This is a genomic window from Aminobacter sp. LjRoot7 (assembly GCF_964252895.1).
Lineage (GTDB): Bacteria > Pseudomonadota > Alphaproteobacteria > Rhizobiales > Rhizobiaceae > Aminobacter > Aminobacter aminovorans_B.
On record NZ_CAXUPX020000001.1, the window covers coordinates 943,992 to 999,814 of the forward strand.

Consider the following 55,823-nt stretch of genomic DNA (forward strand, 5'->3'; position numbering starts at 1 on the left):
CGACATGGTGCCCCGCACGGTCATGCCGGCGGCGGTCGCGCTCAACTCGATGGGCTTCAACATGACGCGCAGCGTCGGCCCGGCCATCGGCGGTATCATCGTCGCCGCCGCAGGTGCTGCCGCCGCCTTCGCCGTCAACACGCTGAGTTACTTCGCCATCATCTTTGTGCTGTTCCGCTGGCGCCCCGAATATCCGGCAAACCCGCTGCCACGCGAAACGCTCGGCCAGGCCATGGGTGCGGGGCTGCGCTACGTCGCCATGTCGCCCAACATCGGCAAGGTGCTGCTGCGCAGCTTCGCCTTCGGCTTCACCGCCGTCGTCATCCAGGCGCTGCTGCCGCTGGTTGCCCGCGACCTCGTCGCCGGCGGCCCGCTCACCTACGGCATCATGCTTGGCGCCTTCGGCGTCGGCGCCGTCGGCGGCGCGCTAATCAGCGGCCGCATCCGCAGCAGCCTGTCGAGCGAATCCATCGTGCGCTCGGCCTTCCTCGGCTTTGCGCTGTGCAGCTGGATCGCCGCCTTCAGCTCCAACGCCTGGCTCACCAGCGCAGGTCTCCTTATCGGCGGCGCCAGCTGGGTACTGGCGCTGTCGCATTTCAACATCACCGTGCAGATGTCGACACCGCGCTGGGTCGTCGGCCGGGCGCTGTCGATCTACCAGATGGCGACCTTCGGCGGCATGGCTCTCGGCAGCTGGATCTGGGGTCTCGTCGCCGAAAGTAACGGCGCGTCGACTGCTCTTGTCGCCGCCGGCATCGTCATGCTGGTCGGTGCCGCGATCGGCTTCTTCCTGCCGCTGCCCGAGCACACCGCGCTCAACCTCGATCCACTCAACCGCTTCCGCGAGCCGCATCTGGCACTCGACGTCCGGCCGCGCTCAGGCCCCATCGTCATCTCGATCGAGTTCATCATCCGCGAGGAAGACGTGCCGGCCTTCCTCGACGCCATGACCGAGCGCCGCCGTGTCCGCCGCCGCGACGGCGCCCGCAACTGGGTCCTGGCGCGCGACCTCGAAAACCCGGAAATCTGGGTCGAGACCTACCACACCCCGACCTGGCTCGAATACATCCGCCACAACCAGCGCGCCACCCATGCCGACGCCGTCATCGGCGACAAGCTGCGCGCCCTGCACAGCGGCCCCCAGCCCCCTCGCGTCCACCGCCTCATCGAACGCCCCACCAGCCTCGCGGCAGCTCTCGGCAGCCACAAGGGGCACATCGAGCTGCATTGACGGCTTTGCGCCAGTAGTCGGCGGAGCCTTGCCCGTGAACAGGTTTTCCACGGGGAGCAGGTTTTAGACGCGAAACTTTCCCGCCAAAGGTTGGTTTCGTAGGCATCCGGTCGAATCTCTAACGCGCGACACCTGCTGCCCCGCGCTCCCTCCCACCCTCGCGCAAGCTTGGCGCAATAGGGTCAAGCAGCCGTGGCATTGGCGCGTGGCGGGATTCGATCGGAAGCATCAATGGCGATCAGCGAAAGCATTTCAGGCGCAGGCGCTCAACCCAAGAACGGGCGCGACGTCTTTTTCGCCGTCGGCATCGTCATCATCCTTGCCGTCCTGTTCCTGCCGATCCCGGCCTTCCTGATCGACGTCGGCCTCGCCTTCTCGATCGCCATCTCGGTGCTGATCCTGATGGTGGCGCTGTGGATCCAGCGCCCGCTCGACTTCTCGTCGTTCCCGACGATCCTGCTGATCGCCACCATGCTGCGCCTGTCGCTCAACATCGCCACCACGCGCATGATCCTGTCGCATGGCAACGAAGGCACGCATGCCGCCGGCTACGTCATCTCCGGCTTCTCGAACCTCGTCATGTCCGGCGACTTCGTCATCGGCCTGATCGTGTTCCTGATCCTGATCGTGGTGAACTTCATCGTCATCACCAAGGGTGCGACGCGTATCGCCGAAGTCGGCGCGCGCTTCACCCTCGACGCCATTCCCGGCAAGCAGATGTCTATCGACGCCGACCTCTCCGCCGGCATGATCGACGACAAGACGGCCCAATTGCGCCGCCGCGAGCTGGAAGAGGAAAGCTCGTTCTTCGGCTCGATGGACGGTGCCTCGAAATTTGTCCGCGGCGACGCCATCGCCGGCTTGATGATCACCGCCATCAACATCGTCGGCGGCATCGCCATCGGCTATTTCCGTCACGACATGGGCATGGGCGAAGCCGCCGACGTGTTCATCAAGCTGTCGGTCGGCGACGGCCTCGTAACCCAGATCCCGGCACTCATCGTCTCGCTCGCCGCCGGCCTGCTCGTCTCCAAGGGCGGCACCCGCGGCTCGGCCGACCAGGCGGTGTTCGGTCAGCTCGGCGCCTATCCGCGCGCGCTCTATGTCGCCGCCGGCCTGCTTTTGCTGCTCTCGCTCGTGCCCGGTCTGCCGATGTTGCCGTTCCTCTCGCTTGCCATTGCCATGGCAGCACTCGGCTACTTCATCCCGATGCAGCACAAGCGGCGCATGGCCGAGGTCGACGCTGAAAGGGAGCAGGTCGAGGCCGACAAGGTCGAAGAGGAAAAGAACTCGGTCAAGGCATCGCTCGCCACCGCCGAGATCGAGCTGCTGATCGGCAAGCAGCTGTCGACGCGCCTGCTCGCCACGCATCAGGAACTCGCCTTCCGCATGTCGAAGATGCGCAAGAAGTTCGCCACCCAGTACGGCTTCGTCGTGCCGGAAGTGCGCATGACCGACGATTTCTCGATCCCGCCCAAGAGTTACCAGATCAAGGTCCACGGCACCGTCGTCGCCGAATACCAGATGCGCGTCGGCGAAATCATGGTGCTGCTTGGATCGCGCGAGCTGCCCGACATTCCGGGCGAGGAAGTGCGCGAGCCGGCCTTCGGCATGCGCGCCTTCTCGGTGCTCGATTCCTTCGCCGAAGACCTGAAGCGCGAGCAGTTCACCTTCGCAGATAATATGTCGGTGTTGCTCACCCACCTCTCCGAGGTGATCCGCAACAACCTGCCGCAGCTCCTGTCCTACAAGGACATGAAGGCGCTGCTCGAGCGCCAGGATCCCGAATACCGCAAGCTCGCCGACGAGATCTGCACCTCGCACATCACCTATCCGGGCCTGCAGGCGGTGCTCAAGCTGCTGCTCGCCGAGCGCGTCTCGATCCGCAACCTGCACCTCATCATCGAGGCCATCGCCGAGATCTCGCCGCATGTGCGCCGCACCGAGCAGATCGTCGAGCATGTCCGCATCCGCATGGCGCAGCAGATCTGCGGCGACCTCAGCGAAGGCGGCGTGCTCAAGGTGTTGCGCCTCGGCAACCGCTGGGACCTCGCCTTCCACCAGAGCCTCAAGCGCGACGCCAAGGGCGAAGTGCGCGAGTTCGACATCGATCCGCGCCAGCTCGAGGAATTCGGCCAGGACGCCTCCAAGGCGATCCGCACCCACCTCGAAACCGGCGAGCGCTTCGTCATCGTCACTGCACCCGACGCGCGTCCTTATGTTCGCATGATCATCGAACGGCTGTTCCCGACCCTGCCGGTGCTCAGCCATGTCGAGATCGCCAAGGGCGTCGAACTGCGCGTGCTCGGTACCGTCTCATGAATGCCGCCGCGCAAGGCATGGTCCTTGCGGCGTTCCTCGCCTTCTGTCGCATCGGCGGCTGTTTCATGCTGATGCCCGGAATATCGAGCGTCCGCGTGCCCATGCATGTCCGGCTGTTCGTCGCGGTCGCCGCCACCGGCGGGCTGCTGGTCCATCTCTGGGACCAGATCTTTCCCTTCGTCGACGCCCGTCCCGGCGTGCTGATGCCAATGGTTGCCTCCGAACTTCTGATCGGCGGCCTGATCGGGCTGATGGCCAGGCTCTACATTCTGGCGCTGATGTTCATGGGCTCGGCGATCGCCATGCTGATCGGCTTCGGCGGCGTCGGCGGTCACGCCATCGAGGAAAACGAGCCGCAGGCGGCCCTTGCCTCGATCATCTCGATCTCGGCGCTGCTCCTGCTGTTCACCTTCAATTTCCACCACGAAATCATCCGTGCGCTCGTCGCCTCCTATGAGGTCGCGCCGGTCAACATGTTCTTCAACCCGCAGGCTGCCCTCGTCGACGTCACGGACACTTTGTCGGAGAGCTTCATGGTGGTGCTGAGGCTGGGTAGCCCGTTCGTCGCCTACGCCATCCTGATCAACCTGACGATCGGCTTCGTCAACAAGCTGACGCCGCAGATACCGGTCTACTTCATCTCGCTGCCCTTCGTCGTCGCCGGTGGCCTAGTGCTGATGTATTTCGGCATCGCCACCATGCTCAGCCTGTTCGCCGACGGCTTCGTCGACATCACCGTGGGGAGGTAGGAATGGCTGCGTCACGCAGGGATCGGCTGAAGAAGCTGGTGGTCGTGCAGGAGCAGCTCAAGGCGCTGCACGAGACCCGGCATGCCGGCTTTGTCGCCAAGGCGATCGCCGCCGAGGCCGAGGCGCAATCGCTGGCGGACAGCTTCGACAGCACCGAAGGCATCTCGCAGCTGTTCCCCGAGCTGTATCATCGCCGCATCAAGGAGGCGATCGACAAGAAGCAGCTCAATCTCGGCCTCGCCAATGTCGAGGTCGGCAAGATTGCTACCGCAACCGCACGCACCAACATGGTCGAGCGCGCCTACCGCGACGTCCGCCGCCAGGACGAGCGCGACAGTGCTGATCGCGAACGTCTCGAAATCATTGAAAGAAAGTCGGCTGAAGACAAGTAAGGTTGCCGCAAGCTTGACCCTCCACAATCAGCAGTAACGTAAACCCGGAAAGGCGAGCCAGCTTTGGCCATCTCACCACCTAGCGACATCATTCTGGACGTAGCCAAGGCTGTTGAGCCGGCAGGCATCCAGGCTGCGCGCGCGGCGCTCGCCAACCGGACGGCCAACGCTGCCCCGGCCGGAACCTTCTCGCTCACCGAAGCCGACGTCACCGGCGGTGTCACCCGCCAGCCGGACAGGACGTCGGCCGACGCGTCGATGAAGAAGTTCGAGGCAATGGTGCTGCAGACCTTCATCGGCAACATGATGCCGAAAAACACCGAGAGCGTGTACGGCAAGGGCATGGCCGGCGACATGTGGAAGTCGATGATGGCCGAGCATCTCGCCAAGCAGACCGCCGAAGCCGGTGGCATCGGCATCGCGAAGACGGTGATGCGCGACTACTACATGAAGGACGAGCAAGTGGTGCCGGTTAGCGGCGTCTCAAGCGGCCCCGAAAAGGCTGTGCTCGACGAACAGATGGGCCAGGCGACCGCGCTGATCCAGGAATTGCAGCGGAAGATGGTACGCTCGCTGGGCGACGATGCCGCCTCCGTCACTGACACCAAATCGTAGAGGATAGGATATGTCGGATCTCTCCGAATACAGGACGAACCTGCCGGCGACGGCCGATCTCATCGATGCTGCCCGACCCGGCAACGTCGCGGCCATCATCAGCCGGATCGAGGATGCGGTCGAAGAAGAAACCGCCGCGATCCGTACCGACGTCCATTTCGACATCAAGGCGTCGAACGCCCGCAAGAGCCGCTATCTCTACGAACTGACCCGCGCCACCAAGGGCCTGGTCGAGGGCGACTATCCGAGCGAGCTCAAGGTCGGTGTCGAACGCCTGCGCGACAAGCTCGTCGCCAATGAGCGTGCAATCCTCGCCCATCTCAGCGCCGTCACCGAAGTCGCCTCCCTGCTCCGCGACGCCATCCAGCGCTCCGAGGCGGACGGCACCTACTCGGCCAACGAATTCGGGTGGGCGCGGTGATCAAGTTCATCGCGGCGGCGCTGTGGATTGTCGCCGTGACCCTCGGCGCGGTCTTCTATTCGTTCCAGGCCGCCGCCAACCTGCCGGCGACCGAGGAGCAGAAACCGCTGCTCGGCGGCCTCGACTACGTCAAGACCGACGTTATCTCGGTTCCGTTGCTCAGGGGCGAGCGCGTGCAGGGCTATTTCCTGACGCGCCTCGTCTATACAGTCGAGCCCAAGGAAGTCTCCAAGCTGTCAGTGCCAATGGACTCCCTGCTCGTTGACCAGGTCTATTCGTATCTCTACGGCAATCCGCAGATCGACTTCACCGCATATGAGAAGCTCGATCTCGACGGCTTTCGCAACGGCATCCGCGACGCCATCAACACCCGAGTCGGCTCAAAGCTGATCCACGAGGTGATGGTCGAGCAGATCGACTTCCTGACCCCCGACGACGTCCGCGACAATGCCGTGCGCCAGCGTGAATCCGCTGCCGCAGCAGCAGCCGCCGAGGCGGCAAAGCCGGCGGAAGCGGCTCCAGCCAAGGCACATTGACCCCGGCAGGCAGCCGATCTGGCTGCCTTGAGCACCGGTTCACGCGAGCAATGCCAGCCAATTCTACGTTGACGTAAACGTAAGATGCCAGCTATAGGCAATGCAGTCCTGTGACATGGCCGGTTCGTCCGGATTGGTCCGGGGGAGGCCGGGCGCAGAGCGCCTTTCAGGAAAAGACCAGGAGAGAGCCATGAGCATTCAGGCAGTCGCAGACAAGATCAAGGCGAAGGTGGAGAGCGCCGGCTTTGGTCGCTCGATCAAGTTCGACACCGGCAGCGATGGCGTCATCGTCATAGACGGCAACACCCTGTCGACGACGGACGGTCCGGCCGACTGCACCATCAAGCTGTCGCTCGATGACCTCGAGTCGCTGATCGCTGGCGAGCTCAACCCGACGATGGCGTTCATGACCGGCAAGATCAAGGTCGAGGGCGACATGTCGGTGGCCATGAGCCTGAGCCAGTTGCTCTAAGCCGACCAGCCTATCGCAATGAGAAAAGCCCGGCGGCGACGCCGGGCTTTTTCTATGCACAACTCATGCGCATCCACTACCCATGCAATGCAACCGCAATGAAGTGGGTCCACATCGCACGCAGGGACGATTTGCGATGTGGAGCTTCATATGACCCGAAATCGACTGGCCGCAGTGGCTGCGACCCTGTGTGTTGTGGCCCTCGCGGGCTGTGTGGACGACCGGTATGACCGAGACTGGGATGGCCCCAGGCACGGCCCTCGCAGTTGGGACGGCCCGAGAGGCGGCCCCCGCAACTGGGATGGTCCACGTGGGCCGCGCAACTGGGATGGCCCGCGCGAATATCCCAGGCATGGCCCACCGCCGCGTCCCCGCGGAGAACCGCTCGACTGCAGAGGCGGACCGGCGACGACGCCGTCGCCCGATTGCATCGACCAGCCAAGGCCGCGCCGCTTTGCCGACGACTGACCTCAAAGGCCGGGTTCGCCCGGCCTTTCTCATTCGTGACGGGAGAACGGTCCGGCCAATTCGCCCGGTAATGTCCCCACAACAATTGAAGCCCACACCGCCCCGGTCAAATCCAACCGGAGTGTCATGTGAAGCGAATTCGACTGATTTCCCTGGCTGCAACCCTTTGCGCGGTAACCCTCGCAGGCTGCGTGGACGATCGCTACGGCCCGCCGCGCTGGGACGATACGCGCTATCCACCGCGCCATGGCGACGACTACACGCGTTATCCGCCACGTCATGGCGGAGATCAGCCGCGCTATCACCCCCGTCCGCCGGTGCCGCCAATGCCGCCGCGCCCACCCCGCGCACCACGCCCGCCATTCTCGGAGCCGGTGTTCTGCACCCAGGAGTATGGCCGGCCACGGCATCCGGATTGCGACGACAGGGGGCGGCCACGCCGAGGCGGCGACCACTACTACACCACCGAACGGTGACGGACGGAGCCGCGCCTCATCAGCGGGCACGGCGCCTTTCGCAACAATCCCACATCCGACGTGGAGTCGAAGGTGAGACGCCTAGCAGCAGTGGTAATCGTAATGGCTAGCGTTCTGCCGCTGTCGGGCTGCGGATACCTTGCCTCTGCTATCAGCTCGGATCACGGCTACGCCTTGGAGCAACAGCGGCCTTCAAGCCTGCCGCTGTCGCCTCAGCCGTCGATCGGTTGCGTCAAGGACAGGATGCCGTCGCCGACCTGCTTTCCGGCCGCTCCAGGCCGCATGTCGGCCTGGAGGTAACGCTTGCAAGCTCGCGTCACGCGGCCGGACGGGAACACCGACTAGAGCGCGGCACGCCCTGCCGGACGCGCAAAGGACACGCCCGTGCTTTCAGCACCCGCGTCCCCCTTGCCGAACGTTGAGCCCGACTTGCGAGCCGAAGCGCCGAGCTTGCGGCCAGCTGCCTTGAGCACGCCCCTGGCGCCGTCCAGTGCGCCGGGCACGAGCTCCAGCGCCAGGAAGCGGTCGCGCTCGTAGGGGCCAGGCATCGAAAGCTGGCCGGTCTTCTCGGCGGTAAAGCCGAAGCGCGCGTAATAAGGCGCGTCGCCGACGAGCAGGATGGCGCGGTGGCCAAGGCGCGCGGCCTCAGCGATCGCCTGGCGCATAAGCGCCGAGCCGATGCCGGCACCCTTGGCCGACGGATCGACGGCGAGCGGGCCGAGCAGAAGCGCGGCCGGGCCGCCTTCGCCGAGGCGTACGTCCCAGAGCCGCACGGTACCTGTGACCGCGCCCTCGGAATCGCGCGCGATCAGCGCCAGGCCTTCGGACGGGCGGCGGCCACGCCGCAGCTTCTCCGACGACTTCTTGCGCCGCTTCGGGCCCATGGCACGGTCGAGCAGCGCCTCGCGCGCGGCGATGTCGGCAAGGGTTTCAGCCACGACGATGAAGCCGGGCGAGGTTTCGATGGTTTCTTTTTCGATATGCATGTCCGCGATCCTTCACGAGCGGATAACTGTTCCACAAGCGAACCCGAGCGGGCGCCGATGCGCCCGCGCCGGGGTGATCTGATCAACTCTTGCGAGCTGTCAGATCACGTAGGATCGGAGAGGCTCGAAGCCGTTGAAGGCGACCGACGAGTAGGTCGTCGTGTAGGCGCCGGTGCCCTCGATCAGCACCTCGTCGCCGATGGTCAGCGACAGGGGCAGCGGGTACGGCGTCTTTTCATACATGACGTCGGCCGAGTCGCAGGTCGGGCCGGCGAGCACGCAAGGAGCAACCTCGTCGCCATCGCGGTCCGTCACGATCGGGTAGCGGATCGCTTCGTCCATCGTCTCGGCGAGACCGCCGAACTTGCCGATGTCGAGGAACACCCAGCGCACATTGTCGTTGTCGGCCTTCTTGGAGATCAAAACGACTTCCGACTTGATGACGCCAGCGTTGCCGACCATGCCACGGCCCGGCTCGATGATGGTCTCCGGGATGTTGTTGCCGAAGTGCTTCGACAGCGCCTCGAAGATGGCCTGGCCATAGGCCTGGGCAGCCGGCACGTCGCGCAGGTAGCGCGTCGGGAAGCCGCCGCCCATGTTGACCATGCCGAGCATGATGCCTTCTTCGGCCAGCTTGGCGAACACCTTCTTGGCGTCGGCCAGTGCACGATCCCAGGCGGTCAGGTCGGTCTGCTGCGAGCCGACGTGGAACGATACGCCATAAGCGTCGAGGCCGAGCGACTTGGCAACGCGCAGCACGTCCACGGCCATGGCCGGCACGCAGCCGAATTTGCGCGACAGTGGCCATTCGGCGCCTTCGCCATCGGTCAGCACGCGGCAGAACACACGCGAACCGGGAGCGGCGCGCGCGACCTTCTCGACCTCTTCGACGCTGTCGACGGCGAACAGGCGGATGCCGAGCTCGAAGGCACGCGCGATGTCGCGCTCCTTTTTGATGGTGTTGCCGAAGGATATGCGCTCGGCCGGAGCGCCGGCATCCATGGCCATCTCGATTTCGGCAACCGAAGCGGTGTCGAAGGACGAGCCCATGCCGGCGAGCAGACGCAGGATCTCAGGTGCCGGGTTTGCCTTCACCGCGTAATAGACCTTGGACTCCGGCATCGCCTTCTCGAAGGCGCGGAAATTGTCGCGCACGACATCAAGGTCGACGACCAGGCAAGGGCCGGACGGACGCCGGGTGGCGAGGAAGTCGAGGATGCGCTGAGTGGCCATAGGTCTCTCCATCGCGCGGTCCTGCCGCGCAAAAAATCAACAAGCTGCGGGACGGCCGTTCCCGGCCACGGAATCCCGCGGTGGACAAAGACATGACCGCTATTTGATGGATCCAGCCTGTGGAGACCCTGGAACCATAAATGCGCTTCACGCGGCGGTGAACCTAAGCCAGCCCGGCTTCGGTTCGCTTTGTCTGCCTTGGCTTGGAAATGGGAGAACCCGTTCCGCACTGCCGGCAATGAAGGTGTGCCTCTTCAGTAACCCCGGCTTTTGGACAGCCGGAAGAGAACCAGAAAGGCCCGCACCGTCGTTGCTTCAAGGTGTCCTCGATTTTGCGGTTGGCCGCTAAATCGACTGGAGGGGTTAGCTCCAGTTACCTTACCGATTTCCTCGCCATTCGAGGGATCGGCGGACACCCACAGGCACGTGCGACTTTGGGCAAGCGCGGATATATGGCTCGTGACCGTCACAATCAATTAAAATCTCATGGCGGGTTGAAAAAATTCAAACGCTGAACAATGTTGGAGATATCGTAAACAGGCTTCGAACGATGACCAGCACATCCGACCGCTTCAACGCATTTCTCGATGTGCCGCAAGTACCTGTTTTCAATACGGAAACCGGGCCGCTGACGGGGCTACGGCTAGCGGTCAAGGACATCTACGACGTAGCCGGCTACAAGACCGGCTGCGGCAACCCTGGAAAGGCTGCCATCGCCGAGCCGGCCGCCAGAACCGGCCCTGCGATACAAATCCTGTTCGATGCCGGTGCGCGATTCGTCGGCAAAACCCAGACCGACGAACTCGCCTTCTCGCTGATGGGCCAGAACGCGCACTTTCCGCATCCGATCAATCCCGCCGCGCCGAACCGCGTCACCGGCGGCTCGTCGTCGGGATCGGCGGCAGCAGTCGCAGGCAAGCTTGTCGACGTCGCCATCGGCTCCGACACCGGCGGCTCGATCCGGGCGCCGGCGAGCTTCTGCGGGCTGATCGGCCTGCGCACCACCCATGGACTGATTTCGCTCGACGGCGCGATGAAACTGGCGCCGAGCCTTGACACCTTCGGCTGGTTCGCACGCGATATCGAAGCCTATGAGACAGTCGCGAAGCTGCTGATCGACGAAGATGCCCATCGCGACCAGCTGACAAGGCTCGTTGCGCTCGACTGGCTCGACAGCCTGCCGACAGGCCAGGACGAAGCCGCCGAATACCAGCGGATGCGCCGGCATCCCGAGGCGACCCTTGGCCCGGTTGCCAAGACTGGTCCCCTCTCCTTTTCACCTGACGAACTCTACTGGTGCTTCCGCAAGGTCCAGGCCTACGAGGCCTGGCAAGAGCACGGCGCCTGGATCGCTTCCGGAGATCGCGGCCTCGGGCCAGGTGTCAAGGAACGCTTCGAATTCGGCGCCACCATCTCCGCGTCAGACTATGCCGCCGAGATCGAGAGGCGCGACGCGTTTCGCCGGGAGCTCGCTGCACTGCTCGGCGCGGATGGCATCCTGGTCCTGCCGACGGTACCGGGAGCCGCGCCGCTAGCCAGCGGTAGCCATGACGAGCTTCTCGCCTATCGCGAGCGCGCTTTGATGCTGCTGTGTCTGTCCGGCCTGTCGGGCTTCCCGCAGATCACATTGCCGATCGGCACGGTCGACGGCGCGCCATTCGGGCTGTCGCTGCTCGGCCCCGCCGGCAGCGACCTCGCGCTGATCCGGTTGGGACACCGCGTGCTCGACGCCGCAGGCACAAAGGGCTGACATCATGGACACACTCACCCGCATGCGCGCCTTTATCGACGTGGTCGAGGCCGAAGGCTTCTCTGCCGCCGCGCGCAAGATCGGCCGTTCCAAGGCGCTGCTGTCCAAATATGTGCGTGAGCTCGAGGATGAGCTCGGCGCGCTGCTGCTCAACCGCACGACAAGGCAGTTCTCGCTGACCGAGGCCGGCCACACCTATTACAGGCGCGCCTCCGAGATCATCCGCGAGGTCGACAGCCTAGCCGATGCCGTGCGCGAATCCTCCGGCGACGTGCGCGGCCGGGTCAAGCTGTCGGCGCCACGCACCTTTGCCGACGCGCCGATCGGCCGCTCGCTGATCGACTTTGCCAAGGCACATCCTGATATCGTTCTCGAGATCCATCTCGACGACCGCTTCGTCGATCTTGTCGAGGAAGGCTTCGACCTCGCCATCCGAATCTCCAGGCTAGAGAATTCGTCGCTGATCGCCCGGCGCCTGGCGCCGTTCGGCATCCGGGTCTGCGCCTCGCCCGAGCTGATCGAAAAATACGGCATGCCGAAAAAGCCGGCGGATCTGGCCAACGTTCCCTGCATCATCGACACCAACGGTCGCTACATGTCGAACTGGCCATTCTCGGGCGAGACCGGCGATATCATGACCGTTTCGGTGTCGGGCCCGATGGAGGTCAACAGCCCAATGGCGGCACGGGCCGCTGCCGTTGCCGGCCTCGGCTTTTCCATCCTGCCCGATTTCATCGCCGCCCCCGATCTCGATTCCGGCCGGCTGGTGCCGGTGCTCGACGACCGCCGCCTCGGCGGCGGCGGCATCTTCGCGGTGTACCCGCACCGGCGCTATCTTCCGGCGAAGATCCGGGTCTTCGTCGACTTCCTTGTGCAGTGGTTCAAGACCAATCCTTGCGACCATGCCGTTTAGTTGAACGGCAGCCGTCCCACTTTCGCCCGGTTTCTGATAATTGTCGGCATCACCCAACAGGTCGGGCCGCCGGAGCGATGATTCTGAAGACTTCCAAGACGATGCTGGCCACGGCGGCAGTGGCCCTGCTGACAATGACAGTGCCGGCGAGCGTCCACCCGCACGTCTTCGCCGAAGCGCGACTCGATGTGATGCTCAACCCCGACCAGACGGTGAAATCGCTCAGGCATCTGTGGCGGTTCGACGACCTGTTTTCCAGCACCGTGCTGATGGAGTTCGACAAGAACTCCAACCTCAAACTCGATGACAGTGAGCTGGCGGAGGTGTCCAAGACGGTTTTCGAGTCGATCGGCGAGTACAATTACTTCCAGGTCGTGACCTTGGACGGCAAGGACATAGCCATGAAGCCGCCGGCCAACCTGGTCGCCAACTTCGAAGACCAGCAGCTCATCATCCTGTTCGAGACCGAGCCGAAGGAACCGTTGAAGCTTGCCGGCAAGATCGATTTCGGCGTCTACGACCCGACCTTCTACACGGCGATCGACTTCACCGAGGATTCCAACCTGAACGTCGCCGGCCTGCCTTCGACCTGCAAGCAGAGCGTCATCCGTCCCGACCCGGACGAAGCGATCGCACAGAACCAGTCGAAGCTGACCGATGCGTTCTTCAACGATCCGTCGGGCACCGACATGAGCAAGATTTTTGCCACGCGCCTGGAATTGAACTGCCAAGCTAAAGGGTGACGCCGTGAAGAAGATGACCATCCGCGCGATCTTCGCCCTCCTGCTGATCACCTACGTGCTCAGCCATTTTTTCACCGGCCACGCGCACGCCCAGAGCTCGCTCGGCATCGGCACCAACGAAGCGATGGTGCCGTCGACTGGGTTGTTCTCCGAGTTACTCGACTGGATCAACGTCCATCAGCAGCAGTTCTACCGCTCGCTGACCGGTTCGTTGAAGGCGATGCGCGACGGCGAAAGCGGCGGCATCTGGCTGCTCGTCGGCCTGTCCTTCTCCTACGGTATCTTCCACGCAGCCGGCCCCGGCCACGGCAAGGCGGTGATCTCGTCCTACATGCTCGCCAACGAAGTGGCGTTGCGCCGCGGCGTCATGCTGTCCTTCGTCTCGGCCTTCCTGCAGGGTGCGACGGCGGTCGTGCTGATGACGCTGGTGTTTCTTGTATTGCGCGGCACCTCGGTGTCGATGACCAATGCCACCTGGTTCCTGGAAACGGTGAGTTATGCGCTGATCGCCGCCTTCGGTGCCTGGCTTTTGTGGAAGAAGCTCAAGCCAATGGCGTTTCTGGCAGGTGCTGCCCCGGTGCACAGCCTGTCGGCCGCCCATGTCCATGCGCATGATCATCGTGATCACGACCACGCCACCTGTGGCCATGACCGCTCGCACGACCACCATGACCACGCCGCGTGCGGCCACGACCATTCGCATGATCATCACGATCACGCGCACGCTCATCAAGCCCACAACCATGCGCACCACGACCATGGGCACAGCCACCATGCTCACGCTCACGCCGTGGGCGAAGTCTGCTCAACCTGCGGCCACTCGCATGCGCCTGATCCCAGGATGCTCGAAGGCAAGCACTTCGACTGGCGCACGGCCTGGTCGGCGGTTGCAGCCGTAGGCATCCGCCCCTGCTCCGGCGCGCTGATCGTGCTCAGCTTCGCCTTCCTCAACGGCCTGTGGGCCGGCGGCATCCTGTCGGTTTTCGCCATGGCGCTGGGCACAGCCATCACCGTCTCGACGCTGGCCGTGCTTGCGGTGACCGCCAAGAACTGGGCGGTGGCCATTGCCGGTGACGGCCGCGCTGGAAACCGCGTCCACAATACGATCGAGATCGGCGGCGCGGCACTCGTCATGCTGCTGGGCCTGGTACTGCTGGCCGCTAGCCTGAAGGCTTGAGCGGGCTCACGGCCCGCAACGTTCCTGACCTGCAGATCTGGTCCGCGCACAAAAGAAATCCGCCCTGGAGTTGCGGCTGCCAGGGCGGAATGGGTGAACCACGTCCTGCGTGGTTTCGAGTGCCTACATCGTGGTCTTCTTGGTCGTGACGGCCGGTGCGGCGTGCTTCTTGTGCTTCTTGACCTTCTTGTGGTGCACCGGCTTCCTGGCCGCGACCTTCTTCACAAGCGGCGTGGCCGCCTTGTTGGTGGTGGTCGTCGCGGCTGCGGCGGGAGCTGCCGTGTAGCCGGCGGCACTGGCGGAGCTGGCGGTCAGGACCGGGGCCGAGAAGGCCATGGCGACGGTCATGCCAAGAGCGGTCAGCAGGGTCTTGTTGACGTTCATGATCAGGTTCCTTTGCACGAGGTGCATTGTTGAGGGCATGTTTGAGCTCGCCGGTCAGGGTTCGATCGGTTGCACTCCAAGCATCTTCAGTGCTGTCGCATAAGCGCGGATGCCCTGGGCCTGCTGGTTGCCGGCACAGAATTTCATCGCCTTTTTCTGAAGAGCTTTCGCTTCGGCGGCCCGTTTCGCCTCGGCGTGTTCAGTGATCTCGTCAGTGAATTGCTGCTGCAGCCTGTTGCAACGGTCGGTCCTCGTAACTGTTCCCTTTGCCTGCGGCTGGGTGCTGGCTGCGCCAATTGAAAGTGCAGCGAGCAGTACGATCATCGAACTGGTCACTAACTTTCGCATGTCGGTTCCAGCACCCGTGGTTGAAGCAGCACGGTTGTTATCGCGGAACGACTTGTCGGGTTTCTTTCCGGTTTGCAGTGTTTTGTTTCTGGATTGTAACTGCCGCCTCAGGCGCTCAAGTTCTCGTGTTTTCTGCTCAAAACCTTAGTTTGACCTCATTTCGCCAAGGTCCGCGCCGATCCCCTTCGGATCGAGCCGAGGTGCGAAAAAGTGAAAACCGATGCCCATGTCCTGATCGTCGACGACGACAGGGAAATCCGCGACCTGCTCCAGGAATTCTTCGTCAAGCACGGCATGCGCGTCTCGGGCGCGCGCGACGATGACGAGATGCAGGCAGCCCTGCGCCGCGCCCCTGTCGACCTGATCATCCTCGACGTCATGCTGCCCGGCAAAAGCGGCCTCGACATCTGCCGCGACCTGCGCACGCATTCGAGGATACCGATCATCATGCTGACGGCGGTCACCGAGACCATCGACCGCGTCGTCGGGCTGGAGATGGGCGCCGACGACTACGTGCCCAAGCCCTTCGACCCGCGCGAGCTGCTTGCCCGGGCGCGCGCCGTGCTGCGCCGGCCGAGCGCTGCCGGAACGGCACATCGGCCGGTGCCGCAGGTCTACAAATTCGCCGGCTGGACCCTCGATTCCTCCCGCCGCAGGCTGCTCAGGCCGGACGACGTCCGCGTCGAACTGACGACCGCCGAATTCAACCTGCTGCACACGCTGGTGCGCAGCGCCCAGCGCGTGCTGAGCCGCGAGCAGCTCGTCGAGCTCTCCAACCAGAACGGCGACTACAGCTACGACCGCAGCGTCGACATCCTGGTGAGCCGCCTGCGCCGCAAGATGGAGGACAATCCGCGCGCGCCGAAGCTTGTGCTGACCGTGCGCGGCGGCGGCTATCAGTTCGTGCCGGAGGTATCAGCCGAATGAGATGGCCCCTGCCACGGTCGCTGCCGGCCTGGGTGCTTCTGATCGTCATCGCCGGGCTGCTGTCCATCCAGGTCTCGACGCTCTCCATCGTATCGCGCGAGCGCGTCGCCTCCAACAACATCCTCGACCTGTTCCGCCTCAACGACCGGGCGCTGTCGCTGGCAAAGCTGATGTACGCGGAACAGCCGCTGGATCGCACCCGCATCGCCGCCGGCCTGTCCGTCCCGCCGCATGTGCTGACCACCTCGGATGTGCCTGCCGTAAGCTCCGTCATCCCCGCAGATGACGAGATGGCCGAACTCGAAGACATCATCGTCGGCCGGCTCTCGAAATACGGCATCCAGGAAGCGCGTGTTCGGCGCGAGATGCCGAAGCCAAAACCGAGCCTGAATTCGATGGAGCCCGACCAGAGCGTGGGCAGCGTCGAACGCGAGCTGCTCGACCTGTCTTCCGACATCACCAACAGCGACACGCTGGTGGCATCGATCGAATTCAAGGACGGGCAGTGGCTCAACTTCACCATGAAGGCAACGCCGCCCAGCCCCGTGCTCAACAGCGACAGCCTGCCGCTTTACGGTTCGGTGGCGGCGCTCGTGGTGGCGCTGTCGATTTGGTCGCTGCGCCGGCTGACGGCACCTTACCGCGCGCTCGAAAGCGCAGTCCGGCGCATCGGCGACGACCTGAAAAGCCCGCCTCTGGATGAACGTGGCAGCAGCGAATACAAGTCCGCTGCAAGGGCGGTGAACACCATGCAGGCGCGGCTGAAGGAGTATGTCGAGGACCGCGAACTGCTGGCGGCAGCCCTGGCGCATGACCTCAGGACACCGCTGACCCGCATTCGCCTGCGCCTCGAGCTGTTGCGCAACTCACCGCTTCGCACAGCGCTGATGCACAATCTGGCCGACATCGAGGCGATCTCTGCCTCCGTGCTCGACTTCGCCATCTACGAAGCCAAGGACGAGGCTTCGGAAAGGATCGACTTCTGGTCGCTCGTCGATTCGGTTGCCGACGGCAATCCGCATGTCGTCTTCAACGGCGCCCGTCACCACGCCCGTGGACTTGTCTGCCAAGGCCAGGCTATCGTACTGCGCCGATGCGTGACCAATCTCGTCGATAATGCGGTGAAATATGGCGGCAACGCACGCCTGGCCTTGTCGCAGAACAACGGACAGCTGCTGCTCACCATCGACGATTCCGGGCCAGGCATCCCCGATGCAAAGATGGAAACGATCTTCCGGCCATTCATCCGCATCGAAGGCTCGCGCAACCGCCAGACCGGCGGCTTCGGTCTGGGCCTGACGATTGCCCGCAACATTGCCCGCCGCTTTGGCGGCGACGTGACGCTCAAGAACCGCAGCGGCGGCGGCTTGCGCGCCGAGCTGACGATACCGCTGGCCGAAGCCGCGAAGGCCGCAGTGGCCGGATAGGATCAGGTGGGGTCAGTTGCCGTTCTTGCGCTGGCTGCGGCCGCGCAGCCAGAACACGCCGAAGAAGGCGAGTACGAAGCACACGGCGATCACGCCTGCGGCAGCGGTCGAATAGTTGCCGACAGCAAGCATGACCTTCGGCAGGAAGAACGCCGAGACGCCGAAGATGATCATGATCCATGCGGCGGCGACGGCGGCGTGGCGGGTCTTGGTGTCCATCGGCGTGGCCCTAACATCTCGTTGCGTCCGGACCGCGCCCGGCAAGGTTCAGCTACATAGCGCCCGTTGGCGTTTCAGCCAACGCGCCATCACTGGTTCGATTGTCGCATGCCTTGCTGTCGAGCCCAAAAGTTGCCCGCGGGCAACTCAGGCGCCGAATTCGGCACGGAAGTCCTCGAGCTTGCGTTTCTGCTGGCCCGCCGCATCGAAATTGGCCGGATCGAGCCAAGCGTCGTAGGCCTCGAGCAAGGCCGGCCATTCCTTGTCGATGATCGAGTACCACGCCGTGTCGCGGTTTTCGCCCTTGGTCACCATGTGCTGGCGGAAGATGCCCTCGAACTTGAAGCCGAACCGCTCGGCCGCACGCTTGGACGGCTCGTTGCGGTTGTTGCACTTCCACTCGTAGCGGCGGTAGCCAAGTTCGAAGATGTAGCGCGCAAACAGGAACTGCGCCTCGGTCGCCGCAGGTTTGCGCGAGACGATGTCGCTCCAGTAGATGTTGCCTATCTCGATGACGCCGAAATTCGGGTCGATGCGCATCAAGGTCTGCCGCCCGGCCATCTTGCCGCTGGCCTTGTCGATGACGACGAAGAAAAGCGGGTCTTCGCTTGCCGCCGACTTGTCGAGCCAGGGTTGGAAGTCGGCGCGGGTCTGCGGCTTGGTGTCGAAGAGCCAGCGGAAGCGGCCTTCGGCGTCCTCGGCGGTCGCCATTTCGTACAGGCGCTCGCCGTGTTTTGCGGCATCGAGCGGCTCAAGGCGGACATAGCGCCCCTCGAGATTGATGCGCTCGGGGCGCGGCCGCGGCTTCCAGTCCTGCAGATTCTCGGACAAGGACGTCTCCAATTCGTTTGACATGGTCGACCGAAGTCTCGCAAAAATTGAGCGCCCCCAACAGAACCAGACGGATAGCCGGAATGCTCCACACGATTGCCGCCTTCGACCGCCTCGGCGAGGAAAATGCCTTTGCCGTATTGGCCCGCGCCACGGCCCTGCTCCATGAGGGGCGCGATATCGTCAATCTGGGCATCGGCCAGCCCGACTTCCGCACGCCCGAGCATATCGTCGAGGCCGCCATCAAGGCGCTGCGCGACGGCCACCACGGCTACACGCCGGCCAACGGCCTGCTGGCGACGCGCGAGGCGGTGGTCCGGCGCACGCTGGCCACGACGGGCATCGAAATGTCGCCAGAAAGTGTGATGATCATGCCCGGCGGCAAGCCGACGATGTTCGCCGCGATCCTGATGTTCGGCGAGCCGGGCGCCGAGATCCTCTATCCCGATCCGGGCTTCCCGATCTATCGCTCGATGATCGAATTCACCGGCGCGACGCCGGTGCCGGTTCCGATGCGCGAGGCCAATGGCTTTGCCTTCTCGGCCGAGGAGACGCTTTCGCTGATCACGCCCAACACGCGGTTGTTGATCCTCAACTCGCCCGCCAACCCGACCGGCGGGGTGACGCCGCGCGTCGAGATCGCCAAGCTGGTCAAGGGCCTCGAGGCCCATCCGCATGTCGCCATCATGTCGGACGAGATCTACGACGTCATGACCTATGACGGCGAAAGCCATGTCTCGCTGCTGACCTTCCCCGAAATCCGCGACCGGCTGATCATCCTCAATGGCTGGTCCAAGACCTGGGCGATGACCGGCTGGCGCATGGGCTGGTCGATCTGGCCGAATGCCCCCGAGGGCGGCCGCCTCTACGACAAGGTGCGCAAGCTCGCCGTCAACTGCTGGTCCTGTGTCAATGCACCGAGCCAGTTCGCCGGCATCGCCGCCATCGACGGCCCGCAGGACGACGTCGAGAAGATGATGCGTGCCTTCGACAACAGGCGCAGGATCGTTGTCGAGGGGCTGAACGCCATCCCGGGCATTTCCTGCGTCACGCCCAAGGGTGCCTTCTACGCCTTCCCCAACATTAGCCAGACCGGCTGGAAGGCCAAGAAGCTGGCCTCGGCTTTGCTTGAGGACGCCGGCGTCGCCCTGATCGGCGGGCCCGACTTCGGCATATTGGGCGAAGGCTACATCAGGCTGTCCTACGCCAACTCGGAAGAAAACATCCTGCGCGCGCTGGAACGCATCGAGGCGTTCCTGGCGAAGTAGCCTCAGCCGCGTCCGACATAGGGCATCTTGGTTGCCATGACGGTCATGAACAGCACATTGGCGTCGAGCGGCAGGCCGGCCATGTAGACGACAGCCTCGGCGACGCGGGCAACGTCCATCACCGCTTCCGCAGCAATCGAGCCATTGGCCTGCTGGACACCGACGGTCATCGGAACAGCCATTTCGGTCAGCGCATTGCCAATGTCGATCTGGCCGCAGGCGATGTCGAACGGGCGGCCATCGAGCGCCAGCGTCTTGGTGAGCCCCGTGATGGCATGTTTGGTGGCTGTGTAGGGCACTGAACCGGGACGCGGCGCATGCGCCGAAACGGAGCCGTTGTTAATGATACGCCCGCCCATCGGCTCCTGCCTGCGCATCGCCGCGAAGGCAGCCCGCGAGCACAGGAACGTGCCGGTGACGTTGACCGACACGACCTCGTTCCAAGCCTCGACCGGGATCTCGTCGATGGTCGACGCCTTGTAGCCCATGCCGGCATTGTTGAAGAGCAGGTCGACGCGGCCGAACGCCTCGGTGATGGTCTCGAACATGTCGTCGACCTGTTCGGGTTTCGTGACGTCGCAGACGATGGCCAGCGCCTTGGCGTCGGTCTTGCCGGCATCGCGGATCGCCTCATCTAGCGCATGCTTGCTGCGGCCGCAGAAGACGGTGTTCCAGCCGTCCTGGAGCAGAGCGGTCGCCACCGCCTTGCCGATACCCTTGCCGGCACCCGTGACCACCGCAACCCTGTTGCTTGCCATGATGAAGCTCCTCCCTGCGCATGACGATCGCCGGCGGCAGATCATTGGTAGCTGAAGCAGTCTAAAGCACGGCCTTGAAAATCAAAATAGGACAGCGCGCAGTCGGCACTAAACCGGTGCGTCATTTCTAAGAATTGGGGAGGGAGAGATACACAAAAAGGGCGGTCATTGGCGACCGCCCAGTCTTTGATCGAACCGTGCTTGGGAGGAGGAGAGCCGATCCGAGTAAGAAAATGATGCGCCTGGGCGGTTAACAAATCCTTAACGCGAAAAATCGCCTTTTAGGCACCGCCCGGTGCCTCCTGTCGGTTACCAGCGCGGGTTGACCTGCGGATTGGCCGAAGCCTCGACGACCGGCACCTTGACGCTCGAAACCGTCGCCTCGATGTGGTCAACGAGTGCGTCCGGCAGCTGCAGGCGGCCGGCGAGCAGGTCGAGGTAGCCGCGCTCGGCGCGGGTGTCGGGATCGATGGCCAGGCGCGAGGCGGTGTAGAGCTCGACCTTCTGCGCCTCGGTCTGGGCGGCAGCGACGATCGAGTCGAGATCGAGCGGCGAATTGAGCTCTTCCATCAGGAACTGCTCGGCGTCGGAGCCGATGCCCGACAGGCTGAGTTTGTCGCCGATCTTCTTGCGCTCGTCTTCGTCGATATGGCCGTCAGCCTTGGCGGCGGCGATCATGGCGCGGATCAGCGTCAGCACGAACTCGGTCTCGCCCTGCGGCGCCTGCGAGGGGTGGAAGGAATTGTCGGACGGCGGCGGCAGAAGCTGCGGCTCGGCATCGGGGGCATCCGCGGTCTGCTCGGGGGCATTGCCGGCCTTGTAGTTCTGGTAGGCCTTGTAGGCGAGACCGCCAATGGCAGCGAGGCCACCGACCTTCAGCGCCGTACCCGCGACCTGGCGGCCAGCACCAGTGCCGAGCAGCACGGCGACGAGCGCACCGGCAGCAAGCGGATTGTCCTTGGCGAGCTGGGTCGCCTGCCCGGCCTTGTCGCGCACGGTGGAGCCGGTTCCCGGGATCTTGGAGCCGAGGAGATCGTCGAGCAGCTTCTTGGGGTCGAACATGGATGTCTCCGGTTGGAATGTCGGTCGCCGAGAGGTAGGCGGACGATCAAGACATTACAATGACGCCCGCCAATTTGGCGAGGTCGGCCGGCAGCGGAAGGTTAACTGCCGATATGGGGGCTGGTGCCACGTTTTTCTGCCAGCTCAACCTGGCGGTGGCGCTCGGCATAGCGGGCGCGGTCCTCGTCAGTGCGGGCGTCATGGCAATGCGGGCAAGACACGCCAGCCTCGAACTTCGGCGACAGAAGCTCTTCGGGCATCAGCGGATGCCGGCAGGCGCGGCACAGTTCGGCCTCGCCCACGGCAAGCCCGTGCGACACCGACACGCGCTCGTCGAAGACGAAGCACTCGCCCTGCCAAAGGCTTTCTTCGGCGGAAACGTCTTCGAGATATTTGAGGATGCCGCCCTTGAGGTGGAAGACATCGTCGATGCCGATCGACTTCACGTAAGCCGTGGCCTTCTCGCAGCGGATGCCGCCGGTGCAGAACATCGCCACCTTCTTGCCTTCGAGCTCGTCGCGATGATTTTCCACCCAGGCCGGGAACTCGCGAAAACTCTTGGTCTGCGGGTCGACAGCGCCTGAGAACGTTCCGATCGCCACTTCATAGTCGTTGCGGGTGTCGACGACGATGGTGTCGGGATCGGAGATGAGGGCGTTCCAGTCGCCCGCCTCGACATAGGCGCCGACGCTGGCAAGCGGATCGATGCCCTCGACGCCCATGGTGACGATTTCCGCCTTGAGCCGCACCTTCATGCGGTGGAACGGCATCTCTTCGGCAGTGCTGTACTTGACCTCAAGTGCGCCGAATTCCGGCATGGCTTCGAGATGGGCGATCAGTTCGGCGATCGCCTCTTCGGTGCCAGCGACCGTGCCGTTGATTCCCTCGCGCGCGAGCAGCAGCGTTCCCTTGATGCCACGGCCGCAGCAGAAGGCGGCGAGCGGCGCGCGCAAGGCCTCGTAACCCTCGAGCCGGCAGAAGCGGTAGAGGGCGGCAACGCGGAAAAGCGGCTGGGGTGTGGACAGATTCATCGCCGAGCCACTAGCGCCTCGGCCCGATTTTTTCAACGTGCGGCTGAAAGTAGAATGATTACAGGCAGTTCGTGATTCGGCCCCGACCTCGGGTTCGCTGCCCGCTTTTCCACGCCTGCCGAAACCAGGCGACAATGGCCGCTGCGAAATGGAGAATGTCGCGCATGTTCAGCAGGCAGACGGCAACGGAAATCGAAAAGGCAGCCCAAGAATTCGGGCTCGAACCGGCGGCATTGCTCGCTATTGCCGAGATTGAGAGCGCCGGCCAGGTATTCGCCAAGATCGACGGCCGCAACGAGCCGCTGATCCGTTTCGAAGGCCACTATTTCGACCGCAGGCTTTCCGGCGCAGCGCAGGAGCGCGCACGCGCCGAGGGCCTCGCCGCGCCGACGGCGGGCACCATTGCCAACCCGCGCGCCCAGGCGGCGCGGTGGCAGATGCTCGACCGGGCGGCAGATATCGACCATCGGGCTGCCTATGAATCGACATCATGGGGTCTCGGCCAGGTGATGGGCGCGCATTGGCAATGGCTCGGCTTCGACGATGTCGATGCGCTTGTGACCGAGGCGCGTTCAGGCGCTGCCGGCCAGGCACGGCTGATGGCGCGCTATCTCGACAAGGCCGGGTTGACCAGTGCGCTGAACGATCATGACTGGGAAGCCATTGGCCACGGCTACAACGGACCCGGTTTCCGCAAGAACGGCTACCACCTCAAACTGGCGGAAGCATACAAAAGGCAGATCGACGGCCCTGCCCCCGGCGACCGTACGATGACTGTGGGCACGAGTGGCGAGCTTGTCACCGAATTGCAGGAAGCGCTGGTTGCCCTGGGATACGCAGTCGATACGGATGGCATCTACGGGCCAGGCACAGCAACTCAGGTCAAGCGGTTTCAGGCCGATCACGGCCTTGCCGCTGACGGCATCGCCGGCGCGCGCACGCAGGCAGCCGTCGCCAGGGCCCTCGGCGGCCGTGATTTGTGGTCGACGCTCAAAGGCTGGTTCGCCCGGATTTTCAGCAAGGCATAGACTGCTGGCGCCGCAAGGCGTAGGGCTTCGGTGGCAGCAACGGCCCGGGCCCGCGGCCTGCCATTCGGGCCGCAACACCATGTCGCGACAGGCTTCGTGGACTCGGAATGGCGGGTCTGTTAAATCGGTTGAAAATTGACAGCGGAGTGAATGCCATGACCAGCAAAACCCAGAAACTGCTTGCGCTGCTCGATGGCCAGCCAGTCATTCCGGTGCTGAAGATCGAGCGCGCAGCCGATGCCGTACCGTTGGCCCGCGCGCTGGCGCGTGGTGGCCTCCGGGCAATCGAGATCACGCTCAGGACCGACGAAGCGCTGGAATGCATCCGCCGTGTCGCCGCCGAGGTCGAGGACTGCATCGTCGGCGCCGGCACCATCTTGAATGCGCGCCAGTTTGACGAAGCCGTCGCCGCCGGCTCGAAGTTCATCGTCAGCCCCGGCCTGACCCGCGAACTGGCCGCCCACGCTGCAAAGAGCGATGTGCCGCTGCTGCCGGGCACTATCACACCGGGAGAGATCATGGGCGCGCTTGAAGCCGGCCTCGACTTCCTCAAGTTCTTCCCCGCCGAGCAGGCCGGCGGCGCGCCCTTCCTCAAGGCGCTGGCTTCGCCTATTTCAGGCGTGAAGTTCTGCCCCACGGGCGGTGTCTCGGCCAAGAACGCCAGGGACTATCTCAGCCTGCCAAACGTCGTCTGCGTCGGCGGCTCGTGGGTCGCCCCCGACGACATGGTCAAGGCAGGCGACTGGGCCGGCATCGAGGCGCTCGCCGCCGAGGCAAACAAGCTGCGCAAGAACTGAGGCTTATCTTCTCCCCTTGCGGGAGAAGGCGGGCGCCTAAAAGCAAAAAGCCGCGCGGGTTGCCCAGCGCGGCTTTTTCATTGTCTTGATATCGATCAGTTCGTCGAGAACCGGGCCACCGAGAGGAACTTCACGGCGCTGCCGGAGAACTTATGGGCATCAGCTGACTGGTCGCCCTGCTGGAAGCCGGCCGTGTAAACCTCTTTCGGTGCAGTGCGGACCATGTTGTAGGCAAAACCCGGCGCCTTGGTATTGGTCGTGACCGTCGTGACCTGCGTGCCGCTGCGCAATGCCCAACGTGCGGCGTCGGGCGCTGCGGCAACGACGACGGCCTTGGGATCGGGCTTGGCTTCCTGAGCCGATGGCCGGGCCGACTTGCGCGTCGTCTTGACGTTACCACCCACGGCCGCGGCGGGATCGGTACCGGCCGAGGCCGTGGCGATCGCGTTCTTGGGCGTGGCAGTTGCAACCGCCTCAGGCTGGTCGAAGACCGAACGCGGCTCCGGCTGAGGTGCAAGAGATGCGATTTCGAGTTCGTCCTGGGCCGACTCGTCTTCGGCGGGAATGTCGTTCGCAGCAGCCAAAGCAGCTTCGACGGTCATGTCCTGCGGACGAGCCGACGGCAGCGGCGCGTTGACGTCGCTAGCCGTGGCAGGCGCATCATCCGTCGCGGCCAGCGCCATCAGCACGCTCTGGTCCTCAGGCTTGAGCTCGGCCGGCGGGGTGTGGTTCGGGCGCCAGGTCGGCAGCGGTACATTGGCTGCGATCTGCTGCTCGACCGCGGTCGGCTGCTCGCCTTCGGCAAGCGGTGCCGAAGCAGCACCGAACGGCACGTTCTCGGCGGTCGCCATGCCCACCTCGGCCTGCGGCCGCGGGGCGACGCCAGGCAACGGCACGCTGCGCGCCGGAAGGGCTGCGATGATTGTCTCGGGCGCCTGCTGGTCAGGTACCTCGTCGGCCACCTGCGGCAGCTCGGCACGCTGCGCATTCTCGGGCGCCACGATCTGGATGCCGGGCAGCGGCTTGGCGGCTGCCGGCGCTTCGGCGATGGCCTTGGTCGGCGCCTTCTTGGGCTGAACGGCAGCCACTGCGATTTCGCCGGTATCCTCTTCCTCGTCGGCACCGCCACCAAACAGCGCGGCAAACAAGCCGCCGCTGCGCTTGGCAGGTGCTGCACTCGCGAGCACGAAGTCACCGCTCGCCTTGCGCGACTGATAGGATGCCAATGCCTGCTCGAAGCCGGGCAGCGGCTTGCCGTCGCTCGGCACGTGCAAGGTCTTGCCCGACGGGAACACGGCAACGAGTTCCTTGCGGCTCATGCGCGGCCAGTGGCGCACATTGCCGACGTCCATGTGGACGAAGGGCGAGCCGGAACGCGGATAATAGCCGACGCCGCCGGCCTGCACGCGCAGGCCCGCGTCACGCAGCTTCTTCAGCGGCACGCCCGGAATGAAAAAGTCCATCGCTTTGCCGAGCATGTGCTGGCTTTTCTCCGCAACGCCGCTGGAGCGGCTGCGCAGCAGCGAATTGGTTGCCGGCGAACGATAGGCCGACACGACATGGATGTAGTCGCGGCCGCCAGCCGAGCGATAGGCCTCCCAGACCACGTCGAACAGACGCGGGTCCATCCTGGTCGGCTCGTTACGGCGCCAGTCGCGCAGGAATTGATTGAGCTTCTTGAGGCCGGCCTGATCGTAGCGGCCATTGCGCTTGAACGTGATCTCAGCCCGCTCACCCGTGTGGGTGTAATACAGCTTGAGTGTCCGCGTTTCGGCGGAGGCTGTTGCCTGAGAGGCTGTCAGGAAACCAAACGTTAGCATCGCGGCTGTAAGCCACTTCTGCCAACCATTCGATTTCGAGCGACGCCCTTCGGTGTTCTCGATCCTATTCAAATCAAAAGGCCCTGTTAGGCTGCCATCTGTCCCCGGATTTGAAGCCCGGACACGCTTACGGATTCGCGTCCGAATATCGATCCTAATGGTTAATCACTGCTTATTGAAGGCGAAATGCGGTAACACCATGGCGATATCCCAGCAAAAAGGAATCGCACCTTTTCATGGTAAACCACTGGTTTAAACCACAAAAACACCACTGAACAAATACGCACGAAACTGTACAGCGCTGCGGCCCGCAAGCGACACGCAAGCTTTAATTCAAAATCGGCGGCAACAAAATATCAAGAGGCGAGTCGCTCGCTGCGACCGGTCTCGGGGTCGATGCCGTATTCCTTGAGTTTACGATACAGCGTCGAGCGGCCGATTCCCAGCCGCCGGGCGACCTCGCTCATCTGGCCATTGTAGTGATCGATGGCGAGCCGGATCATCTCGAACTCGACGTCGGCAAGCGCCCGGACATTGCCGCGCTCGTCGAGCGCGCGCAGCATTCCCGGCCGGACGCGCTCCGGTGCCGGCGGCTGAAGGGCCGTGACCGGCGCGACCCTTTCGGCCACTGCGCTGCCCGTCGTGGGCGTGGCATCGCCACCGAGATCGACGACGCCTTCGACCTGGGCGCGGATCTGCGGGAATTCGTCCTCGGTGAGTATGTCGCCCTCGGACAGCACACAGGCGCGGAACACGGCGTTTTCGAGCTGCCTGATGTTGCCCGGCCAGTCATAGGCCTGGAGGAGCGCCAGCGCATTTTCCGAGATCATCGGGATGCGGCCATGCGGGCTGGCGGGCGCAACGCGCGAGATGAAATGGCTGACCAGCAGCGGGATGTCGTCGCGACGCTCGCGCAGCGGCGGCACGAAGATCGGGTAGACATTGAGGCGATAAAACAGGTCCTCGCGGAACTTGCTGTCCTTGACCTGCTGCAGAAGGTTGCGATGCGTCGCCGAAATCAGCCGGATGTCGACCTTGACCGTCGAACGGCCGCCAACCGGGTCGACCTCACCCTCCTGCACCGCACGCAACAGCTTGACCTGCACGTCGAGCGGCAGGTCGCCGATCTCGTCGAGGAACAGCGTGCCGTGGTTGGCCTCGACGAACTTGCCCGGATGTTTCTCCGTCGCTCCGGTGAACGAGCCCTTCTCGTGGCCGAACAGGATGCTTTCGACGAGATTGTCGGGAATGGCGCCGCAATTGACGGTGACAAAGGGTTTCGAACGGCGGTCGCCGGAGCCCTGGATGGCGCGCGCCACGAGCTCCTTGCCGACGCCCGATTCGCCCTCGATCAGGATCGGGATGTTCGATGCAGCGGCTTTCTGGCCGAGCCGGATGACACGGTCCATGGCGGGGCTGCGGGTAACCATGTCGCGGAAGGTCAGCAATCCGCTGCCGCGGCGCGCGGTGCGGCGCACCTGGTCCTCGACCGCCTCGACCTTGAGCGCATTGTCAATCGCCGCCGCCAGCCTGTCGGGCGAGGCCGGCTTGACGACAAAGTCGAAGGCGCCGTTGCGCATCGCCGAAACCACGGTTTCAATGCCGCCTTGCGCGGTCTGGACGATGACCGGAAGGGCGATGCCGCGTTCGCGCATCGCCTTGAGCACGCCGATGCCGTCGAGCCCCGGCATGGACAGATCGAGAATGATCACGCCGATCTCGCCGGCGCGCGGTCCGTCGAGCATGCGAAGTGCTGCTTCGCCGCCATCGACAGTTATTGCGGTGTGGCCGAATTTCGTCACCGCGGCGTCGACGAGGCGACGTTGTACGGGATCGTCATCGACTATGAGAATCGAACCTGCCATGAATGTCCGCAATATGCCCGCAGCTGCTGATTGGATGTGGATCATCCTGGCACAGGGTTCTAAATAAGGTTTCAAGAAAGCCGGTGAACGAATCCCTTAGGATTGAATCTAACCGGCCAAAGACAGTGAAAAGGAAGACGCAATGCGTTGGAATTCCGGGCAACAGATGTCGGCCACTGCCTCCGCCGGGAGCGCGGCAGGGCTGGGCGACCTGCCCGAATGGAACCTTGCCGACCTCTATTCCGGCATGGACGCACCAGAACTTGTCCGCGATCTCGAAAAGGCCTCGGCCGATGCTGTTGCCTTCGAAGCACGCTGGAAAGGCACGCTCGCCATCGAGGCCGAGCGCGGCGCTGCCGGCAAGCTCGGCGAGGCGATGCGCACCTATGAAGCGCTGGAAGAACTGGTCGGCCGCGTCGTTTCCTACGCCGGCCTCGTCTATGCCGGCGACACCTCCGATCCCAAGCGTTCGAAGCTTTATGGCGACGTGCAGGAGAAGATGACCGATGCCAGTGCGCATCTGCTGTTCTTCGCGCTCGAACTGAACCTGGTCGACGACGACCTCATCCTGAAAGCGCTCGATACCGATCCGGCGTTCGGCCATTATCGCCCCTGGGTGCTCGACCTCAGGAAGGACAAGCCCTACCAGCTCGAAGACCGGGTCGAACAGCTGTTCCACGAAAAGTCGATCACCGGGCGCGGCGCCTGGAACCGGCTGTTCGACGAGACCATGACCGACCTGCGCTTCAACATCGGCGGCGAGGAGCTGGCGCTCGAACCGGCGCTGAACATGCTCCAGGACCCCGACGGCGAGGTCCGCAAGGCAGCGTCCGACGCGCTTGCCGCGACCTTCCGCAAGAACCAGCGCGTCTTCACGCTGATCACCAACACCCTGTCCAAGGACAAGGAGATTTCCGACCGCTGGCGCGGTTTCGAGGACATCGCCGACTCGCGCCACCTCGCCAACCGGGTCGAGCGCGAGGTCGTCGACGCGCTCGCCGCCGCCGTTCGTGAAGCCTATCCGCGCCTATCGCACCGCTACTACAAGATGAAGGCCAAGTGGCTCGGCATGGAGGTGATGAACCACTGGGACCGCAATGCGCCATTGCCGGAGACGCCGCAGGCGACGATCGGCTGGGAGGACGCCAAGGATACGGTTCTGACCGCCTACCAGCGCTTCTCGCCTGAAATGGCCGAGATCGCGCGCGACTTCTTCGACCGCCGCTGGATCGACGCGCCTGTTCGCCCCGGCAAGGCGCCGGGCGCTTTCGCCCATCCGACGGTGCCGTCGGCGCACCCCTACGTGCTGCTCAACTACATGGGCAAGCCGCGCGACGTCATGACCCTTGCCCACGAGCTCGGCCATGGCGTGCACCAGGTTCTGGCCGCCGGCCAGGGCGCGCTGATGGCCTCGACACCGCTGACGCTGGCCGAGACGGCGAGCGTCTTCGGCGAGATGCTGACCTTCCGCTCGCTGCTCGACCGCACCACCGACAAGCGCGAACGCAAGGCGATGCTGGCGCAGAAGGTCGAGGACATGATCAACACGGTCGTGCGCCAGATCGCTTTCTACGAGTTCGAGCGCAAGGTGCATTCCGAGCGCAAGAACGGCGAACTGACCTCCGACCAGCTCGGCCAGTTCTGGCTCGAGGTGCAGGCGGAAAGCCTGGGGCCTGCGATCAAGCTGCGCGAAGGCTACGAGGTGTTCTGGTCGTACATCCCGCACTTCATCCACTCGCCCTTCTACGTCTATGCCTATGCCTTCGGCGACTGCCTGGTGAACTCGCTCTATGCCGTCTACCAGAATGCCGAGCGCGGCTTTCAGGAGAAGTATTTCGAGATGCTGCGCGCCGGCGGCACCAAGCATCATTCGGAGCTTCTGAAACCGTTCGGGCTCGACGCCACCGATCCCGCCTTCTGGCAGAAGGGGCTTGCCGTCATCAGCAGCCTCATCGACGAACTGGAAGCGCTGGACTGATCGCCGGCGCATTCCCAGGCAACTGAAGTCATGACTGGTCCCCAATCCCCTTTCGTCCTGTTCCGGGACGACCCCGCCGGCCGCGAGGTGCTGTTCGAGGCACCGCGCGAGATCATCGTTGCGCATGAAGCGTCGGAGTTTTTCCCGGCGTTGCAGGCAGCCCAGAAGGCGCATGAACAGGGCAAGTGGCTCGCCGGCTATTTCTCCTACGAGGCCGGCTACTTGCTCGAACCGAAGCTGCGGCCGCTGCTGCCCGAAGGCCGGCGCATGCCGCTGGTCTGCCTCGGCGTGTTCGACCAGCCGTCCGACAACGACCGCCCGGCATCGCGCGGGGCGGTGACCAACGGACCGATCTTCGACGCGCGGGCGACATGGTCGGAGGCGGACTATGAACGCCGCTTCAAGAAGCTGCACCAGCACCTGCGCCAGGGCGACTGCTACCAGGCCAACCTGACCTTTCCGGTCCATGCGCAATGGTCGGGCACCCCGCTCGACGCCTTCGACGCCTTGATCGCACGACAGCCGGTGAAGTACGGCTCGCTAGTCTCGCTCGGCGGCCCAACGGTACTGTCGCGCTCGCCCGAGCTGTTCTTCGAGATCGACAGCGACGGCTGGATCGAGACGCATCCGATGAAGGGCACTGCCCCTCGTGGCAAGACGCCGGAGGAGGACGCCGCCCTCAAGCAATTCCTGCGCAACGACGAGAAAAACCAGGCGGAAAACCGCATGATCGTCGACCTGCTGCGCAACGACATCTCGCTGATCAGCGAGGTCGGCACGCTCGACGTGCCGGAGCTGTTCCGCATCGAGAGCTATCCGACCGTGCACCAGATGGTCAGTACCGTCCGGGCGAAGCTGCTACCCGGACTCAGCATCGAACAGGTCTTTGCGGCGCTGTTTCCCTGCGGCTCGATCACCGGTGCGCCGAAGATCCGCGCCATGGAGATTCTGCGCGAACTGGAGAGCACCCCGCGCGACGTCTATTGTGGTGCCATCGGCTGGATAGCGCCGGGCGGCACGATGCGGTTTTCGGTGGCGATCCGCACCATCACGCTGCACGACGACGGCGAGGCCGTCTACAATGTCGGCGGCGGCGTGGTGTTCGATTCGACTGCGGAAGCGGAGTATGCGGAATGTCTCCTGAAAGCGCGCTTCGCCACGGGCACGGTACCAGCTTCGAGCTGATCGAGACGATGCGCTGGGAGCCGCTTGGCGGCTTCCTTCGCGGCGATCTCCACCTCGCCCGTCTCGAAACTTCGGCGATGGCGCTGGGCTTCGGTTTTGACCGCGAAATCGTCGGACAGGGCCTGCGGCGTGTGGCCATTGGCGACGCCGCCTTGCGGGTCCGCCTCGCCCTTTCGGCGGACGGCAGCGTCGACGTCACAACCCAGCCGTTTGCACCGCTCGCGCGCGACGCCGTATGGACGATTCGCATTGCCAGGACGCGTCTCGACAGCTCAAATCAGCTGCTGCGCCACAAAACCACGCGCCGCGAAGCCTATGACCGCGCCCGCGCAGAGTTTTCACGCGAAGAAGCCGACGAGATGATCCTGCTCAACAAGGCGGGAAACGTCTGCGAAGGCACCATCACCAGCATCTTTGTTGACCTTGGCGACGGCGGACCACTCAGGACACCTGCACTTGCTTGCGGCCTGCTTGCCGGGATTTTGCGCGGCGAAATGCTTGAGCGCGGCGAAGCGGTCGAGACGATTTTGAGCTTAGATGACCTCAACGGGGCATCAAGACTGTGGGTTGGGAACTCGCTACGCGGGTTGATCGCGGCAAAGCTGGTGCAAGGTTAGGTTTGACTCACCGCCATAGTCGACTACATTGTATCCAGGTGCATTTGTAGAGCCTGAACATGGCCAGCGAATCCAAATTCTCTATCAGCCTGCCCGACGATCTGCGCTGCGAAGTAGACGATTATGCAACGCTGACGAGACGCTCGCGCGCCTTCATCATCAAGGAAGCAGTGGCCGCTTATGTCGGCGACCAGCAGGCCTATCTCGCCAGCGTGCGCGAGGCCGAACGCGAGGCTGATGAAGGTACTTTCGTACTTGGCGAAACCGTGGCGGATTGGCTGGCGTCATGGGGAACCGACAGTGAACTGCCAGCCCCCGAAGCAGGTGCCGCCGAGACATGACGCTACGCATCCTTCCCCGCGCCGTCCGTTATCTCGCCGAGCTCCGCACGACTATTGCCGCTGATGATCCTGAAATGGCCCAGAAGGTCGGCGACCGCATCATCAAGGCGCTGCGGCTGATCGAGGAGCGGCCCGACATCGGCCGCCCGACCGCCGGCCGCGAATCCGTTCGCGAGTGCGCCGTGCCCGACCTGCCCTATTTCATTCCTTACCGCGTCAAGGACGGCAACATCGAAGTGCTGCGCGTCTATCACACAAGGCGCAACCGCCCGCCGCAGTGGCCGACCACCCTGTGATCCCCACGCACACGCCTTACGACGGCAGCTCGAAACCTTTCGCCATAGGAGCGAAAGTCCTCGGTGGCGTTATCAAATTAGCGGCCATCACGTTTCTTGGTGCATGGGGCATAATCCTCGTATGCACCGCTTTCATTTTTTCAACGACATGGAAGCCGCACTACGACGACACAAATCCGAAATACCGATTTCTCACAGAACAAATCGGGAAAATCGCCGAGCGGTGGTCGAAGGGCGACTACAGTCGCAACACACTCGACTTAACCCTTTTGAATGACGGAAACTGGACCATCGCTTGCGTCTATGGAGGGTACAATAACCCTCTGGACGAGATGATTGATCGAGGTGCCACTGTCAGCTCGGCAGATAGAGCGCGCCTGATCGAGCTTGGAAACAAGGATTTTCGGTTGTCCCAAGTCGAAGAATCCGAAGTTATGGTCGTCTATGTCGACAAGTCTAACGAAGCGCACTTCATCCATGCCGGCAACGGGTTCGGTCCAAACGGGCAGCACCTCAAACAATGCACCACGAGCACTAACCCCAGACTCGAGCTATCGTGAACGTAGTCCCAAGCCTGCCTACCCACACGCCTTACGACGGCAGCTCGAAACCTTTCGCCATCGGACTGAAGCAGGCGGAGCCGCGCGACTGGATCGAGCTGGACGGGCATCTCGAAGCCTATCTCGCGGAGAAGGATCGGCTCTACACCGAGCTCCCCGACAAGGTCTTCGTCGCCGAGCCTGAGACGCGTGCGGCCCAGCAGGAAGTGCTCGACCTCCTGGTCGCGCATCTGGTCGAGCGCTATCCGGAAACCTATCGCCTCGAAGGCAGGAGCTGCGTGATTGCGGACTCCGGCCGCTCCGTCGACGTTACCGACGCCGGGGACAATCCGCTCGTTGCTGCTTCAAAGCTCGTCCAGGAAGACCTGATCCTGATGCGGCAGGGCGACAATGGCTGGCGGCTCGCCGCCGGTTCGCTGTGCTTCCCCTCGTCATGGCGTCTGACGGAGAAATTCGGCAAGGCGATACATGACATCCATGGCCCGGTACCGGGCTTCGGCCCGGGCACCCGCATGAACGAACTGATCGCCCGCATGTTCGACAAGCTCGCGGTGCTGGTCGAACGCTTCAACTGGTCGGTCCAGGCCAATGGCGAGCTTTACCATCCGCTCTCCGACCGCCAGCGCCTGGCCCGCTCGGCCGAGCCCGACTCGACCTTCCCGGGCGCCGACGTCGCCGCCCACGCCTTCATCCGCGTCGAGCGCCAGACCCTGCGCAAGCTGCCAGTCTCAGGCGATATCCTGTTCACCATCCGCATCTATCTCGACCCGCTGGCGGTGCTTGCGCGCAACCCAGACAGGGCGCAACTGGCCGCCTCTTTCGCCGGGCAATTGATGGCGCTCGACCGCGACCAGCTCGACTACAAGGGCCTCACAGCCGACCGCGACAGGCTGGTCGGTTTCCTCAACGGCATCGCCTCCGCCGGCTAAGAATAGCGGCATAACGTCCGGTTCCTACAGGATGTGGGAAGCCGGATTCGCTTTATTGTGACAAGCATGTATGGTTTAGCCGTTGAAGCCGGGTCAATCGGGGCCCGGCTCTTTTAGTGTGAGAAGGAGTGCCATAAAAAATGGCGAATGAAAAATGGCCTGTTTACGGTGAGATTACTGGTCCTGTTGTGATGATCGGCTTCGGCTCGATCGGTCGCGGAACTCTCCCCCTCATTGAACGCCATTTCAAGTTCGACAAGTCGCGCATGGTGATTATCGATCCCAGCGACGAAAACCGAAAACTCGCGGATGAGCGTGGCATCAAATTCATCCAGGAGGCGGTAACCAAGGACAATTTCAAGGAGCTTATGACGCCCCTGCTGACCAACGGCGGCGGCCAGGGCTTCTGCGTCAACCTCTCGGTCGACACCGGTTCCGTGGAGCTCATGCATCTGTGCCGCAAGCTCGGCACGCTCTACGTCGACACCGTCATCGAGCCTTGGCTCGGCTTCTACTTCGACAACAGCGCCGACAATGGCGAGCGCACCAACTACGCGCTCCGCGAGACGCTTCTGGAAGAACGGCGCAAGCACCCTGGCGGCACCACTGCCGTGTCGACCTGCGGCGCCAATCCGGGCATGGTCTCGTGGTTCGTCAAGCAGGCGCTGGTCAACCTTTCCAGGGATCTCGGCCTTGAGTTCGAGGTCCCCGCGACCAACGACCGCGAGGGCTGGGCCGCGCTGATGAAGAAGGCCGGCGTCAAGGGTATCCACATCGCCGAGCGCGACACCCAGCGCACGAAGAACCCCAAGCCGATGAACGTGTTCTGGAACACCTGGTCGGTCGAGGGCTTCATCTCGGAAGGCTTGCAGCCGGCCGAGCTCGGCTGGGGCACGCACGAAACCTGGAAGCCTAAGAACGCCAAGAAGTTCAAGAAGGGCAACAAGGCGGCCATCTATCTCGAGCAGCCAGGCGCCAACACGCGCGTTCGCACCTGGTGCCCGACGCCTGGCCCTCAATACGGCTTCCTGGTCACCCACAACGAGGCGATTTCGATCTCCGACTTCTTCACCGTGCGTTCGAAGAAGGGCAAGGTGACCTACCGCCCAACTTGCCACTACGCCTACCATCCCTGCAACGACGCGGTACTGTCGCTGCACGAGATGTTCGGCGCCGCCGGCAAGGCACAGCCTGTCCATCACGTGCTTGACGAGAACGAACTCGTCGACGGCTCGGACGAACTCGGCGTGCTGCTCTACGGCCACGACAAGAACGCCTACTGGTTCGGCTCGCAGCTGACGCTGGAACAGGCGCGCAAGCTCGCACCTTACCAGAACGCCACCGGCCTCCAGGTCTCCTCGGCCGTGCTCGCCGGCATGGTCTGGGCGCTCGAAAACCCGGAAGCCGGCATCGTCGAAGCCGACGAGGTCGACTACAAGCGCTGCCTCGAAGTGCAGATGCAGTATCTCGGGCCGGTCAATGGCTACTACACTGACTGGACGCCGCTCGAAGGCCGCCCCGGCCTGTTCGAGGAGGATCTCGACAAGGACGATCCCTGGCAGTTCCGCAACATTCTGGTGCGCTGAGCCCCAGGATCCGAATACGAAAAGGGCGCCAATCGGCGCCCTTTTTGTTTGATGGATTGGAGCCTAAGGCTACTTGCGCAGCTCGGCCTCGATGTCGTCGAGCGCCTTGTCCTTGCCGATGCCGGTCAGGAAGGCGAGCCCCTTGATCACTGGAACCGTCACCGACGCCGAAATGGGCGTGGTCGACACGATGAGGTCGACGCTGTCGGCGAGGCTCGGCACTTCGGTTGCCTTGCACTGCATGGCGTTGAAGACAAGCCCGCGCGACTTCATCGCTTCGGTGACAGTGGCGTTGACCGCCGTCGAGGTGGCGACGCCGGTGCCGCAGGCAAAGAGAACGGTCTTCTGTTTGGCCATCGAGTAAATCCCTTCCTGTGGCTAGCCGAGCACCGCGCCGATGTCTTCGATCGACCTGGCGTTGCTGAGGCTGGCAAGTGCTGCCTCGCTCTGGATGGTGTCCATGATTTCCTGAAGCATGTCTATCTGCTTGTCCTTGTCGTTGATGGCAAGCAGGAACACGTAGCCGACCGGCACCGCCTCGTCGGGGTCTTCCATGTTGGCGAAGTCGACCGGCTTGTGCAGCACCGCCAGCGCGATGCCTGGCTTCAGCACATGTTCCGGATCGGTATGCGGGATCGCGACATTGAGCGCATAGCCGAGCGGCAGGCCGGTCGGCATCGTCGTCTCGCGCTTCACCACGGCATCCGCGTAGGATGGCTTCACATAGCCGAGCGCCTCGAGCTTGCCGGCAAGCAGGCGGATGACGGCTTCGTTGTCTTGCGCCTCGACCTCCAGGGCTATGGCTTTGGGGTCGAGAAAATTCATCAGGGCTCGCGCCATTCAACTACTCCAGTGTCCGAAACCGGCGGCACGCGCCGCCGGTCCGGGTTTTTCGATATCAGGCGCTGACCGAAGCCTTTGCGCGGATGGCAGGGGCTGCCTCCTCTGCTTCGTCCTCGGCACCTGCTGCGCGTTCCCATGCTGCGCTGTTGCGGCGATAGAGGACAAACATCAGCGCGATCACGGCGGCGAGCAGCACCAGGCCGGCGATGGCGAGGCCCTGGATCGCTTCGATGATCACGTAGGGAATCCACAGGAAGCCGTCGACCACCGAGGTGATCTGCACCGCATTGGCCGGCATCTGGAAGCCCGACGAGACGGCAGCGCTGGTGAACAGTGGCGCCAGCGCATTGGCGACGTAGAAGCCGAGCGCCAGCGTGACGGTGCCGACGATGACCATGCGGAAGACGTTGCCCTTGAGCAGCGGTGCCGTCATCGCGACGATAAACGGAATGACCGCGAGGTCGGCGAACAGGATGACGCGGTTGCCGGGCAGGATGAGCGACAGCACGATGGCGATCGGCACCAGGATCAGTGACGACGAGATGGCGGCCGGATGGCCGATCAGGATCGCCGAGTCGAGGCCGACCAGCAGTTCACGGTCGCCGGTACGCTTGCGGACGAACTCCTGTGCGGCGTCCGAAACCGGCAGCAGGCCTTCCATCAGCACCTTCACCATGCGCGGCAGAAGCAGCATCACCGCGGCCAGCGTCATGCCTGTCGTCAGCACCTTGGACAGCACCGTGCCAAAATCGCCGGCGTTGTAATAGGCGATCAGGCCGAGCACGAGACCGATGATCAGGCCGAGCACGACAGGCTCGCCGAAGACGCCGAAGCGCTTCTCGATTGTCTCGGTGGAGATGTTGATCTTGTTGATACCGGGAATGCGGTCCATGACCCAGTTCAGCACGATGGCGATCGGCAGGATCTGCGCGGAAGCCAGATGCGGCACCGACACGCCCGGAATGCCATAGAACTGCTGCACGGCACGTGCCGACCAGTCGGCGAACAGCAACGCAAGCGCTGCGACCAGTGCGGCGACCGCGAGGCCGTAGCCCAAGCTGCCGGTGGCGGCGGTGGCCAGCGAACCGACAAAGGCGAAGTGCCAGAAATTCCAGACGTCGACGTTCAGCGTGCGCGTCAGGCGCAGCAGCAGCAGCGCGATGTTGACGGCGATGCCGATCGGAATGACCCACAGGCCGACCGACGAGCCGAAGGCGATGGCCGCGGCCGACGGCCAGCCGACGTCGACGATGTCGCGCTGGATGCCGGTGTTGGTGACGATCGCCTTGGCGACGTCGCCGATCGAGCCCAGCATCAGGCCGAGCACAAGGTTGATACCGATGAAGGCGACGCCAATGGTGATGGCGGCGCGAAACGCCTTGCCCACCTTGGCACCAAGAACCACAGCGATGATGAAAATGACGATGGGCAACAGCACCGTTGCTCCAAGCGTGTCCACGGCCGCTTTCAGGCCGGTCAGAAACGAATCCATTTTGCCTCCCCAAGGCGTCTAAGCTGCTCCAGGCACATCCCTTTGCCTAGAACATTTGTGTTTGACGATATACGAAAGTTGCATCGTTTACAAAAACTGTCAATCTGCCCATGCTGCCCCGACGGTCCTGAGGGCGGGCAAATCGGCCACAGTTGCGGTCAATTCGCAATTGCCTGACCGACGATGCCGGCCGGCAAAGCCTTGCCTTTAAAGCAAAATCGGGCGATTGAAGGCTGCGGACTGAGGAGAGGATTCTTTCATGACGACTTCGCGCAAAATTGCTTCGGCCGGAGTGCTTGCCTTGCTTGCGGCCGCCATTGCCGGCTGCTCGACAAGCGGCGGCGGATCTTCGGGCGGTGGCGTGAGGCCCGCTCCCTCGGGTGTCGAGGGTGCATGGCTCGACGCCAAGGGCACCGGACTTTCCACGTTTGCCGGCGGCTCCTTTCAGACTGTGGCAACCGACACCGGCCAGAAGCTTTCAGACGGCACCTATATCCTGACCGGCGCCAACTCGGTGCAGATCAACGGCACCTCGCTGATCCGCCAGTCGCCGATCAGCTTCAACTGCCTGCTGATCTCGGCCAACCAGTTGAACTGCACCAGCTCGGCTGGCCAGCAGTTCACCCTGACCAGGCGCACCGCCTGATCCAAATCGGTGCCCGCTCCGGCGGGCACATCGGCTTCCTGAGGTCACCGGCGGCATCGCCGGTTTTCAGTCTGACGAAGCTGCAGCTGGTTGATAAGTAAGACGGCTACAAACTGCCGATTCTCCCTTGCATCCGAAAATTCGGAATGTGAACATGGCGCCAAGGAATGTGTAACATTCCGGTCAAGCGAAGACGCTAAACGTCTCGTCGGGGTCATTCGGGAGATTTCATCATGAAGAGATTGGCTGCCATTGCGGCTTTGTCGGCTTCGGCATTCGGCTATTCCGCCGCGCCGTCATTCGCCGACTATACGTTGACCATCATGCACATCAATGACTGGCACAGCCGCATTGAGAGCAACAACAAGTTTGAATCGACCTGTTCCGCCGAAGAAGAAGGCAAGGGCGAGTGCATTGGCGGCGCCGCGCGCCTGGTCACAGCCATCGCCGAACAGCGCAAGAAGCTCGAAGGCCAGAACGTTCTGCTGCTCAATGGCGGCGACAACTTCCAGGGCTCGCTGTTCTACACCACCTACAAGGGCGCGGTTGAAGCCGAATTCCTCAACCAGATGAAGTTCGACGCCATGACCGTGGGCAACCACGAGTTCGACGATGGCGAAGAAGCGCTGGTGCCATTCCTCGAAAAGATCCAGTTCCCGGTGCTCTCGGCCAACGTCCACCCCAATGCCCAATCCAAGGTTGGCGACCGCATCAAGCCGTCGCTGGTGCTCGAGGTCGGCGGCCATAAGGTCGGCATCGTCGGCGCCGTCACCAACGACACGCCCGAAGTCGCCTCGCCCGGCCCGAACATCGCCATCGAGGACGACATCAAGACGATCACCGCCGAAGTCGAGAAGCTGAAGGCCGAGGGCGTCAACAAGATCATCGCACTGACCCATGTCGGCTATCCCCGCGACAAGGAACTGATCGCCAAGATCCCCGGCGTCGACGTGGTCGTCGGTGGCCACTCGCATTCGCTCCTGTCGAATACCGACGCCAAGGCCGAAGGGCCCTACCCGACAATGATCGACAACCCCGAAGGCTACAAGGTCCCGGTCACCCAGGCCGCGTCCTACTCCAAGTATCTCGGCGAATTCACCGTCACCTTCGACGACAATGGCGTCGTCAAGGAAGCCAAGGGCGACCCGATCTATCTCGACAACTCGGTCAAGCCGGATGAGGCAGTGCTTGCGCGCATCAAGGAACTCGGCGCGCCGATCGAGGAGCTGAAGAACAAGGAGGTCGCAGAGACCACCGACCTGATCGACGGCAGCCGCGACAATTGCCGCGCCCGCGAATGCGCGATGGGCAACCTGATCTCCGACGCCATTCTCGACCGCGTCAAGGATCAGGGCGTCACCATCGTCTTCCAGAATGGCGGCGGCATCCGCGCCTCGATCGACAAGGGCGTGGTGACGATGGGCGAAGTGCTCACCGTGCTGCCGTTCCAGAACACGCTCGCCACCTTCCAGCTCTCCGGCAAGGACATCGTCGCCTCGCTAGAGGCTGGCGTCAGCGAGATCGAGGAAGGCAAGGGCAAGTTCCCGCAGGTCGCCGGCCTGAAGTACTCGTTCGACAAGTCGGTCGCCGCCAACGCCGGCCGCGTCAAGTCGGTCGAGGTGATGGACGGCGGCGCCTGGAAGCCGATCGACGAAGCCAAGGTCTATACGGTGGCGACCAACAATTACGTCCGCCAGGGCGGCGACGGCTACAAGCTGTTCGCCTCCAACGCCACCAACACCTATGACTACGGTCCGAGCCTCGAACAGGTGGTTGCCGACTATCTCGCCAAGAACCGCCCGTTCACGCCGAAGCTCGACGGCCGCATTACGGAGATCGCCGCGACCGTTGCCGCAGCTCCTGCCGCCGAGCCGGCAAAGCCGGCTGAAGCCGCCCCTACGGCAACGACCGAAGCCGCACCGGCAACGCCGGCGCTGCCGAGCGCATCGGGCGAGATCGCCGGCACGCCGCCGACCGTCGAGCCGGCCAAGCCCGCCGAGGCAGCGGCACCCGCCGCAACTGCACCCGCTGCCGGTGGCAAGTCGCACACCATCGCCCGTGGCGACACCTTCTGGGACCTCGCCAAGACCTATCTCGGCGACGCGACCAAGTGGCAGGCAATCGCTGCTGCCAACCCGGACGCCAAGGCCGAGGACCTGACCATCGGCGGAACGCTTTCGATCCCGTCGGCAAACTGATAGGGCGAACCTGCCTGAGCAAACCCGCCCGGCATACCGGGCGGGTTTTTACATTCCGGACAAGGGAATAGGGCATTAGGGCAGTATTGGGGCAACAAGGCCTACTCGCTTACTGCCCTATTGCCCTATTCCCTTGCGGGGTGCGGCCAGACGCGACATTGAACGGCAGCCCCATTCAATTAGGTATCCCGCATTACGGAGACACCGAATGAACCTGACGACCACAATCGACGAGACATCGGCCAAGGCGCTCGGCCCGTTCCCAAATGGTCACCCCGCAGTGCGCAAAGGCAAGGTCGGCGTTCTCCTGGTCAATCTCGGCACGCCCGACGGCACCGATCAGAAGTCGATGTGGCGCTATCTGCGCGAATTCCTATCCGACCCGCGCGTCATCGAGATGCCGAAGCTGCTGTGGTACCCGATCCTCTATGGCATCGTGCTCAACACACGGCCGAAGAAGTCGGGCGAGAACTACAAGAAGATCTGGAACACCGAGCGCGACGAATCTCCGCTGCGCACCTACACCCGCGCCCAGGGCGAGAAGCTGGCCGAAGCGCTCAGCGACCTGCCCGACGTCGTCGTCGACTGGGCGATGCGCTACGGCAATCCCTCGACCGAAAGCGTGACCAAGAAGCTGATCGCGCAGGGCTGCGACCGCATCGTTTTGTTCCCGCTCTATCCGCAATATTCAGCAACGACGACGGCAACCGCCAACGACCAGCTGTTCCGCGCGCTAATGAAGCTGCGCGCCCAGCCATCGATCCGCAGCGTGCCCGCCTATTACGACGAGCCGGTCTACATCGAGGCACTGGCCCGCTCGATCGAGCTGCACCTGGCCAAGCTCGACTTCGAGCCAGAGGTCATCCTCGCCTCCTATCACGGCATCCCGAAACCCTATTTCGAGAAGGGCGACCCCTATCACTGCCATTGCGTGAAGACGACGCGGCTGCTGCGCGAACGGCTCGGCATGAGCGACAAGAAGCTGATGACCACCTTCCAGTCGCGCTTCGGCGCGCAGGAATGGCTGCAGCCCTACACCGACAAGACAGTCGAGCGACTGGCTAAGGAAGGCGTCAAGTCGATCGCCATCGTCAATCCGGGTTTCTCGTCCGACTGCATCGAGACACTGGAGGAGATCGCAGGCGAAAACGCCGAGATCTTCCACCATGCCGGCGGCAAGAACTTCTCCCACATCCCTTGCCTCAACGACAGTCCGGAAGGCATGGCAGTGATCGAGACGATCACCCGCCGCGAGCTGATGGGCTGGGTCTGACAGCTACGAGCCGCACCTCCACCGGCGCAGCGCTGAGCCGGACGACATTTCCGGCTTACTGTGTTGTGTCGCCGCTGAAACGCCCTTAAGTCTTCAGCGCATGTGGCGCGACTTGTGAATCGCGCACTCAACTTGCGGGGGATTTTCGCATGGGCTTCAGCGGCTTCGATATCGTCATCCCGGTACTTGTCGTTCTCGTGCTCCTGGTGCTGTTCGCAGGCATCAAGACCATTCCGCAAGGCTACAACTATACTGTCGAGCGTTTCGGCCGTTACACCAGGACGCTGACGCCCGGCCTCAACCTGATCATCCCGTTCATCGACCGCATCGGCGCCAAGATGAACATGATGGAGCAGGTACTCGACGTTCCGACACAAGAGATCATCACCAAGGACAACGCGATGGTCGCCGTCGACGGCGTCGCCTTCTATCAGGTGTTGAACGCGCCGCAGGCCGCCTATCAAGTCGCCGGCCTGCAGAACGCCATCCTCAACCTGACCATGACCAACATCCGCACCGTGATGGGCTCGATGGATCTCGACGAGTTGCTGTCGAACCGCGACGCCATCAACGAGCGCCTGCTGCGCGTCGTCGATGAAGCCGCCCATCCCTGGGGCATCAAGATCACCCGCGTCGAGATCAAGGACATCAATCCACCGGCGAACCTCATCGAGTCGATGGGCCGGCAGATGATGGCGGAACGCAACAAGCGTGCCCAGATCCTCGAAGCCGAAGGCATGAAGCAGGCGCAGGTGCTGGAAGCGGAAGGCCGCAAGGAAGCCGCCTTCCGCGACGCCGAAGCGCGCGAACGCTCCGCCGAGGCCGAGGCCCGCGCCACCCAGGTGGTGTCGGAAGCCATCGCCAAGGGCGACGTCCAGGCGATCAACTACTTCGTCGCGCTGAAGTACACCGAGGCGCTTGCCAAGGTCGGCACGGCCAACAACAGCAAGCTTGTCCTGATGCCGATGGAAGCGTCGTCACTGATCGGCACGCTTGGCGGTATCGGCGAGATCGCCAAGGAAGTCTTCCGTGACGGCGGCACCGCAGGCGGGCAGCGCCAGGCCTCGCGGACGCCGAGGATCCCGCCCGAGCAGGGCTGAGCCTCCGCTGATCGGACGAGGTGAATTGAGGAACCGCACATGATCGCAAGCATCGTTGCCGAACTCGGTCCCTGGAACTGGATGCTGCTCGGCTTCATCCTGCTGTGCCTCGAGATCTTCGCGCCCGGTGTCTTCCTGCTGTGGATCGGCATCGCCGCGCTGATCGTCGGATCGGCGTCGCTGCTGCTCTGGGACGCCGCGTTCTGGACCTGGCAGGTGCAGGTCCTGGTCTTCCTCGTGCTCTCGCTTGCCTCCGCCTATGTCGGCAAGAAGATCGTCCGCGACCGCGAGACGGCATCCGACCAGCCCCTGCTCAACAAGCGTGGCGCCCAGATGATCGGCCGCACGGCAACGCTGGCCGAGCCGATCAAGGAAGGCCGTGGCCGCATCAAGCTCGGCGACACGACGTGGCGCGTCTCCGGCCCCGATCTGCCGGCGGGCGCGCAGGTGCGTGTCATAGGCGCGGCGGACACAGACCTGGAGCTGGTGGTGGAGCCGGTCTGAGCCGAGCCGACATCGCCTCCCCGCCGGCAACCTCGCTTTGCCTTGACTTGACCATGCAGCCACGCTCAATTATTAGACTGAATAATCTAATAATGAAAGAGAGCGCGAATGCGCAAGGTCGACCCTGAAAAGTTCGAGGCGCGGAAGCAGCAGATCCTCGACGCGGCAATCACCTGTTTCACCAGGAAGGGCTTTCACGGTACCTCGACGGCGGAAATCTGCGCCGAAGCGGGCATGAGCCCCGGCAACCTGTTCCACTACTACCCGACCAAGCAGGCGATCATCGCCGCGATCGTCGAGCAGGATCGTCGTGAGACGGCGGCCTATTTCGCGCAGATCGACAAGAGCCAGGACCTGCTTGGCGAAATCCTCAAATTCATGGACATCGTACTCGAACTGGCCGCCGATCCCGCCTATTCGAGCCTCGCGCTCGAAATCGCCGCGGAAGCGATGCGCGACAAGCACATCGCAACCCTGGTCTCGGCCCATGATGCCGAAATGCGCACGGCACTCGCCCTGATGCTGCGCGATGCCGCCACGCGCGGCGAGATCGGGCCGGGGCTCGATCCTGCCGACGGCGCCCAATGGATTTCCGCGCTCATCGATGGCGTATTCGGCCGTGTCGCCGTCGACCCTGGCTTCAAGCCGCTCGAGCAGAAGAAGACATTGCATCTGCTGCTGACCCGCTTTCTGCGGCCGGGAGCAACGACATAGGCAAGGCAGCACCGGAGCTGACCGGCACGGCCTGACAAAGAAGCACGGGAACCAAAACCAACCGAAGGAAGCTGCCGCTCGCAGCGAAACAGTCATGAACACCTTGCGCCTTGCCAGGACACGTGCCCCGTTTGCCGGGCTGCAGCTGGCCAGCATCTTCTTCAGCCTGGGCAATGCAATCACCGCCATTGTCTACCCCTGGCTGGTCTACGACCTCACCGGCAGCGCCAGCTGGATGGGCATCGTCGCCTTCGTGACACTCGCCCCGGCGATTCTCGGCAGTGCGCTTGGCGGTCCCGTCGCCGAACGGCTCGGCATCCGCCAGACCGCCATGATCGCGGTCGCGCTCGGCTGCGCCGCGTCGATTGTCGCCGCCCTGCTCTACGGCCACGGCATGCTGACCATCGGCGCGCTGGTCGCGCTCGCCTTGCTGGGCAGCATCTTCGACGGTCCCGGCAGTGTCGCAATCGAGTCCCGTGTTCCCGAAATCGCGCGTCTGGCGCGCATGCCACTGCTGCGCGCCAATGCCATCGACGACCTTGTCGACAATGGCGCGGCCATCGCGGGGCCGGCGATCGCCGCCTTGCTGGTGGCCATCGTCGAGACCTCGTCGCTGTTGTGGATCATCGCCGCGCTCAACGTCGTGACCGCATTGATGACCGTGATCAGCCTGCCCCAGTTCCGCTTGCGGCAGATTTCGTCGACCGCGACCACAGAACTGGCAGCCGCGATGCGCATCATCTTCGGATCGGTCCGCTTGCGGACGGCCCTGTTGCTGGCCAGCCTTGGCACCGGCACCTTCGTAGCACTCGAAAACGTCGCCCTGCCTGCCATCTTGCGCGCCGAAGGGCAGTCGGCCTCGACATTGGGGCTTTATCTGACCGCCGCCGCGGCCGGCGCCATAGCGGTCAACCTTGCGATGGCCATGATCGGCGGTCGACCGGCTTTGCGCAGCATCTTCGTGGCTGCCTTCGTCGGTCTGGCCGCCGGCGTCATCATGCTCGTGGTCGACCGCTCGGTACCGATGCTGATTGCATCGGGTGCGATCCTCGGCATCGCCGCCGGCCCGCTTTCGCCTGTTTTCACCACGCTGCTGCAGACCAGCGCGCCCAAGAACCTGCGCGCCCATGTCATCGGCGCATCGATCGGAATGATCCTCGTCACGGCGCCCGTTGCCGCCCTCGTCGTCGGTGCCGCGCTCGACCTGTTCGGCCCGACAGCGGTTCTATCGGCATGCGCGGCCATGCTTGCCGCCTGCGCAGTCATCGGCGCGCTCGCCCTCGGTCCGGACGAGGCTGAATAAAGGGCGTCAGGAAGCTGGTAGCAGGGTGTTGGTCAGGCGGCACCGACCCTGAGCAGGTCGTGGAAGTGGATGATACCGACAGGCTTGTCGCCTTCGACCACGGGGATGGCGCTGATGTTGTGCTCGTTGAGCATCGCCGTCGCCGTGCCCGCCAGCATCTGTGGCGGCACAGTCTTGGGCTGCCGGGTCATGATGTCCTCGACATTGGTCTCGGCGAGATTGCGGTCGAGATTACGAGCTAGGTCGCCATCGGTGACGATGCCGGCCAGCCTGCCCTGCTCGTCGACGACAACGACGCAGCCGAAACGCTTCTTGGACAGCGTCTTCACCGCTTCCGGCATCTTGGTGCCGATCGCGACGATCGGCATTTCATCGCCCTTGTGCATCAGGTCGCCGACCGGCATCAGGCTCGCGCCGAGCTGGCCGCCGGGATGGAAAGTGCGGAAGTGATCGGCGGTGAAGCCGCGCGCTTCGAGCAGCGCCACAGCAAGTGCATCACCTACAACGAGTTGGAGCAGCGTCGAGGTCGTCGGCGCGAGCCCATGCGGACAGGCTTCCGGCGCACGCGGCAATGACAGGACAACGTCGGCCTGGCGCGCCAAGGCGGAGGAATCGCCGGCGGTGAGCGCGATCAGCGGGATGGAAAAGCGCCTGGAATAGGCAACAATGCCCTTGAGCTCGGCTGTTTCACCCGACCAGGACAACGCGACGATCGCATCTTCCTTGGTGATCATGCCGAGGTCGCCGTGAATGGCTTCCGAAGGGTGGACGAAATAGGCCGGCGTGCCGGTCGAGGCGAAGGTCGCCGCCAGCTTGGAGCCGATATGGCCGCTCTTGCCGACGCCGGTGATGATCGCCCGGCCGCTGAGCTGGCCCAGGATCGAGACAGCCTTGGCGAAAGGTTCGGCGAGCGGGCCTTCGAGCGCTGCGACAAGCGCGGCGATGCCAGCCTGCTCGATGGTGACGGTGCGGAGCGCGGAGGCGATCGACGCCTGCCCGTCCGGCTCTTTTTTCAGCGATCCAGCGTGCATGGCGCATGCGTTAGCGCGTCGGCGTGCGGCTGTCCATGATTATCCGCCCAAAACGGGGCCTCCCAGGGCCTGCGGGAAACCCTCCGTTAACCATGGCGATTTACCAGTTGGTAGGTGCGACGCCCTTGCGTCGGCGAAGCAGTGGGAAAGATGGCGCAGATCAGGCCGGAGCAACTGATACGGAATACTGCCCTCCGCGCCTTGCTGGCGACAGCAAGCGTGGCGACGCTGCTGTGCGCTGCCCCGCTGCATGCCCAGGAAACCGGACTGCGCGGACCGGTCAGCGAAGAAGACGTCAACAACACGCTGCGGCTTTACAAAAGGCGCCCTGCGGCCGAGCAGGCTCAGGATCAGGCGCCGGCCTACCAACCGGTCAGCCCAGGCGCGATTCCCACCCAGGCCGACGCCGACCCCACCGATCTGTTCAGCGAGCCGCCCAACGCCGACGGCACGTCGGCCGGCTCCTCGTCATCCGCCCGCCCGCCCACGACCGCGCGCCTGCGCGCCCGTGAAGCCCGCGAGCGGCAGGCCGGCACCACCGCGCCCGCGGCCGCGGCCGCGGAGACGCCAGCCACGCCGGTAACCGACGAAGAGCTGACCACCGGCACCGTGCGCCAGGGTACCGTCGATTCCGAAACCGAGATCGAGAACGGCCCCGAAGCCGAGCGCCAGCGCGCTATCGAAGGCCGCAGGCCACAGCTGGACGCGAACCCATTCGAGCCTACCGGCATCCGCTTCGGCACCTTCTTGCTCAAGCCGAGCCTCGAACAGGGCGTCACCGCTACGTCGAACGCCGATTCCAGCTTCGGCGGAAAGTCGGCGATCCTGTCCGAAACAACGCTCAGGCTGAATGCCGCGTCCGACTGGGAAAACCATTCGGCCACCATCGACGCCTATGGCAACTACCGCAAATCCATCTCCGGCCAGGAGGTCAAGGATCTCAGCGGCGGCATCGACGGGCGATTGCAGCTCGACCTCGCGGACGACATGCGCGCGCTGGCGCGGCTTGGCTACAGCATGCGCCCGGAATCGACGTCATCGCCCGTGGTCATCTCCGGCACTGCTGAGCGGCCAACTTTGCACACGCTCAACGGCGCGTTGGGTGTCGAAAAGGATGTCGGCAAGTTCCGCTTCGGTGTCACCGGCGAAGTCGTCGACGAAAGCTACAGCGATGCCGAACTGACTGACGGCACCACGCTGTCGCAGAAGGACCGCGACTCGACGCTCTATACCGGCAAGGTCCGCGTCGGCTACGAGGTCTCGCCTGCGTTCACGCCCTTTGGCGAGGTCGAGTTCGGGCGCCGCGTCTATGACCTGCGCTTTGATACCGCCACTTTCGAGCGCTCGTCCAGGCGCACCGGTGCCCGCGCCGGCGTCGAGATCGACATGGGTGAGAAGTTCGGCGGCGAAATTTCGGCCGGCTGGATCTCGGAGGATTTCGACGATGACCGGCTAAAGACGGTTTCCGCCGCGACCATTGCCGCCGACCTCAAATGGTCGCCGATGCGCGGCACGATCGTCGGCCTGACCGGCGAAACCCTGGTCGAGGGATCGACCACCGCTGGCGACAGCGGCTCGGTGCTCTACAACGGCCGCCTCAGCGTCGAGCGTCAGATCCGCTCCAACCTGACCGCATTCCTGGCCGGCGGCGTCGGCTACCGCGACTACGCCAGCTCCAACGACCACGAGCTCAGGCTGAGCGCTGAAGCAGGCATGACCTGGTGGCTCAACCGCTATGCTGGCCTTACCGGCAGGCTGCGCCACGAGACCTTCGACAGCACCTTGTCCGGCCGCGACGCCAAGACCAACAGCGTCTTTGTCGGGCTGAGAATCCAGCGCTAGCCTGCTGCAGGCAAGCCGCTAATGCCGGTTGCGGCGGCCTTGAGGGCCGCCTCCCCCTGCCCCGCATACACCTCGCTCATGATTAGCTCGGCAAGCGGCAGGCGGCGGCCCCAGCCATGCCGCTCTAGATCAGGCTTCTCTGCGAACTCGCTGACATGGCCGACACAGAGATAGGCAACCGGCACGACGTGATCGGGAATACCGAGCAATCGTTTCAGCGCCTCGCGATCGAGGATACTGACCCAGCCGACGCCCACACCTTCGGCACGCGCGGCGAGCCAGAAATTCTGCACCGCGCAGACAGTGCTGAAGAGATCCATCTCCGGATTGTGCCATCGTCCCAGCGGGGAGTTTTCCGAACGGCTGCGGTCGCAGGTGACTACCAGGTTGAGCGGGCTCTCGCAGATGCCTTCGAGCTTGAGCTTGCGGTACAGTTCGCGCCGCTCCTCAGCGATATGCGGCAGTTCCTGCTGCCGCGCCGCGAAGAACAGGTCACGCACCCGCTCACGCCGTTCGCAGTCGCGGATGACGATGAAATTCCACGGCTGCATGAAGCCGACCGATGGCGCGTGATGGGCCGCGAGCAGGAGCCGTGCCAGCACGTCGTCGTCGACCGGATCGGGCAGGAAATGGCTGCGCACGTCGCGGCGCGTGAAGATGGCGCGGTAGACGGCATCCTGGGCGGCAATGTCGAAAGAGCCTGAAATGGCATTCAACTGGTCAGCAAGCATCGCATGTCCCCTGGCGAGCATATCGGTTTCCCCCCGCCTGACCATGCGGAGGTCGATGTCTGCCGGGCCGGTCTTCTGGCTCGAGTTCAACCCGTCTTCGGCACCTTCCCGTTCAAGATGAACAGTGGCTTTTGCCGATACGGTCCCTCTTACAGCGTTGGGCACGCCACGGATTTGCACCGTGTTCCCGATTCTCCCGCATCGCTGCGGGCACCTGGCAGGGTAGTTCTAGCGGCAGCAGCAGCCGAAAGCCATCGCACCATGCGTCCAATCCTGACGCACGGGCGACATGCGGTTACTTGCCCGGCTTGATCTCGCCGAGCAGGCCTTCGATGATTCCGGCCATGCTCTTGCTGAGATCGGACCGCGACAGGGCGAAGGCGACGTTGGCCTCGACAAAGCCTTCCGGCGAACCACAGTCGAAGGTGCGGCCGCGATAGTGGTAGCCGTAGAAGGACTGCATCTTCTCGAGCTTGAGCATCGCGTCGGTGAGCTGAATCTCGTCGCCGGCGCCACGCTCCTGGCTTGCCAGGATGTTGAAGATCTCAGGCTGCAGGATGTAGCGGCCGTTGATGAACAGGTTGGACGGTGCTGTTCCCTGCTTGGGCTTCTCCACCATGCCTTCGATCTCGAAGCCGGTGTGCACGGACTTGCCCTTGCCGACGATGCCGTATTTGTGCGCCTCGGCCGGATCGCATTCCTGGACGGCGATGATGTTGTTGCCGGTCTCGGCATAGAGCTCGACCATTTCGCGCATGCAGCTCTTTTCCGACTGCATGATCATGTCGGGCAGAAGCAGCGCAAAGGGCTCGTCACCGACCAGCTCGCGCGCGCACCAGACAGCGTGGCCAAGGCCGAGTGGCACCTGCTGGCGGGTGAACGAGGTCTGGCCCGGAGCCGGCTGCAGCCGCTGCAGGCGCTCCAGCTGCTCGGTCTTGCCGCGCTGAGCGAGCGTGTCATAGAGCTCGAACTGGACGTCGAAATGGTCTTCGATGACCGCCTTGTTGCGGCCGGTGACGAAAATGAAATGTTCGATGCCCGCTTCGCGCGCCTCGTCGACCACATACTGGATGACCGGGCGATCGACCACGGTCAGCATTTCCTTGGGGATAGACTTGGTGGCAGGCAGAAAACGCGTGCCGAGGCCCGCGACCGGAAAAACTGCCTTGCGAACTCTTTTCATTGGATGGTCGTCCGATGGAGGGATGTATCGGACGCCAACTTTGCCACGTCCGAATTGATGAATACTGAATGCGTTCACATATTCGGCGACAGCGGGCAAGACCATTGATCACGCGATCTTGATTGTCCGAACAGCTAGGTGGACAATCCTTCAAGCCGCTTTTCGTTCCCCAAGGGGTCTATGGTAAACTGATTGATAACCGGCATCGGCGATGAATCGTGTTTCTGATCTCTCCAAGGAGGAAAGAATGCCCCTTCGCAAGACCGCCAAAGGCCTCCTGAGCGCCGCTGCCCTTTCGTTGGCATTGATGCTGCCGGCCGGCCCGGCGGCCGCCGAAGCCGGTTTCCAGCGCTGGGTGGCGAGCTTCCGCTCCGTCGCCGCAGACAACGGGATTTCCGGTTCGACCTATGACCGCGCCTTTCGTGGCGTGACCTCGGCCGACCCTGAAGTGCTTGAAAAGGCCCGCTTCCAGCCCGAATTCACCGCGCCCGTCTGGGATTACTTCGATAACCGCGTCCACGACCAGTCGATTGCTGTCGGCCGCGAGATGGCGCGCAAGTGGAAGCCCTGGCTCGACCGCATCGAGGCCAAGTTCGGCGTCGACCGCTACATCCTGCTCGCCATCTGGTCGATGGAATCGAACTACGGCGAGATTCTCAAGAACGACAAGGTGATGCGCAATGTCGTGCGCTCGCTGGCGACGCTTGCCTATGGCGACCAGCGCCGGGCGAAATTTGCCCGCACCCAGCTGATCGCAGCGCTCAAGATCCTGCAGCGCGGCGACATCGATGAAAGCCATCTCGTCGGCTCCTGGGCCGGCGCCATGGGCCACACCCAGTTCATCCCGACCAGCTACCAGGCCTATGCCGTCGACGCCGACGGCAATGGCAAGCGCGACATCTGGAACTCCGTGCCCGACGCGCTCGCCACCGCCGCCAACCTTTTGAAGAAGAACGGCTGGCAGGCCGGCAAGACCTGGGGCTACGAGGTCGTGTTGCCCGCGGGCCAGAAGTTCCCCACGGGTTCGCTGACGCTCGACAAATGGGCATCGCTCGGCATCGAACGCGCCAATGGCAAGGCCTTCAAGCGTGGCTCCGATGTGGCTACCCTCAAGGTGCCGGATGGCCGCGGCGGACCGGCCTTCCTGATGACCAAGAACTTCTCGGTCATCAAGCGCTACAACAACGCCGACAAGTATGCGCTCGCCGTTGGCCTTCTTGCCGACGAGATCGCCGGCTACGGTGGCCTGGTGCAGGACTGGAAGCGGCCGTTCACCAAGCTCAGCTTCGAGGAAAAGCAGGAGTTGCAGAAGCGGCTGTCGGCGCATGGCTATTATGACGGCAAGAGCGACGGCAAGATCGGCGAAGGTTCGCGCTCGGCAATCAAGGCATTCCAGGCACAGCTGGGCTTGACGCCGGACGGTCATCCGAGCATGGAAGTGCTGAAGTTCCTGCGGCGTAACTAGCAACCGGAGGCTGTATTGGCATTGACGCGTCGTCCGCGGTTTTCGCTGTTGCGCCTGACGACGCCACTGGTCGTGGTGGCGGTCGCCTTGACCGCCATTTCGTCGACAATGCCAACACCTGCCGTGGCGCAGGAAGGCATCCTCCGCAAATGGTCGCTGCGCGACCTGTTCATGCCGCGCCGCGAGCCGCGCGTCGATCCGTTCATCATGGACGAGCCGCAGCCGCGCAAGAAGATCCGCAAGACACCGCGCAAGCCCAAGGCTACAGCCGGTAACGTCGGCCGGGCGGCAGATCCCGCCGTGCCGGTGGTCGAGAAGCTGCCGGACGCACGCGTCGTGCTGGTCATCGGCGACTTCCTCGGCGGCGGTATTGCCGAGGGGCTGGGCACCGTCTTTGCCGAGAACGCCAAGATCCGGGTCGTCGACAAGACCAACGGTTCGTCGGGCCTCGTCCGCGAGGACTACTACAACTGGCCCGAGAAGGCCAAGGCGCTGATCGAGCAGGAAAAACCGGCCGCCGTCATCATCATGATGGGCTCCAACGACCGCCAGCAGATGCGGGTCGCCGACACCCGCGAGCCGCCGATGAGCACAGCCTGGACCAAGGAATACACCGGCCGTGCCGAGAAGCTGGCCAAGGCCATCGCCGAGACCAAGGTGCCGTTCCTGTGGGTCGGAATGCCTGCCTTCAAGTCGTCGAAGATGAACACCGACATGCTCGCCTTCAACGACATCTATCGCGCCGCCACGGAAGCTGCCGGCAGTGAGTTCGTCGATGTCTGGGACGGCTTTGTCGACGAGGCTGGCGCCTTCGTCACCAGCGGCCCCGACATCAACGGCCAGCCGGTGCGCCTGCGCTCCGACGACGGCATCAACGTCACCCGCGCCGGCAAGCGCAAGCTCGCCTTCTTTGCCGAAAAGCCGCTGAACAAGCTGCTTGGCATCACGCCGCAAGGCACCGAAACCGTTGTGCCGGCAAGCCTGCCGCAGGCGACCCCTGGCGAACTCAACGTGCCCGTCAACATCGACCGGACGGTACCGGTGTCGCTCTCGGATCCGGAACTGGACGGCGGCACCGAGCTTCTCGGCGGCCAGACCGCTGCCAAGACCGATCCGCGCTCGCCAGGTGAAAAGCTCGCCGTGCAAGGCATCGCGCCCACAGCACCTGCAGGCCGCATCGATGACTTCTCCTGGCCGCCAAAGCCGCTGCCTGCCGCGCAAGGCACCGAAACGACAACCGCCATCATCAGGCGCTAGCTCTGTCCGACCAGACAACAAAAAAGCGCCTCGCGGCGCCTTTTCTTCGTTCGGAAAGCCGGGCTTAGCGCGGCAGGACGCTGGAGCCCATCAGGTCGACATCGATCGAATGCGCGGCCTGGCGGCCTTCGCGGATCGCCCAGACCACCAGTGACTGGCCGCGGCGGACGTCGCCGGCGACATAGAGCTTGTCGACGGTGGTCTTGTAGTCGCGGTCGTTGGCGGCAACGTTGGTCGAACGGCGGCTGTCGGTGGTGATCTCGAGCTTGCCCTCGAGTTCCTTGACCATGCCGCCGGCGAGCGGGCCGGCAAAGCCGATGGCGATGAAGGCGAGATCGGCGCGGATGACGAACTCGGTGCCCGGGATCGGCTTGCGCTTGTCATCGACCTCGCAGCACTTCACGCCGGTCAGCTGGCCTTCTTCGCCGATGAACTCCAGCGTCGCCACCTGGAACTCGCGCTGCGCGCCTTCGGCCTGCGAGGACGAGGTGCGCATCTTGGTCGCCCAGTAGGGCCACACGGCGAGCTTGTTTTCGCGTTCCGGCGGCTGCGGGCGGATGTCGAGCTGGGTGACGCGGACGGCACCCTGGCGGAAGGCCGTGCCGACGCAGTCGGACGCGGTGTCACCGCCGCCGACGACCACGACATGCAGGCCACCGGCAACGATCGGTTCCGACTGCCAGGCCACCGACTGGATGTCTTCGCCGCCGACGCGCTTGTTCTGCTGGACCAGGTACGGCATCGCGTCATGCACGCCCTGGAGGTCGTCGCCCGGGATGCCTGCCGGACGCGGCGTCTCGGAGCCGCCGCAATAGAGCACGGCATCATGCTCGGCCAGAAGCTCGGTGACCGGCTTGTCGACGCCGACATTGACGCCGCAATGGAACGTCACGCCCTCGCCCGTCATCTGCTCGATGCGGCGGTCGATGTAGTGCTTTTCCATCTTAAAGTCGGGAATGCCGAAGCGCAGCAGGCCGCCGGGACGGCTCTCGCGCTCATAGACATGCACGTCATGGCCAGCGCGGCCGAGCTGCTGCGCCGCCGCCATGCCGGCAGGACCGGAGCCGATGACGGCGACCTTCTTGCCGGTCTTCTTCTCAGGCGGATAAGGCCTGATGTAGCCGGTCTCGTAGGCCTTGTCGGCGATCGCCTGCTCGACGGTCTTGATGGCGACCGGAATGTCCTCGAGGTTCAGCGTGCAGGCTTCCTCGCAAGGCGCGGGGCAGATGCGACCGGTGAATTCGGGGAAGTTGTTGGTCGAATGCAGGTTGCGGATCGCATTGTCCCAGTCGCCATTGTAGACGAGGTCGTTCCAGTCCGGGATCTGGTTGTGCACCGGACAGCCCGTCGGGCCGTGGCAGAACGGAATGCCGCAATCCATGCAACGCGCGGCCTGCTTTTCAACTTCGTTGTTCGACATCGGCAGCGTGAATTCGCGGAAATGCCGGATGCGGTCGGAAGCCGGCTGGTACTTGTGCACCTGCCTGTCGATTTCGAGAAAACCTGTAACCTTGCCCATCGTAACTCTCGTCAGTCATGCCCAGCACCTCGGCGCGGGCGTGGAATTCCACCACTTCAAATGAAGCATGCGATCGCGGGCGCCCTCAGGCGCACCGCCGGAAGATAGTCGCGGCTACTCGGCCGCGACCCCCATCCTCGCGCGCTCCATCTCGATCAGCGCGCGGCGGTACTCCACCGGCATGACCTTGCGGAATTTGGGTCGGTAGCTCGCCCAGTCGTCCAGGATCTGCTTGGCACGGGTCGAACCGGTGTAGTGCATGTGGTTCGAGATCAGCTGAACCAGGCGCTCCTCGTCATGGCGGGTCATGTCGCCCGACACGTCGACACGGCCCTTGTGGGCGATGTCACCGCCGTGATGGTGCAGCTTCTCCAGCATGTCGTCCTCTTCGGGGACCGGCTCGAGCTCGACCATCGCCATGTTGCAGCGCTCGGCGAAATCGCCTTCCTCGTCGAGCACATAGGCGACGCCGCCCGACATGCCCGCCGCGAAGTTGCGGCCGGTCTTGCCGATGACCACCACCACGCCGCCCGTCATGTATTCGCAACCGTGGTCGCCCACGCCTTCGACGACGGTGACGGCGCCCGAGTTGCGGACGGCGAAGCGTTCGCCGGCCACCCCGCGGAAGTAGCACTCGCCTTCGGTCGCACCGTAAAGCACGGTGTTGCCGACGATGATCGAGTCCTCGGCGACGATCCTGGCGTCATCCGACGGGCGGATGACGATGCGGCCGCCCGACAGGCCCTTGCCGACATAGTCGTTGCCGTCGCCGACCAGCTCGAACGAGATGCCACGTGCCAGGAAGGCACCGAAGGACTGTCCGGCGGTGCCGGTCAGCTTCACCGAGATGGTGTCCTCGCGCAGGCCCTTGTGCCGGAAGCGCTTGGCAACCTCGCCCGACAGCATCGCACCAGTGGAACGGTCGACGTTGCGGATGGTCGCCTCGATCTTCACCGGCTGGCGCGTCTCAAGCGCAGCCTT

At 63.7% G+C, this 55,823-nt stretch carries 55 protein-coding genes and 1 riboswitch (2 of these 56 cut by a window edge); of the genes, 36 read left to right on the forward strand and 19 right to left on the reverse strand.

Translation table 11 applies throughout. From position 1 onward, the window contains the following. From ACSQ3E_RS04605 to ACSQ3E_RS04645, 9 genes are all read left to right on the forward strand, one after another. Window positions 1-1,231, forward strand: the 3' portion of a protein-coding gene (locus tag ACSQ3E_RS04605) for an MFS transporter (RefSeq protein WP_436121779.1). 413 nt of this gene lie to the left of the window's left edge; the window shows 1,231 of its 1,644 coding nt (coding positions 414-1,644); its start codon lies off the left edge, out of view; the stop codon is at window positions 1,229-1,231. 231 nt (window positions 1,232-1,462) lie between these two features. Beyond that, a complete protein-coding gene (gene flhA / locus ACSQ3E_RS04610; RefSeq protein ID WP_436121780.1) occupies window positions 1,463-3,553 on the forward strand; it encodes a flagellar biosynthesis protein FlhA in 2,091 nt (696 codons plus the stop codon). Further along, on the forward strand, window positions 3,550-4,302 hold the full coding sequence (gene fliR, locus ACSQ3E_RS04615) for a flagellar biosynthetic protein FliR (protein WP_310322250.1): 753 nt from the start codon (window positions 3,550-3,552) through the stop codon (window positions 4,300-4,302). Before flhA ends, fliR begins: the two co-directional genes overlap by 4 nt. 2 nt (window positions 4,303-4,304) lie before the next feature. Next, window positions 4,305-4,694, forward strand: coding sequence for a hypothetical protein (locus ACSQ3E_RS04620; protein ID WP_310322252.1), 390 nt, complete (start codon window positions 4,305-4,307; stop codon window positions 4,692-4,694). A 63-nt stretch (window positions 4,695-4,757) separates the two neighbouring features. Then, window positions 4,758-5,309, forward strand: coding sequence for a rod-binding protein (locus ACSQ3E_RS04625; RefSeq protein ID WP_310322254.1), 552 nt, complete (start codon window positions 4,758-4,760; stop codon window positions 5,307-5,309). Between the two features lie 10 nt (window positions 5,310-5,319). Continuing rightward, on the forward strand, window positions 5,320-5,730 hold the full coding sequence (locus ACSQ3E_RS04630) for a hypothetical protein (RefSeq protein ID WP_310322256.1): 411 nt from the start codon (window positions 5,320-5,322) through the stop codon (window positions 5,728-5,730). Continuing rightward, window positions 5,727-6,266: a hypothetical protein gene (locus tag ACSQ3E_RS04635; RefSeq protein WP_436121781.1), complete on the forward strand. Its 540-nt coding sequence runs from the start codon at window positions 5,727-5,729 to the stop codon at window positions 6,264-6,266. Before ACSQ3E_RS04630 ends, ACSQ3E_RS04635 begins: the two co-directional genes overlap by 4 nt. Before the next feature lie 115 nt (window positions 6,267-6,381). Then, entirely contained in the window at window positions 6,382-6,738 is a 357-nt protein-coding gene (locus ACSQ3E_RS04640; RefSeq protein WP_310322263.1) for an SCP2 sterol-binding domain-containing protein, read from the forward strand. A gap of 659 nt (window positions 6,739-7,397) precedes the next feature. After that, complete coding sequence (locus tag ACSQ3E_RS04645) at window positions 7,398-7,682, forward strand: hypothetical protein (RefSeq protein WP_436121782.1); 285 nt, start codon at window positions 7,398-7,400, stop codon at window positions 7,680-7,682. 341 nt (window positions 7,683-8,023) lie between these two features. On the opposite strand, the gene ACSQ3E_RS04650 is transcribed toward ACSQ3E_RS04645, so the two are convergent. Together ACSQ3E_RS04650 and odc2 are read right to left on the reverse strand one after the other, a co-directional pair. Next, entirely contained in the window at window positions 8,024-8,668 is a 645-nt protein-coding gene (locus tag ACSQ3E_RS04650; RefSeq protein WP_436121783.1) for a GNAT family N-acetyltransferase, read from the reverse strand. A 99-nt stretch (window positions 8,669-8,767) separates the two neighbouring features. Continuing rightward, window positions 8,768-9,901, reverse strand: coding sequence for an ornithine/lysine decarboxylase (odc2, locus tag ACSQ3E_RS04655; protein WP_310322271.1), 1,134 nt, complete (start codon window positions 9,899-9,901; stop codon window positions 8,768-8,770). A 550-nt stretch (window positions 9,902-10,451) separates the two neighbouring features. Between odc2 and ACSQ3E_RS04660 the strand changes: the two genes are divergently transcribed. The 4 genes from ACSQ3E_RS04660 (at window position 10,452) to ACSQ3E_RS04675 (ending at window position 14,484) form a co-directional block, all read left to right on the forward strand. Continuing rightward, entirely contained in the window at window positions 10,452-11,651 is a 1,200-nt protein-coding gene (locus ACSQ3E_RS04660; protein ID WP_436121784.1) for an amidase, read from the forward strand. 4 nt (window positions 11,652-11,655) lie between these two features. Next, window positions 11,656-12,564, forward strand: coding sequence for a LysR family transcriptional regulator (locus ACSQ3E_RS04665; protein ID WP_310322275.1), 909 nt, complete (start codon window positions 11,656-11,658; stop codon window positions 12,562-12,564). A gap of 77 nt (window positions 12,565-12,641) precedes the next feature. Next, window positions 12,642-13,307, forward strand: a complete 666-nt coding sequence (locus ACSQ3E_RS04670) for a DUF1007 family protein (protein WP_436121785.1) — start codon at window positions 12,642-12,644, stop codon at window positions 13,305-13,307. Between the two features lie 4 nt (window positions 13,308-13,311). Beyond that, window positions 13,312-14,484, forward strand: coding sequence for a nickel/cobalt transporter (locus ACSQ3E_RS04675; RefSeq protein ID WP_436121786.1), 1,173 nt, complete (start codon window positions 13,312-13,314; stop codon window positions 14,482-14,484). A gap of 123 nt (window positions 14,485-14,607) precedes the next feature. On the opposite strand, the gene ACSQ3E_RS04680 is transcribed toward ACSQ3E_RS04675, so the two are convergent. Both ACSQ3E_RS04680 and ACSQ3E_RS04685 read right to left on the reverse strand, forming a co-directional pair. Next, window positions 14,608-14,868 carry a hypothetical protein gene (locus ACSQ3E_RS04680; protein WP_436121787.1) on the reverse strand — a complete coding sequence of 87 codons (261 nt, stop codon included), beginning with the start codon at window positions 14,866-14,868 and terminating at the stop codon, window positions 14,608-14,610. 54 nt (window positions 14,869-14,922) lie between these two features. Beyond that, a complete protein-coding gene (locus ACSQ3E_RS04685; RefSeq protein WP_436121788.1) occupies window positions 14,923-15,192 on the reverse strand; it encodes a hypothetical protein in 270 nt (89 codons plus the stop codon). 234 nt (window positions 15,193-15,426) lie between these two features. Between ACSQ3E_RS04685 and ACSQ3E_RS04690 the strand changes: the two genes are divergently transcribed. Together ACSQ3E_RS04690 and ACSQ3E_RS04695 are read left to right on the forward strand one after the other, a co-directional pair. Beyond that, window positions 15,427-16,143: a response regulator gene (locus tag ACSQ3E_RS04690; RefSeq protein WP_436121789.1), complete on the forward strand. Its 717-nt coding sequence runs from the start codon at window positions 15,427-15,429 to the stop codon at window positions 16,141-16,143. Next, window positions 16,140-17,570, forward strand: coding sequence for an ATP-binding protein (locus tag ACSQ3E_RS04695; protein WP_436121790.1), 1,431 nt, complete (start codon window positions 16,140-16,142; stop codon window positions 17,568-17,570). Before ACSQ3E_RS04690 ends, ACSQ3E_RS04695 begins: the two co-directional genes overlap by 4 nt. 12 nt (window positions 17,571-17,582) lie before the next feature. Here ACSQ3E_RS04695 and ACSQ3E_RS04700 read toward each other — a convergent pair whose 3' ends face one another. Together ACSQ3E_RS04700 and ACSQ3E_RS04705 are read right to left on the reverse strand one after the other, a co-directional pair. Continuing rightward, the gene (locus tag ACSQ3E_RS04700) at window positions 17,583-17,789 is read right to left on the reverse strand and encodes a hypothetical protein (protein ID WP_310322290.1); all 207 of its coding nucleotides are present in this window, start codon (window positions 17,787-17,789) and stop codon (window positions 17,583-17,585) included. A 147-nt stretch (window positions 17,790-17,936) separates the two neighbouring features. Next, a complete protein-coding gene (locus ACSQ3E_RS04705) occupies window positions 17,937-18,620 on the reverse strand; it encodes a GNAT family N-acetyltransferase (protein WP_310322293.1) in 684 nt (227 codons plus the stop codon). 83 nt (window positions 18,621-18,703) lie between these two features. Here ACSQ3E_RS04705 and ACSQ3E_RS04710 point away from each other — a divergent pair, with 83 nt between their 5' ends. Beyond that, a complete protein-coding gene (locus tag ACSQ3E_RS04710; RefSeq protein ID WP_436121791.1) occupies window positions 18,704-19,888 on the forward strand; it encodes a pyridoxal phosphate-dependent aminotransferase in 1,185 nt (394 codons plus the stop codon). A 2-nt stretch (window positions 19,889-19,890) separates the two neighbouring features. Here the strand turns inward: ACSQ3E_RS04710 and ACSQ3E_RS04715 are convergent, their stop codons facing one another. From ACSQ3E_RS04715 to trhO, 3 genes are all read right to left on the reverse strand, one after another. Continuing rightward, on the reverse strand, window positions 19,891-20,646 hold the full coding sequence (locus ACSQ3E_RS04715; RefSeq protein WP_310322302.1) for an SDR family oxidoreductase: 756 nt from the start codon (window positions 20,644-20,646) through the stop codon (window positions 19,891-19,893). Between the two features lie 309 nt (window positions 20,647-20,955). After that, a complete protein-coding gene (locus tag ACSQ3E_RS04720) occupies window positions 20,956-21,708 on the reverse strand; it encodes a tellurite resistance TerB family protein (protein WP_436121792.1) in 753 nt (250 codons plus the stop codon). A 101-nt stretch (window positions 21,709-21,809) separates the two neighbouring features. Then, complete coding sequence (gene trhO / locus ACSQ3E_RS04725) at window positions 21,810-22,739, reverse strand: oxygen-dependent tRNA uridine(34) hydroxylase TrhO (protein ID WP_436121793.1); 930 nt, start codon at window positions 22,737-22,739, stop codon at window positions 21,810-21,812. Between the two features lie 155 nt (window positions 22,740-22,894). Between trhO and ACSQ3E_RS04730 the strand changes: the two genes are divergently transcribed. Then, complete coding sequence (locus tag ACSQ3E_RS04730) at window positions 22,895-23,767, forward strand: N-acetylmuramidase domain-containing protein (RefSeq protein WP_436121794.1); 873 nt, start codon at window positions 22,895-22,897, stop codon at window positions 23,765-23,767. A gap of 155 nt (window positions 23,768-23,922) precedes the next feature. After that, window positions 23,923-24,564: a 2-dehydro-3-deoxy-phosphogluconate aldolase gene (locus ACSQ3E_RS04735; protein WP_436121795.1), complete on the forward strand. Its 642-nt coding sequence runs from the start codon at window positions 23,923-23,925 to the stop codon at window positions 24,562-24,564. A 95-nt stretch (window positions 24,565-24,659) separates the two neighbouring features. Here ACSQ3E_RS04735 and ACSQ3E_RS04740 read toward each other — a convergent pair whose 3' ends face one another. Both ACSQ3E_RS04740 and ACSQ3E_RS04745 read right to left on the reverse strand, forming a co-directional pair. Further along, window positions 24,660-26,384: a DUF882 domain-containing protein gene (locus ACSQ3E_RS04740; protein WP_436121796.1), complete on the reverse strand. Its 1,725-nt coding sequence runs from the start codon at window positions 26,382-26,384 to the stop codon at window positions 24,660-24,662. Window positions 26,385-26,740: 356 nt separating this feature from the next. After that, window positions 26,741-28,249 carry a sigma-54-dependent transcriptional regulator gene (locus ACSQ3E_RS04745; protein WP_436121797.1) on the reverse strand — a complete coding sequence of 503 codons (1,509 nt, stop codon included), beginning with the start codon at window positions 28,247-28,249 and terminating at the stop codon, window positions 26,741-26,743. A 142-nt stretch (window positions 28,250-28,391) separates the two neighbouring features. On the opposite strand from ACSQ3E_RS04745, the gene ACSQ3E_RS04750 reads away from it, so the two are divergent. The 8 genes from ACSQ3E_RS04750 (at window position 28,392) to ACSQ3E_RS04785 (ending at window position 35,741) form a co-directional block, all read left to right on the forward strand. Next, window positions 28,392-30,227, forward strand: coding sequence for a M3 family oligoendopeptidase (locus tag ACSQ3E_RS04750; protein ID WP_436121798.1), 1,836 nt, complete (start codon window positions 28,392-28,394; stop codon window positions 30,225-30,227). A gap of 30 nt (window positions 30,228-30,257) precedes the next feature. After that, window positions 30,258-31,412 (forward strand): aminodeoxychorismate synthase component I, encoded by a 1,155-nt coding sequence (locus ACSQ3E_RS04755; protein ID WP_436121799.1) that lies wholly within the window; start codon window positions 30,258-30,260, stop codon window positions 31,410-31,412. A gap of 8 nt (window positions 31,413-31,420) precedes the next feature. Beyond that, complete coding sequence (locus ACSQ3E_RS04760; protein WP_436121800.1) at window positions 31,421-32,029, forward strand: aminotransferase class IV family protein; 609 nt, start codon at window positions 31,421-31,423, stop codon at window positions 32,027-32,029. 59 nt (window positions 32,030-32,088) lie between these two features. After that, complete coding sequence (locus tag ACSQ3E_RS04765; RefSeq protein ID WP_310322323.1) at window positions 32,089-32,370, forward strand: CopG family ribbon-helix-helix protein; 282 nt, start codon at window positions 32,089-32,091, stop codon at window positions 32,368-32,370. After that, on the forward strand, window positions 32,367-32,666 hold the full coding sequence (locus ACSQ3E_RS04770) for a type II toxin-antitoxin system RelE/ParE family toxin (RefSeq protein WP_310322326.1): 300 nt from the start codon (window positions 32,367-32,369) through the stop codon (window positions 32,664-32,666). The genes ACSQ3E_RS04765 and ACSQ3E_RS04770 overlap by 4 nt, the downstream gene beginning before the upstream one ends. Continuing rightward, entirely contained in the window at window positions 32,648-33,226 is a 579-nt protein-coding gene (locus ACSQ3E_RS04775; protein WP_436121801.1) for a hypothetical protein, read from the forward strand. The genes ACSQ3E_RS04770 and ACSQ3E_RS04775 overlap by 19 nt, the downstream gene beginning before the upstream one ends. Next, complete coding sequence (locus tag ACSQ3E_RS04780; RefSeq protein ID WP_436121802.1) at window positions 33,223-34,155, forward strand: heme-dependent oxidative N-demethylase family protein; 933 nt, start codon at window positions 33,223-33,225, stop codon at window positions 34,153-34,155. Before ACSQ3E_RS04775 ends, ACSQ3E_RS04780 begins: the two co-directional genes overlap by 4 nt. Window positions 34,156-34,295: 140 nt before the next feature. Next, window positions 34,296-35,741: a homospermidine synthase gene (locus tag ACSQ3E_RS04785; RefSeq protein WP_436121803.1), complete on the forward strand. Its 1,446-nt coding sequence runs from the start codon at window positions 34,296-34,298 to the stop codon at window positions 35,739-35,741. A gap of 69 nt (window positions 35,742-35,810) precedes the next feature. Here ACSQ3E_RS04785 and ACSQ3E_RS04790 read toward each other — a convergent pair whose 3' ends face one another. Genes ACSQ3E_RS04790 through ACSQ3E_RS04800 form a run of 3 tightly spaced genes read right to left on the reverse strand, consistent with a single transcriptional unit; the run spans window position 35,811 to window position 38,076 of the window. Then, window positions 35,811-36,098, reverse strand: a complete 288-nt coding sequence (locus ACSQ3E_RS04790; protein ID WP_436121804.1) for a PTS sugar transporter subunit IIB — start codon at window positions 36,096-36,098, stop codon at window positions 35,811-35,813. A 21-nt stretch (window positions 36,099-36,119) separates the two neighbouring features. Then, window positions 36,120-36,581 carry a PTS sugar transporter subunit IIA gene (locus ACSQ3E_RS04795; RefSeq protein WP_436121805.1) on the reverse strand — a complete coding sequence of 154 codons (462 nt, stop codon included), beginning with the start codon at window positions 36,579-36,581 and terminating at the stop codon, window positions 36,120-36,122. A 58-nt stretch (window positions 36,582-36,639) separates the two neighbouring features. After that, the gene (locus ACSQ3E_RS04800) at window positions 36,640-38,076 is read right to left on the reverse strand and encodes a PTS galactitol transporter subunit IIC (RefSeq protein WP_310322337.1); all 1,437 of its coding nucleotides are present in this window, start codon (window positions 38,074-38,076) and stop codon (window positions 36,640-36,642) included. Between the two features lie 259 nt (window positions 38,077-38,335). Between ACSQ3E_RS04800 and ACSQ3E_RS04805 the strand changes: the two genes are divergently transcribed. The 7 genes from ACSQ3E_RS04805 (at window position 38,336) to ACSQ3E_RS04835 (ending at window position 45,814) form a co-directional block, all read left to right on the forward strand. Next, a complete protein-coding gene (locus ACSQ3E_RS04805; RefSeq protein ID WP_214392606.1) occupies window positions 38,336-38,722 on the forward strand; it encodes a hypothetical protein in 387 nt (128 codons plus the stop codon). A gap of 233 nt (window positions 38,723-38,955) precedes the next feature. Continuing rightward, complete coding sequence (locus tag ACSQ3E_RS04810) at window positions 38,956-40,920, forward strand: 5'-nucleotidase C-terminal domain-containing protein (RefSeq protein ID WP_436121806.1); 1,965 nt, start codon at window positions 38,956-38,958, stop codon at window positions 40,918-40,920. A gap of 208 nt (window positions 40,921-41,128) precedes the next feature. Beyond that, complete coding sequence (hemH, locus tag ACSQ3E_RS04815; protein WP_436121807.1) at window positions 41,129-42,193, forward strand: ferrochelatase; 1,065 nt, start codon at window positions 41,129-41,131, stop codon at window positions 42,191-42,193. 149 nt (window positions 42,194-42,342) lie between these two features. Beyond that, window positions 42,343-43,293, forward strand: a complete 951-nt coding sequence (locus tag ACSQ3E_RS04820; RefSeq protein ID WP_436121808.1) for an SPFH domain-containing protein — start codon at window positions 42,343-42,345, stop codon at window positions 43,291-43,293. Between the two features lie 39 nt (window positions 43,294-43,332). Beyond that, window positions 43,333-43,797, forward strand: coding sequence for an NfeD family protein (locus ACSQ3E_RS04825; protein WP_310322347.1), 465 nt, complete (start codon window positions 43,333-43,335; stop codon window positions 43,795-43,797). 108 nt (window positions 43,798-43,905) lie between these two features. Then, window positions 43,906-44,511 carry a TetR/AcrR family transcriptional regulator gene (locus ACSQ3E_RS04830; protein WP_436121809.1) on the forward strand — a complete coding sequence of 202 codons (606 nt, stop codon included), beginning with the start codon at window positions 43,906-43,908 and terminating at the stop codon, window positions 44,509-44,511. Between the two features lie 31 nt (window positions 44,512-44,542). Further along, window positions 44,543-45,814 carry an MFS transporter gene (locus ACSQ3E_RS04835; RefSeq protein WP_436121974.1) on the forward strand — a complete coding sequence of 424 codons (1,272 nt, stop codon included), beginning with the start codon at window positions 44,543-44,545 and terminating at the stop codon, window positions 45,812-45,814. Window positions 45,815-45,846: 32 nt separating this feature from the next. Here ACSQ3E_RS04835 and ACSQ3E_RS04840 read toward each other — a convergent pair whose 3' ends face one another. Continuing rightward, the gene (locus ACSQ3E_RS04840; RefSeq protein WP_192568715.1) at window positions 45,847-46,845 is read right to left on the reverse strand and encodes a KpsF/GutQ family sugar-phosphate isomerase; all 999 of its coding nucleotides are present in this window, start codon (window positions 46,843-46,845) and stop codon (window positions 45,847-45,849) included. A 219-nt stretch (window positions 46,846-47,064) separates the two neighbouring features. On the opposite strand from ACSQ3E_RS04840, the gene ACSQ3E_RS04845 reads away from it, so the two are divergent. Beyond that, window positions 47,065-48,687, forward strand: a complete 1,623-nt coding sequence (locus ACSQ3E_RS04845) for an outer membrane beta-barrel protein (RefSeq protein ID WP_436121810.1) — start codon at window positions 47,065-47,067, stop codon at window positions 48,685-48,687. On the opposite strand, the gene bluB is transcribed toward ACSQ3E_RS04845, so the two are convergent. Continuing rightward, window positions 48,684-49,418, reverse strand: a complete 735-nt coding sequence (gene bluB / locus ACSQ3E_RS04850; RefSeq protein ID WP_436121811.1) for a 5,6-dimethylbenzimidazole synthase — start codon at window positions 49,416-49,418, stop codon at window positions 48,684-48,686. The two genes, ACSQ3E_RS04845 and bluB, sit on opposite strands and share 4 nt — an antisense overlap. A gap of 48 nt (window positions 49,419-49,466) precedes the next feature. Next, a riboswitch (cobalamin riboswitch) is annotated at window positions 49,467-49,651 on the reverse strand. A 62-nt stretch (window positions 49,652-49,713) separates the two neighbouring features. Next, a complete protein-coding gene (galU, locus tag ACSQ3E_RS04855; protein ID WP_436121812.1) occupies window positions 49,714-50,601 on the reverse strand; it encodes a UTP--glucose-1-phosphate uridylyltransferase GalU in 888 nt (295 codons plus the stop codon). 247 nt (window positions 50,602-50,848) lie between these two features. On the opposite strand from galU, the gene ACSQ3E_RS04860 reads away from it, so the two are divergent. Together ACSQ3E_RS04860 and ACSQ3E_RS04865 are read left to right on the forward strand one after the other, a co-directional pair. After that, entirely contained in the window at window positions 50,849-52,066 is a 1,218-nt protein-coding gene (locus tag ACSQ3E_RS04860) for a lytic murein transglycosylase (RefSeq protein WP_436121813.1), read from the forward strand. Between the two features lie 15 nt (window positions 52,067-52,081). Further along, complete coding sequence (locus ACSQ3E_RS04865) at window positions 52,082-53,323, forward strand: SGNH/GDSL hydrolase family protein (RefSeq protein WP_436121814.1); 1,242 nt, start codon at window positions 52,082-52,084, stop codon at window positions 53,321-53,323. Window positions 53,324-53,387: 64 nt separating this feature from the next. On the opposite strand, the gene ACSQ3E_RS04870 is transcribed toward ACSQ3E_RS04865, so the two are convergent. Next, window positions 53,388-54,842 (reverse strand): glutamate synthase subunit beta, encoded by a 1,455-nt coding sequence (locus tag ACSQ3E_RS04870; RefSeq protein ID WP_436121815.1) that lies wholly within the window; start codon window positions 54,840-54,842, stop codon window positions 53,388-53,390. Between the two features lie 114 nt (window positions 54,843-54,956). Beyond that, window positions 54,957-55,823, reverse strand: the end of a protein-coding gene (gltB, locus tag ACSQ3E_RS04875) for a glutamate synthase large subunit (protein ID WP_436121816.1). Its footprint extends 3,864 nt past the window's final position; 867 of the gene's 4,731 nt are visible here — the last part of the coding sequence; its start codon lies beyond the right edge, outside the window — the gene reads right to left on this strand; its stop codon occupies window positions 54,957-54,959.

Excerpts from the sequence above, each read along its gene's own strand:
- flhA (WP_436121780.1), top strand. The coding sequence starts at position 1,463 with ATGGCGATCAGCGAAAGCATTTCAGGCGCAGGCGCTCAACCCAAGAAC.
- fliR (WP_310322250.1), top strand. The coding sequence starts at position 3,550 with ATGAATGCCGCCGCGCAAGGCATGGTCCTTGCGGCGTTCCTCGCCTTC.
- ACSQ3E_RS04620 (WP_310322252.1), top strand. The coding sequence starts at position 4,305 with ATGGCTGCGTCACGCAGGGATCGGCTGAAGAAGCTGGTGGTCGTGCAG.
- ACSQ3E_RS04630 (WP_310322256.1), top strand. The coding sequence starts at position 5,320 with ATGTCGGATCTCTCCGAATACAGGACGAACCTGCCGGCGACGGCCGAT.
- ACSQ3E_RS04640 (WP_310322263.1), top strand. The coding sequence starts at position 6,382 with ATGGCCGGTTCGTCCGGATTGGTCCGGGGGAGGCCGGGCGCAGAGCGC.
- ACSQ3E_RS04650 (WP_436121783.1), bottom strand. The coding sequence starts at position 8,668 with ATGCATATCGAAAAAGAAACCATCGAAACCTCGCCCGGCTTCATCGTC.
- odc2 (WP_310322271.1), bottom strand. The coding sequence starts at position 9,901 with ATGGCCACTCAGCGCATCCTCGACTTCCTCGCCACCCGGCGTCCGTCC.
- ACSQ3E_RS04660 (WP_436121784.1), top strand. The coding sequence starts at position 10,452 with ATGACCAGCACATCCGACCGCTTCAACGCATTTCTCGATGTGCCGCAA.
- ACSQ3E_RS04665 (WP_310322275.1), top strand. The coding sequence starts at position 11,656 with ATGGACACACTCACCCGCATGCGCGCCTTTATCGACGTGGTCGAGGCC.
- ACSQ3E_RS04670 (WP_436121785.1), top strand. The coding sequence starts at position 12,642 with ATGATTCTGAAGACTTCCAAGACGATGCTGGCCACGGCGGCAGTGGCC.
- ACSQ3E_RS04680 (WP_436121787.1), bottom strand. The coding sequence starts at position 14,868 with ATGAACGTCAACAAGACCCTGCTGACCGCTCTTGGCATGACCGTCGCC.
- ACSQ3E_RS04685 (WP_436121788.1), bottom strand. The coding sequence starts at position 15,192 with ATGATCGTACTGCTCGCTGCACTTTCAATTGGCGCAGCCAGCACCCAG.
- ACSQ3E_RS04695 (WP_436121790.1), top strand. The coding sequence starts at position 16,140 with ATGAGATGGCCCCTGCCACGGTCGCTGCCGGCCTGGGTGCTTCTGATC.
- ACSQ3E_RS04700 (WP_310322290.1), bottom strand. The coding sequence starts at position 17,789 with ATGGACACCAAGACCCGCCACGCCGCCGTCGCCGCCGCATGGATCATG.
- ACSQ3E_RS04710 (WP_436121791.1), top strand. The coding sequence starts at position 18,704 with ATGCTCCACACGATTGCCGCCTTCGACCGCCTCGGCGAGGAAAATGCC.
- ACSQ3E_RS04715 (WP_310322302.1), bottom strand. The coding sequence starts at position 20,646 with ATGGCAAGCAACAGGGTTGCGGTGGTCACGGGTGCCGGCAAGGGTATC.
- ACSQ3E_RS04720 (WP_436121792.1), bottom strand. The coding sequence starts at position 21,708 with ATGTTCGACCCCAAGAAGCTGCTCGACGATCTCCTCGGCTCCAAGATC.
- trhO (WP_436121793.1), bottom strand. The coding sequence starts at position 22,739 with ATGAATCTGTCCACACCCCAGCCGCTTTTCCGCGTTGCCGCCCTCTAC.
- ACSQ3E_RS04730 (WP_436121794.1), top strand. The coding sequence starts at position 22,895 with ATGTCGCGCATGTTCAGCAGGCAGACGGCAACGGAAATCGAAAAGGCA.
- ACSQ3E_RS04735 (WP_436121795.1), top strand. The coding sequence starts at position 23,923 with ATGACCAGCAAAACCCAGAAACTGCTTGCGCTGCTCGATGGCCAGCCA.
- ACSQ3E_RS04740 (WP_436121796.1), bottom strand. The coding sequence starts at position 26,384 with ATGCTAACGTTTGGTTTCCTGACAGCCTCTCAGGCAACAGCCTCCGCC.
- ACSQ3E_RS04745 (WP_436121797.1), bottom strand. The coding sequence starts at position 28,249 with ATGGCAGGTTCGATTCTCATAGTCGATGACGATCCCGTACAACGTCGC.
- ACSQ3E_RS04750 (WP_436121798.1), top strand. The coding sequence starts at position 28,392 with ATGCGTTGGAATTCCGGGCAACAGATGTCGGCCACTGCCTCCGCCGGG.
- ACSQ3E_RS04755 (WP_436121799.1), top strand. The coding sequence starts at position 30,258 with ATGACTGGTCCCCAATCCCCTTTCGTCCTGTTCCGGGACGACCCCGCC.
- ACSQ3E_RS04760 (WP_436121800.1), top strand. The coding sequence starts at position 31,421 with ATGCGCTGGGAGCCGCTTGGCGGCTTCCTTCGCGGCGATCTCCACCTC.
- ACSQ3E_RS04765 (WP_310322323.1), top strand. The coding sequence starts at position 32,089 with ATGGCCAGCGAATCCAAATTCTCTATCAGCCTGCCCGACGATCTGCGC.
- ACSQ3E_RS04770 (WP_310322326.1), top strand. The coding sequence starts at position 32,367 with ATGACGCTACGCATCCTTCCCCGCGCCGTCCGTTATCTCGCCGAGCTC.
- ACSQ3E_RS04785 (WP_436121803.1), top strand. The coding sequence starts at position 34,296 with ATGGCGAATGAAAAATGGCCTGTTTACGGTGAGATTACTGGTCCTGTT.
- ACSQ3E_RS04790 (WP_436121804.1), bottom strand. The coding sequence starts at position 36,098 with ATGGCCAAACAGAAGACCGTTCTCTTTGCCTGCGGCACCGGCGTCGCC.
- ACSQ3E_RS04795 (WP_436121805.1), bottom strand. The coding sequence starts at position 36,581 with ATGGCGCGAGCCCTGATGAATTTTCTCGACCCCAAAGCCATAGCCCTG.
- ACSQ3E_RS04800 (WP_310322337.1), bottom strand. The coding sequence starts at position 38,076 with ATGGATTCGTTTCTGACCGGCCTGAAAGCGGCCGTGGACACGCTTGGA.
- ACSQ3E_RS04805 (WP_214392606.1), top strand. The coding sequence starts at position 38,336 with ATGACGACTTCGCGCAAAATTGCTTCGGCCGGAGTGCTTGCCTTGCTT.
- ACSQ3E_RS04810 (WP_436121806.1), top strand. The coding sequence starts at position 38,956 with ATGAAGAGATTGGCTGCCATTGCGGCTTTGTCGGCTTCGGCATTCGGC.
- hemH (WP_436121807.1), top strand. The coding sequence starts at position 41,129 with ATGAACCTGACGACCACAATCGACGAGACATCGGCCAAGGCGCTCGGC.
- ACSQ3E_RS04820 (WP_436121808.1), top strand. The coding sequence starts at position 42,343 with ATGGGCTTCAGCGGCTTCGATATCGTCATCCCGGTACTTGTCGTTCTC.
- ACSQ3E_RS04825 (WP_310322347.1), top strand. The coding sequence starts at position 43,333 with ATGATCGCAAGCATCGTTGCCGAACTCGGTCCCTGGAACTGGATGCTG.
- ACSQ3E_RS04830 (WP_436121809.1), top strand. The coding sequence starts at position 43,906 with ATGCGCAAGGTCGACCCTGAAAAGTTCGAGGCGCGGAAGCAGCAGATC.
- ACSQ3E_RS04840 (WP_192568715.1), bottom strand. The coding sequence starts at position 46,845 with ATGCACGCTGGATCGCTGAAAAAAGAGCCGGACGGGCAGGCGTCGATC.
- bluB (WP_436121811.1), bottom strand. The coding sequence starts at position 49,418 with ATGCTTGCTGACCAGTTGAATGCCATTTCAGGCTCTTTCGACATTGCC.
- galU (WP_436121812.1), bottom strand. The coding sequence starts at position 50,601 with ATGAAAAGAGTTCGCAAGGCAGTTTTTCCGGTCGCGGGCCTCGGCACG.
- ACSQ3E_RS04860 (WP_436121813.1), top strand. The coding sequence starts at position 50,849 with ATGCCCCTTCGCAAGACCGCCAAAGGCCTCCTGAGCGCCGCTGCCCTT.
- ACSQ3E_RS04870 (WP_436121815.1), bottom strand. The coding sequence starts at position 54,842 with ATGGGCAAGGTTACAGGTTTTCTCGAAATCGACAGGCAGGTGCACAAG.